62 protein-coding genes and 1 pseudogene are annotated in these 57671 nt (G+C 39.0%); 53 read left to right on the forward strand and 10 right to left on the reverse strand.

Annotation, left to right across the window (positions count from 1 at the left end; genetic code table 11):
* Nucleotides 1–153: hypothetical protein (locus H0W62_00005; protein MBA3646931.1), on the forward strand; the 153-nt coding region annotated here is incomplete at its 5' end.
* A 9-nt stretch (nt 154–162) separates the two neighbouring features.
* On the opposite strand, the gene H0W62_00010 is transcribed toward H0W62_00005, so the two are convergent.
* Nucleotides 163–399, reverse strand: coding sequence for a 4a-hydroxytetrahydrobiopterin dehydratase (locus H0W62_00010; GenBank protein MBA3646932.1), 237 nt, complete (start codon nt 397–399; stop codon nt 163–165).
* A 107-nt stretch (nt 400–506) separates the two neighbouring features.
* Nucleotides 507–932, reverse strand: coding sequence for an IPExxxVDY family protein (locus H0W62_00015; GenBank protein ID MBA3646933.1), 426 nt, complete (start codon nt 930–932; stop codon nt 507–509).
* A 150-nt stretch (nt 933–1082) separates the two neighbouring features.
* Here H0W62_00015 and H0W62_00020 point away from each other — a divergent pair, with 150 nt between their 5' ends.
* The 4 genes from H0W62_00020 (at nt 1083) to H0W62_00035 (ending at nt 5386) form a co-directional block, all read left to right on the forward strand.
* Nucleotides 1083–1322 (forward strand): acyl carrier protein, encoded by a 240-nt coding sequence (locus H0W62_00020; GenBank protein ID MBA3646934.1) that lies wholly within the window; start codon nt 1083–1085, stop codon nt 1320–1322.
* Nucleotides 1323–1334: 12 nt separating this feature from the next.
* Nucleotides 1335–2588: a beta-ketoacyl-ACP synthase II gene (fabF, locus tag H0W62_00025; protein MBA3646935.1), complete on the forward strand. Its 1254-nt coding sequence runs from the start codon at nt 1335–1337 to the stop codon at nt 2586–2588.
* A 46-nt stretch (nt 2589–2634) separates the two neighbouring features.
* The gene (gene rnc / locus H0W62_00030; protein MBA3646936.1) at nt 2635–3336 is read left to right on the forward strand and encodes a ribonuclease III; all 702 of its coding nucleotides are present in this window, start codon (nt 2635–2637) and stop codon (nt 3334–3336) included.
* A gap of 163 nt (nt 3337–3499) precedes the next feature.
* On the forward strand, nt 3500–5386 hold the full coding sequence (locus tag H0W62_00035; GenBank protein ID MBA3646937.1) for an amidophosphoribosyltransferase: 1887 nt from the start codon (nt 3500–3502) through the stop codon (nt 5384–5386).
* A gap of 158 nt (nt 5387–5544) precedes the next feature.
* Here H0W62_00035 and H0W62_00040 read toward each other — a convergent pair whose 3' ends face one another.
* Together H0W62_00040 and H0W62_00045 are read right to left on the reverse strand one after the other, a co-directional pair.
* A complete protein-coding gene (locus tag H0W62_00040; protein MBA3646938.1) occupies nt 5545–7605 on the reverse strand; it encodes an OPT/YSL family transporter in 2061 nt (686 codons plus the stop codon).
* A 174-nt stretch (nt 7606–7779) separates the two neighbouring features.
* Nucleotides 7780–8364, reverse strand: coding sequence for a thymidine kinase (locus H0W62_00045; protein ID MBA3646939.1), 585 nt, complete (start codon nt 8362–8364; stop codon nt 7780–7782).
* A 68-nt stretch (nt 8365–8432) separates the two neighbouring features.
* Here H0W62_00045 and H0W62_00050 point away from each other — a divergent pair, with 68 nt between their 5' ends.
* The gene (locus H0W62_00050; GenBank protein ID MBA3646940.1) at nt 8433–9104 is read left to right on the forward strand and encodes a hypothetical protein; all 672 of its coding nucleotides are present in this window, start codon (nt 8433–8435) and stop codon (nt 9102–9104) included.
* Here H0W62_00050 and H0W62_00055 read toward each other — a convergent pair.
* Together H0W62_00055 and H0W62_00060 are read right to left on the reverse strand one after the other, a co-directional pair.
* The gene (locus H0W62_00055) at nt 9096–10370 is read right to left on the reverse strand and encodes a 3-deoxy-D-manno-octulosonic acid transferase (GenBank protein ID MBA3646941.1); all 1275 of its coding nucleotides are present in this window, start codon (nt 10368–10370) and stop codon (nt 9096–9098) included. The two genes, H0W62_00050 and H0W62_00055, sit on opposite strands and share 9 nt — an antisense overlap.
* A 66-nt stretch (nt 10371–10436) precedes the next feature.
* Nucleotides 10437–11204, reverse strand: coding sequence for a hypothetical protein (locus tag H0W62_00060; GenBank protein ID MBA3646942.1), 768 nt, complete (start codon nt 11202–11204; stop codon nt 10437–10439).
* Between the two features lie 190 nt (nt 11205–11394).
* On the opposite strand from H0W62_00060, the gene H0W62_00065 reads away from it, so the two are divergent.
* Nucleotides 11395–12519 (forward strand): DegT/DnrJ/EryC1/StrS family aminotransferase, encoded by a 1125-nt coding sequence (locus H0W62_00065; GenBank protein MBA3646943.1) that lies wholly within the window; start codon nt 11395–11397, stop codon nt 12517–12519.
* Between the two features lie 58 nt (nt 12520–12577).
* Complete coding sequence (locus H0W62_00070; protein ID MBA3646944.1) at nt 12578–13936, forward strand: UDP-glucose/GDP-mannose dehydrogenase family protein; 1359 nt, start codon at nt 12578–12580, stop codon at nt 13934–13936.
* A gap of 74 nt (nt 13937–14010) precedes the next feature.
* Here H0W62_00070 and H0W62_00075 read toward each other — a convergent pair whose 3' ends face one another.
* Nucleotides 14011–15738 (reverse strand): sulfatase-like hydrolase/transferase, encoded by a 1728-nt coding sequence (locus tag H0W62_00075; GenBank protein ID MBA3646945.1) that lies wholly within the window; start codon nt 15736–15738, stop codon nt 14011–14013.
* A gap of 278 nt (nt 15739–16016) precedes the next feature.
* Here H0W62_00075 and H0W62_00080 point away from each other — a divergent pair, with 278 nt between their 5' ends.
* The 11 genes from H0W62_00080 to cysQ all read left to right on the forward strand — a co-directional run bounded on the left by H0W62_00080 (nt 16017) and on the right by cysQ (nt 29169).
* Nucleotides 16017–16970: an SDR family oxidoreductase gene (locus H0W62_00080; protein MBA3646946.1), complete on the forward strand. Its 954-nt coding sequence runs from the start codon at nt 16017–16019 to the stop codon at nt 16968–16970.
* 82 nt (nt 16971–17052) lie between these two features.
* Nucleotides 17053–17631: an N-acetyltransferase gene (locus H0W62_00085; GenBank protein ID MBA3646947.1), complete on the forward strand. Its 579-nt coding sequence runs from the start codon at nt 17053–17055 to the stop codon at nt 17629–17631.
* A gap of 18 nt (nt 17632–17649) precedes the next feature.
* A complete protein-coding gene (locus H0W62_00090) occupies nt 17650–18939 on the forward strand; it encodes a nucleotide sugar dehydrogenase (protein ID MBA3646948.1) in 1290 nt (429 codons plus the stop codon).
* A gap of 53 nt (nt 18940–18992) precedes the next feature.
* Entirely contained in the window at nt 18993–20063 is a 1071-nt protein-coding gene (gene rfbB, locus H0W62_00095) for a dTDP-glucose 4,6-dehydratase (GenBank protein ID MBA3646949.1), read from the forward strand.
* A gap of 45 nt (nt 20064–20108) precedes the next feature.
* Nucleotides 20109–20996, forward strand: a complete 888-nt coding sequence (locus tag H0W62_00100) for a T9SS type A sorting domain-containing protein (protein MBA3646950.1) — start codon at nt 20109–20111, stop codon at nt 20994–20996.
* A 523-nt stretch (nt 20997–21519) separates the two neighbouring features.
* The gene (locus H0W62_00105) at nt 21520–22440 is read left to right on the forward strand and encodes a T9SS type A sorting domain-containing protein (GenBank protein MBA3646951.1); all 921 of its coding nucleotides are present in this window, start codon (nt 21520–21522) and stop codon (nt 22438–22440) included.
* Nucleotides 22441–22769: 329 nt separating this feature from the next.
* Nucleotides 22770–23753: an SDR family oxidoreductase gene (locus tag H0W62_00110; GenBank protein ID MBA3646952.1), complete on the forward strand. Its 984-nt coding sequence runs from the start codon at nt 22770–22772 to the stop codon at nt 23751–23753.
* A gap of 112 nt (nt 23754–23865) precedes the next feature.
* Entirely contained in the window at nt 23866–26301 is a 2436-nt protein-coding gene (locus H0W62_00115) for an SLBB domain-containing protein (protein ID MBA3646953.1), read from the forward strand.
* A 21-nt stretch (nt 26302–26322) separates the two neighbouring features.
* Nucleotides 26323–27483 carry a hypothetical protein gene (locus H0W62_00120; GenBank protein ID MBA3646954.1) on the forward strand — a complete coding sequence of 387 codons (1161 nt, stop codon included), beginning with the start codon at nt 26323–26325 and terminating at the stop codon, nt 27481–27483.
* A 4-nt stretch (nt 27484–27487) separates the two neighbouring features.
* Nucleotides 27488–28228: a hypothetical protein gene (locus tag H0W62_00125; protein ID MBA3646955.1), complete on the forward strand. Its 741-nt coding sequence runs from the start codon at nt 27488–27490 to the stop codon at nt 28226–28228.
* A gap of 155 nt (nt 28229–28383) precedes the next feature.
* Entirely contained in the window at nt 28384–29169 is a 786-nt protein-coding gene (cysQ, locus tag H0W62_00130) for a 3'(2'),5'-bisphosphate nucleotidase CysQ (GenBank protein MBA3646956.1), read from the forward strand.
* On the opposite strand, the gene H0W62_00135 is transcribed toward cysQ, so the two are convergent.
* Complete coding sequence (locus H0W62_00135; protein MBA3646957.1) at nt 29166–30548, reverse strand: T9SS type A sorting domain-containing protein; 1383 nt, start codon at nt 30546–30548, stop codon at nt 29166–29168. The genes cysQ and H0W62_00135 overlap by 4 nt on opposite strands.
* Nucleotides 30549–30846: 298 nt before the next feature.
* Here H0W62_00135 and H0W62_00140 point away from each other — a divergent pair, with 298 nt between their 5' ends.
* The 6 genes from H0W62_00140 to H0W62_00165 all read left to right on the forward strand — a co-directional run bounded on the left by H0W62_00140 (nt 30847) and on the right by H0W62_00165 (nt 37713).
* Nucleotides 30847–32289, forward strand: coding sequence for an MBOAT family protein (locus H0W62_00140; GenBank protein ID MBA3646958.1), 1443 nt, complete (start codon nt 30847–30849; stop codon nt 32287–32289).
* Nucleotides 32258–33337: a hypothetical protein gene (locus H0W62_00145; GenBank protein ID MBA3646959.1), complete on the forward strand. Its 1080-nt coding sequence runs from the start codon at nt 32258–32260 to the stop codon at nt 33335–33337. Before H0W62_00140 ends, H0W62_00145 begins: the two co-directional genes overlap by 32 nt.
* Nucleotides 33338–33355: 18 nt before the next feature.
* Nucleotides 33356–34234 carry a sulfotransferase domain-containing protein gene (locus tag H0W62_00150; GenBank protein ID MBA3646960.1) on the forward strand — a complete coding sequence of 293 codons (879 nt, stop codon included), beginning with the start codon at nt 33356–33358 and terminating at the stop codon, nt 34232–34234.
* Between the two features lie 32 nt (nt 34235–34266).
* Nucleotides 34267–35730 (forward strand): flippase, encoded by a 1464-nt coding sequence (locus tag H0W62_00155; protein ID MBA3646961.1) that lies wholly within the window; start codon nt 34267–34269, stop codon nt 35728–35730.
* A gap of 126 nt (nt 35731–35856) precedes the next feature.
* Nucleotides 35857–36738: a sulfotransferase domain-containing protein gene (locus H0W62_00160; protein ID MBA3646962.1), complete on the forward strand. Its 882-nt coding sequence runs from the start codon at nt 35857–35859 to the stop codon at nt 36736–36738.
* A gap of 30 nt (nt 36739–36768) precedes the next feature.
* Nucleotides 36769–37713, forward strand: a complete 945-nt coding sequence (locus H0W62_00165; GenBank protein ID MBA3646963.1) for a sulfotransferase — start codon at nt 36769–36771, stop codon at nt 37711–37713.
* 91 nt (nt 37714–37804) lie between these two features.
* Here H0W62_00165 and H0W62_00170 read toward each other — a convergent pair whose 3' ends face one another.
* Complete coding sequence (locus tag H0W62_00170) at nt 37805–37987, reverse strand: hypothetical protein (protein MBA3646964.1); 183 nt, start codon at nt 37985–37987, stop codon at nt 37805–37807.
* Between the two features lie 278 nt (nt 37988–38265).
* Between H0W62_00170 and H0W62_00175 the strand changes: the two genes are divergently transcribed.
* The 12 genes and pseudogenes from H0W62_00175 (at nt 38266) to H0W62_00230 (ending at nt 49692) form a co-directional block, all read left to right on the forward strand.
* Entirely contained in the window at nt 38266–39222 is a 957-nt protein-coding gene (locus tag H0W62_00175) for a sulfotransferase (protein ID MBA3646965.1), read from the forward strand.
* 2 nt (nt 39223–39224) lie between these two features.
* A complete protein-coding gene (locus H0W62_00180; GenBank protein MBA3646966.1) occupies nt 39225–40310 on the forward strand; it encodes a glycosyltransferase family 2 protein in 1086 nt (361 codons plus the stop codon).
* Nucleotides 40289–41662 carry a hypothetical protein gene (locus H0W62_00185; protein MBA3646967.1) on the forward strand — a complete coding sequence of 458 codons (1374 nt, stop codon included), beginning with the start codon at nt 40289–40291 and terminating at the stop codon, nt 41660–41662. Before H0W62_00180 ends, H0W62_00185 begins: the two co-directional genes overlap by 22 nt.
* A 5-nt stretch (nt 41663–41667) precedes the next feature.
* Complete coding sequence (locus H0W62_00190) at nt 41668–42594, forward strand: sulfotransferase domain-containing protein (GenBank protein MBA3646968.1); 927 nt, start codon at nt 41668–41670, stop codon at nt 42592–42594.
* Nucleotides 42595–42599: 5 nt separating this feature from the next.
* On the forward strand, nt 42600–43481 hold the full coding sequence (locus H0W62_00195; GenBank protein ID MBA3646969.1) for a sulfotransferase: 882 nt from the start codon (nt 42600–42602) through the stop codon (nt 43479–43481).
* On the forward strand, nt 43471–44652 hold the full coding sequence (locus H0W62_00200; protein ID MBA3646970.1) for a glycosyltransferase family 4 protein: 1182 nt from the start codon (nt 43471–43473) through the stop codon (nt 44650–44652). The genes H0W62_00195 and H0W62_00200 overlap by 11 nt, the downstream gene beginning before the upstream one ends.
* Nucleotides 44642–45613 (forward strand): GDP-mannose 4,6-dehydratase, encoded by a 972-nt coding sequence (locus H0W62_00205; GenBank protein ID MBA3646971.1) that lies wholly within the window; start codon nt 44642–44644, stop codon nt 45611–45613. Before H0W62_00200 ends, H0W62_00205 begins: the two co-directional genes overlap by 11 nt.
* Before the next feature lie 56 nt (nt 45614–45669).
* Nucleotides 45670–46236 (forward strand): hypothetical protein, encoded by a 567-nt coding sequence (locus H0W62_00210; protein ID MBA3646972.1) that lies wholly within the window; start codon nt 45670–45672, stop codon nt 46234–46236.
* A gap of 43 nt (nt 46237–46279) precedes the next feature.
* A complete protein-coding gene (locus tag H0W62_00215) occupies nt 46280–47590 on the forward strand; it encodes a T9SS type A sorting domain-containing protein (GenBank protein ID MBA3646973.1) in 1311 nt (436 codons plus the stop codon).
* Nucleotides 47591–47666: 76 nt separating this feature from the next.
* Nucleotides 47667–48035 (forward strand): annotated as a pseudogene (locus tag H0W62_00220) (DMT family protein).
* Nucleotides 48036–48123: 88 nt separating this feature from the next.
* Nucleotides 48124–48552: a CBS domain-containing protein gene (locus H0W62_00225; protein ID MBA3646974.1), complete on the forward strand. Its 429-nt coding sequence runs from the start codon at nt 48124–48126 to the stop codon at nt 48550–48552.
* Between the two features lie 138 nt (nt 48553–48690).
* Nucleotides 48691–49692, forward strand: a complete 1002-nt coding sequence (locus H0W62_00230; protein MBA3646975.1) for a sulfotransferase — start codon at nt 48691–48693, stop codon at nt 49690–49692.
* Between the two features lie 2 nt (nt 49693–49694).
* Here the strand turns inward: H0W62_00230 and H0W62_00235 are convergent, their stop codons facing one another.
* Nucleotides 49695–49922: a hypothetical protein gene (locus H0W62_00235; protein MBA3646976.1), complete on the reverse strand. Its 228-nt coding sequence runs from the start codon at nt 49920–49922 to the stop codon at nt 49695–49697.
* Nucleotides 49923–50142: 220 nt separating this feature from the next.
* Here H0W62_00235 and rpsJ point away from each other — a divergent pair, with 220 nt between their 5' ends.
* The 16 genes from rpsJ (at nt 50143) to rpsH (ending at nt 57638) form a co-directional block, all read left to right on the forward strand.
* A complete protein-coding gene (gene rpsJ, locus H0W62_00240; protein MBA3646977.1) occupies nt 50143–50448 on the forward strand; it encodes a 30S ribosomal protein S10 in 306 nt (101 codons plus the stop codon).
* A 21-nt stretch (nt 50449–50469) separates the two neighbouring features.
* Nucleotides 50470–51087, forward strand: coding sequence for a 50S ribosomal protein L3 (gene rplC, locus H0W62_00245; GenBank protein ID MBA3646978.1), 618 nt, complete (start codon nt 50470–50472; stop codon nt 51085–51087).
* Between the two features lie 23 nt (nt 51088–51110).
* Nucleotides 51111–51743, forward strand: coding sequence for a 50S ribosomal protein L4 (gene rplD / locus H0W62_00250; protein MBA3646979.1), 633 nt, complete (start codon nt 51111–51113; stop codon nt 51741–51743).
* Nucleotides 51744–51750: 7 nt separating this feature from the next.
* A complete protein-coding gene (gene rplW / locus H0W62_00255; GenBank protein MBA3646980.1) occupies nt 51751–52044 on the forward strand; it encodes a 50S ribosomal protein L23 in 294 nt (97 codons plus the stop codon).
* 39 nt (nt 52045–52083) lie between these two features.
* Nucleotides 52084–52908 (forward strand): 50S ribosomal protein L2, encoded by an 825-nt coding sequence (gene rplB, locus H0W62_00260; GenBank protein MBA3646981.1) that lies wholly within the window; start codon nt 52084–52086, stop codon nt 52906–52908.
* Nucleotides 52909–52943: 35 nt separating this feature from the next.
* Complete coding sequence (gene rpsS, locus H0W62_00265; GenBank protein ID MBA3646982.1) at nt 52944–53216, forward strand: 30S ribosomal protein S19; 273 nt, start codon at nt 52944–52946, stop codon at nt 53214–53216.
* A 10-nt stretch (nt 53217–53226) separates the two neighbouring features.
* Nucleotides 53227–53709, forward strand: a complete 483-nt coding sequence (gene rplV / locus H0W62_00270) for a 50S ribosomal protein L22 (GenBank protein MBA3646983.1) — start codon at nt 53227–53229, stop codon at nt 53707–53709.
* 26 nt (nt 53710–53735) lie between these two features.
* Complete coding sequence (gene rpsC / locus H0W62_00275; protein MBA3646984.1) at nt 53736–54518, forward strand: 30S ribosomal protein S3; 783 nt, start codon at nt 53736–53738, stop codon at nt 54516–54518.
* Between the two features lie 35 nt (nt 54519–54553).
* Entirely contained in the window at nt 54554–54973 is a 420-nt protein-coding gene (gene rplP / locus H0W62_00280; protein MBA3646985.1) for a 50S ribosomal protein L16, read from the forward strand.
* A 52-nt stretch (nt 54974–55025) separates the two neighbouring features.
* Nucleotides 55026–55232, forward strand: a complete 207-nt coding sequence (gene rpmC / locus H0W62_00285; protein ID MBA3646986.1) for a 50S ribosomal protein L29 — start codon at nt 55026–55028, stop codon at nt 55230–55232.
* A gap of 54 nt (nt 55233–55286) precedes the next feature.
* Nucleotides 55287–55541: a 30S ribosomal protein S17 gene (gene rpsQ / locus H0W62_00290; protein MBA3646987.1), complete on the forward strand. Its 255-nt coding sequence runs from the start codon at nt 55287–55289 to the stop codon at nt 55539–55541.
* Nucleotides 55542–55620: 79 nt separating this feature from the next.
* Nucleotides 55621–55989: a 50S ribosomal protein L14 gene (gene rplN, locus H0W62_00295; protein ID MBA3646988.1), complete on the forward strand. Its 369-nt coding sequence runs from the start codon at nt 55621–55623 to the stop codon at nt 55987–55989.
* 45 nt (nt 55990–56034) lie between these two features.
* Complete coding sequence (gene rplX / locus H0W62_00300) at nt 56035–56352, forward strand: 50S ribosomal protein L24 (GenBank protein ID MBA3646989.1); 318 nt, start codon at nt 56035–56037, stop codon at nt 56350–56352.
* 15 nt (nt 56353–56367) lie between these two features.
* A complete protein-coding gene (gene rplE, locus H0W62_00305) occupies nt 56368–56925 on the forward strand; it encodes a 50S ribosomal protein L5 (protein MBA3646990.1) in 558 nt (185 codons plus the stop codon).
* Nucleotides 56925–57194 (forward strand): 30S ribosomal protein S14, encoded by a 270-nt coding sequence (gene rpsN / locus H0W62_00310; GenBank protein MBA3646991.1) that lies wholly within the window; start codon nt 56925–56927, stop codon nt 57192–57194. Before rplE ends, rpsN begins: the two co-directional genes overlap by 1 nt.
* Before the next feature lie 42 nt (nt 57195–57236).
* Nucleotides 57237–57638, forward strand: a complete 402-nt coding sequence (rpsH, locus tag H0W62_00315) for a 30S ribosomal protein S8 (protein ID MBA3646992.1) — start codon at nt 57237–57239, stop codon at nt 57636–57638.
* Nucleotides 57639–57671: the final 33 nt, after the last annotated feature.

Below are 57671 nucleotides of genomic sequence, written 5' to 3' on the forward strand. Positions count from 1 at the left end.
GGAACAGAATTTGGCCTGGATACCAGTGCAGTAACCATAGAAAAGATTCCACTTATACTCACCCGGCCCCGGGAACTAAAATTAACAAGGGTAGAGGAAAATGGAGAACTGGGGCTTCTCCGAAGAGAAGAACATAGACAGGAAAATAATTAACGATTGGCACTATGCCTCAAACATCTTGTCAATCTCACGCGCAAGTTCCCGATCCTTATTTGTAACCTTATCTCCTGCGTCGTGAGTAGATAAAGATATTTCCACTTTATTATAGACATTTTTCCAGGAAGGGTGATGATCCATTTTTTCTGCAATAAGTGCAACCCTGGTCATAAAGCTAAAAGCTTCTATAAAATTCCGGAACTCAAAAACTCTTTGAAGCTGGTCATCCTTTTCAGTCCACATATAGTATATTTAATTTGTGCAAGGTAATTTATCTGCTTTAAGGAAATCTTCATCATGTATTCAGGCTAATTCATCTAAACTATACAATGCGGGGTTAAGTTTTTTGGTTAATCGAAAATAAAATTAGCTTTTGACTTAAGTTTATTTAAATCTATTTCAGAAATCAATTGTATGGAAGGAATGGTTTTAAGTTTCAAGATAAAGTCCTTTGCCTGCTCTGAATCAACTTCCCCTGTTATAAAAAAAAGATAGTCAGCATGTTTTATTTCAGATGTAAAAAAATCTCCGGCATGTTTATTTGAAATTACATGAATAATCCATTTATCGATTTCGTTTTCGTAGCGGTAATAGCTGAAAAAAGACGTTTTACTCTTTCTCTTATGTACTATCTCCAAATCATCTTTCTTTAGAAGTCTGAAATCAAAAGCCTTATTTAAATGCCAGCACAATTGATAATCTTTAAGCTGGCAGGCCAAGGCTATCAAAAGTCCGGTAAAAGTTTCCTCGAAAAATGAGATTCTTTTTTTTGTCAAAAACCGAATATAATTGTGTCAAAAATGGTGATAAAAATAATATGCTGCATTAATTTCATATCCGGAAAATAAATCTGTAAAAGATTGCATAGCAAATTTCAAATCACTTACTTTGCCAAAAATTTCTCAATTACAAAACCAATACTTTTTATGTCAGACATCGCAGCAAGAGTGAAAAAGATCATCATTGATAAATTGGGTGTTGATGAAAGTGAAGTAACTCCCGAGGCAACTTTCACTAATGATCTTGGTGCTGATTCTCTCGACACGGTTGAGCTGATCATGGAATTCGAAAAAGAATTTAATATTTCTATTCCTGACGAGCAAGCGGAAACAATTACTTCCGTTGGCCAGGCTATTGCGTATATTGAACAATACGCAAAGTCATAATTTTCTCTGCACATGAATTTAAAAAGGGTTGTAGTCACCGGTTTGGGTGCACTCACTCCTTTGGGTAATACGGTTCCGGAATATTGGAGCAACCTGAGGAAGGGTGTTAGCGGAGGCGGCTTGCTTACCTATTTTGATACTACAAAATTTAAAACTAAAATTGCCTGCCAGCTTAAAAATTTCAATATCCTTGATTTTATTGACAGGAAAGAAGTTCGGAAGCTTGATCCTTACTCACAGTATGCGTTGGTAGCCGCCGATGAAGCAGTAAAAGACAGTGGCCTGAATCTGCAAACTGAAGACAAATCACGCATAGGAGTTATCTGGGCTACTGGAGTTGGTGGTATTGATTCATATGCTAAAGCAATGATGGAATATTGTAAAGGAGATGGAACTCCGCGCTTCAGTCCTTTTCTTATTCCCCTTATTATACCTGATCTGGCTGCCGGTCATCTCTCTATTAAGTATGGATTTATGGGTCCAAATTATACTACAGTTGCTGCCTGTGCCTCTTCCACCAGTTCTGTGATAGATGCGTTCAATTATATCCGTTTGGGAAAATCTGATATTATTCTTACCGGTGGTTCTGAATTTCCTTTTTGTATTCCGGCTGTAGGAGGTTTTTCATCCATGAAGGCATTATCTGAAAGAAATGATGATCCGGAGCATGCTTCCCGTCCCTACGATAAAGACCGTGATGGATTTGTTATGGGTGAGGGAGCAGGTGCCATTTTCTTAGAGGAATATGAGCATGCCGTTGCACGCGGCGCTAAGATTTATTGCGAAGTAGCAGGCGGCGGAATGTCGGGTGATGCCTATCATATCTCTGCACCCCATCCCGATGGCATTGGCGTTATCCTTGTCTTAAAGGCAGCTCTTGAGGATGCAGGTATGAAACCTGAGGATATCGATTACATCAATACTCATGGTACATCCACACCGCTTGGCGATATAGCGGAACTTAAAGCAATCGTAAATGTATTTGGTAATCATGCCTATAAAATGAGCATTAGCTCCACCAAGTCTATGACGGGCCATATGCTTGGAGCTGCCGGAGCAGCGGAGGCAATCGCTTGCATCGCATCCATCACCGAAGGCTTTATTCCCCCTACTATTAACCATGTTACCTGTGATCCGAACATAGATCCAAACCTTGACCTCACTTTAAATATAGTTAAAGAAAGAGAGGTCCGCATTGCAATGAGTAATACCTTCGGTTTCGGCGGACACAATGCGACTATTATTTTTAAAAAGTTCGAGGGATAGGTAATTGCCCTGTAATTGTAAGCCCCAATAAGTAAAGTAATACGATTTGATACGCCGTGTTTTTTCAAAAGATGCTGCTTTTTATAAAAGGCTGAAACACTTAACCGGTTTTCTACCATCTAATATCCGATTATATCATCATGCGTTCTGTCACAGTTCTTTGGCACAGGAGGAATTTGAAAGTAATGAGCGTCTTGAATTTTTGGGTGATGCCATCCTGAGTGCAGTAATTGCAACTTATCTTTTTAAAAAATTTCCATATAAAAACGAAGGTTATCTGACGGATATCCGCTCCAAAATGGTGAGCAGAAGTCAGTTAAATGTTATTGCCTTTAAAATTGGTATTGACCAGTTCGTTACGTTTAACAGTTCAGACCCCTTATTAAATAAGAAATCTCTTGCAGGAAATGCGCTTGAAGCCTTGATTGGTGCCATATACATAGACAAAGGATTTAAAAAAGCTGATAGATTTATCTTAAAGAAAATCGTGAAACCCTTTTTAGATATTCCTGAAATTGAAATTTCGGAATTCAACTATAAAAGTAAATTGCTGGAATGGGCTCAAAAAAGCGGTAAGTCTTTATCATTTTCAATGAAAAGCCATTTTAAACATCATCATCGGACTTTCTACAAAATGGCAGCCTTGATTGATGGTATTGAGTTAGGGTTAGGAGAAGACACCAACAAAAAAAATGCTGAAAAAATTGCTGCTAAAGAGGCTTTTCAAAAGCTTAATATTAACCTATAGGCTAAAATATTCTTCAATTATTAATCAGGCTTTCCTTTAATTGCTTTTTTCTATATCATTAATTTAAGGAGGTCTAAAATTTCTTGTCTTAATGATGCATGCCGATTGATGCTACTTTGCTCGTATTAATTGTTTTAGATTTGCATATCGAAATACCATTTGAATGAGCGACCCTGTTAAGCATGAATGCGGCATTGCTCTTATTCGCTTGTTAAAACCCCTCAGCTATTATCGCGAGAAATATGGTACGCCCCTTTATGGGTTGAATAAACTGTACCTGCTGATGGAAAAGCAGCATAACCGCGGGCAGGATGGTGCAGGGGTAGGGGCAATCAAGCTTAATATGAATACCGGGCAGCGCTTCATGAGCCGCTATCGCTCCAATTCCCCTCATGCAATTGGTGAAATATTCCAAAAAATTTTTAGCAGGATAGATAAGCTTACCAAAATTAATCCTGCATTAATGGAAGATACGGAATGGCTTAAAAAGAATGTAAGCTTTGTGGCCGAGATGCTGCTGGGCCACCTTCGTTATGGCACATATGGACGAAATGAAATAGATGCATGTCACCCATTCATAAACAACCATCAGTCATCTACCCGCAGCCTTATTATGGCGGGAAACTTTAACCTCACCAACATTGAAGAGTTGGGATGGAATGCAGAGGCCAGAGCTGCAAGGCCGGATACGGCGGTGGTGCTCGACCGTGTAACATTTTACCTGGACGAAGAAATTAAGAATATTATAGACAGAAGACAAAAAGAGAATGGACAGCCATTGGAAGTAAATATTCCAGTTCGTAAAGAGATCAATTTTCAAAATGTTTTGGCCAATGCAGTTAAGGAATTCGATGGTGGTTACCTGCTTGCCGGATTATCGGGAGCCGGGTTTGCCTTTGCGGTTCGGGATCCTAATGGAATTCGCCCGGCATTTTATTACCACAGCAGTGAAATTTTAGTAGTTGCTAGTGAACGGCCTGCCATTCAAACGGCTTTCAATCTATCTATTTCAGAAGTAAGGGAACTGAAACCAGGCAATGCTGTAATAGCGAACAGTGAGGGAGAAGTAGGAGAATATCAAATTGCAGAAGCAAAAGAAAAGCACTCCTGCAGCTTTGAGCGTATTTATTTTTCAAGAGGAAGCGATAAGGATATCTATGAAGAGAGAAAAAAACTAGGCTGCCTGCTTGCTCCCTCAATATTAAATGCCATTGATTTCGATTTCAATCATACAGTGTTTTCTTTTATACCCAATACTGCGGAGGTGGCATTCTACGGAATGGTAAAGGGCATTGAAGATCATCTGAGGCAATACAAATTCAATCGTATTCAAAATAATCACCTGAGTGAAATTCAATTAAAAGAAGTCCTTGATTTAAGGCCGCGTGTGGAAAAAATTGCTATTAAGGATGTTAAAATGCGAACCTTTATCACCCAGGATTCCCAGCGGAATGAATTAGTAGAGCATGTGTACGACATTACCTACGGCAGCATTAAGGCTGGCGAAGACACTATTGTAGTCATCGATGATTCTATCGTTCGGGGAACTACATTGAAGCGCAGTATAATAAAGATGCTCGACAGGCTTGGTCCCAGAAAAATTATCATTGTCTCATCGGCCCCGCAGATCCGCTATCCCGATTGCTATGGTATCGATATGAGCAAGATGAAGGACTTTATTGCATTTCGTGCGCTGGTTTCATTGCTGAATAAAAAAGGTAAAGAAAACATTTTAGATGAGGTCTATGAGAAATGTAAATTTCAAATGACCTTGCCCGAAAATCAAATAGTAAATGAGGTTAAAAGACTATATGATTTATTTACTGAAGAGGAAATTTCCAATGAGTTAGCATTGCTGGTGAAAGATGAATGTGTGAATGCTGAAGTCCAGGTAATTTTTCAAACCATAGCTAATCTCCATATTGCCTGCCCAAATCATACAGGAGACTGGTATTTCTCCGGAAATTATCCTACAACCGGGGGAAATAAAGTGGTGAACCGTGCCTTTATTAATTATATGGAAGGCAAAGACGTAAGGGCCTATTCCTGATGTTAGGATTCCGTGCTAATTTATATATGTCTGCAAGATTGCCCAGTTGAGTTTCCCTCACGAAAGATCTGAGCAGATCCAATCACCAATTAAAGAAAAAGTGCGAACCTGGCTTATAACTAGATATTCGTGTAGTCAATAATAAGGATCAGATATTTTTATCTCATTACATGTTTTTTTACTGCTACCCGATATAATATGATACCCATAAATACAAATATGAGTGCACCAAGTACCTGGTAACCGCCATCACCCAGCATTTGGGATAATACAGGCCCGGCACTTATCTTTTCCAAACCATGAAAAATTGATTCATTAATGGAGAGCAGTGCAACGATTACACCCGCTAAGGCTCCGCCTGCAACCAATCCCGTAGCGAATAAGCTGCCTCTTCCAAGTTCTCCGTCTTCCGTATTTTCTCCGCGGCGTTTCGACCTCATGTCCACTATCTTCTTAACTGCACCACCGGCAAAAATAGGGAGCGTAGTAGACAGTGGCAGATAGGCGCCAACTGCAAAGTTTAATGCATTTACACCGCACAGCTCCATGGTGATCGCCAGAAAAACTCCAACTAACACAAATTGCCAGTCAAGGTTGAAGGAAAGCAATCCTTTAATGAGGGTCGCCATCAGGGTTCCTTGTGGAGCAGGAAATTTATCACTTCCAATAGCATGAGTAATGCCTGCAGCAGCCATATCCGGCGTGGGGATATCGAGCAGCTTGATGGTAATTCCAATCACTACAGAAGAAACTACAGCGCCAATGAATAAACTCAATTGCTGCAGGCGCGGTGTAGCGCCAACTATAAAACCGGTTTTCAGATCCTGTGAAGTGGCACCTCCGTTTGCCGCAGCAATGCAAATCATGCTTCCTACTACCAAAACCATAGGCTCATAAGCATGGCCCGTAAGGCCAATGCCAATAAATACCAGTGAGGTTGCCATCAGGGTGGCGATAGTCATTCCAGATATAGGATTAGAGCTGGATCCTATAATGCCTACAATACGGGATGAAACAGTAACAAAGAAAAATCCGAAGACAACCACTAAAATACCAATCAAAAATTTAGACCCAATAGAATCGCCGGGTATTTGCGGCATTAGTGCCATTAAGACTACCAGAGCAAGTGATCCGAATATTACCGTATTCACAGAAAGGTCATTTTCTGTTCTTACTCTTTCAACACCTGCGCTTTTATCTTTAATAGAACTTAAACTATCGCGGAAGGAAGAAACAATAGTAGGAATGCTTTTCATCAGCGTCATAAAACCACCGGCGGCCACTGCTCCTGCACCAATTTGCCTGATATAAGCGCGATAGACAGCGTCATTTGTTGCAGCAAAAGAATGCGAATTAGGATTCCAGTTACCAGGACCGCCTGCAGTAGCAATATCTTTCAGATAGCCAAGCTTCACCAGTTGCAGTGCAATCATATCCGTTGGCACCAGCGATGCAAGCAATGGAATTAATCCAAGCCAGGCAAGAACACCACCAGCAACTAATATTCCCGCAATGCGGAAACCAATAATATAGCCTACACCCATGTACTCTGGAGTAATTTCTCCATTAACGGTGGCGGAGGGAAAAAATCGGTTCGTCTGTTTTGTCACGAACGTGGGGGCCTCCGCTATTACATGGAAAACCCGCTGAAACAGCGCATATAATATTGCAAAGCCTAAACCCTGATACGCTGTTTTTGCAAAATCTCCTCCTTTTTCACCGGCAATTAATACAGATGCACAAGCGGTTCCTTCAGGATAAGGAAGGTTGCCGTGCTCTTTCACAATTAGTGAGCGGCGTAAAGGAATCATCATCAGCGTTCCAAGTAATCCCCCTAAAACGGCAAGAGTAAAAATGGTGAGATAATTAAAATAGGGTGCTCCTACACTTTCTCCATTATCATTCAGCGAAAGGAATAAAAATCCTGGGAGTGTAAATACAACTCCTGAGGCAATGGATTCGCCGGCCGAGGCTGTAGTTTGAATAATGTTATTTTCAAGTATAGTTGTTTTAAGAAATTTTCTTCCTAAGGAAATAGCCAGCACTGCAACCGGAATAGAAGCAGAGACTGTAAGTCCGGCGCGAAGTGCAAGGTACACCGAGGCCGCACCAAACAAGATTCCGAATAATCCGCCGGCTACAATGGATTTTACGGTAAATTCTTTTACTTTTTCAACAGGCGAAATGTAAGGTTTAAAAGAAGATAGGTTATCTGCCATAATTGGAGATTATTGTTTTTGCCTGGAAGGGTTCTTTGAAACTGTGCTGCAACTCTGAATGTGACTAGGTTTGATAAAAAACTGCTTAGGTTATAGTACTATCTGTAATAAAAAATTTATGTACAAGATACTTATTCCATCCATCTATCCTAAAAACTGTTTTCCATATTCGGATTATGTCTCAGCCTTTTTATTTCCTTCAAGAAAACATTTCCTGCATCTTGGTTCGTACATCTCTTTCTCACCAAGAAGCACCTGTAACTTTTGCGTTGATTTACGAAAAGAATAGGAAGCTAAATTTCCACAAATCATACATATTGCATGCACTTTAGTTGCATATTCCGCCCTCGCCAGAAGATAGGGCATCGGTCCGAAAGGTTTTCCTGTGAAATCCATATCGAGCCCTGCAACAATTACCCGGATGCCACGGCTGGCAAAAACATCACACACCCTGGGCAATTCAAGATCAAAAAATTGTGCTTCATCAATTCCAATCACTTCTATCTCATCCGCTAATAGTAATAGTTGCTCAGAATGAGATACCGGTGTTGAAAGAATATAATTTTCATCATGAGATACCACATTGGTTTCATGGTACCTCGTATCAGTAAATGGCTTAAAAATTTCCACTTTTTGATTGGCAATTTTTGCGCGCTTCAAACGGCGGATAAGCTCTTCTGTTTTACCTGAAAACATACAGCCGCAAATCACTTCTATCCAACCAGTTTTATATTCTTTTCGATAAGGTTCAATAAACATAAGAGGTGAAAATAAAATATTCTGTACTGGCGTTACTGTTGTATTTTCGAATGTGAAAATGAAGGAAGATGAATGAGTTCAACCGTATCAGTTTGCTTACTGCAAAAATTAATAATTTATTAGATTCTATCCGAAAAAATAATGGGCAGTTTACATCTATAGATAAAGACCTTATTGCCGGTTATACCAGGGAGTTGTATGAGTTGGTTCTTACTATTCAAACGGTGAACCAACCTTTGCAAAATAATTTTGAACCTATACAAAAGGAGGAGATGAAAATTGATATTAATAGGACGAAATCTAACGGAATAAAAGATAAACGGGAAGATTTTTTAAATGGAAAGCAGGAAATTTCATTCAATAAGCTTCCTCCATATCCGGAAGAGGCTTTTCAGAAGAAATCTATTGCTGAAGTGTATGCGGAAAAGAATGATAGAGGCACTTTAAATGAAAAATATAAAAAGCAAAATGGTGAATTAGCCGATCGTCTGAAGCAAACCCCGATAAAAGATTTAAAAGGATATATAGGGTTGAATAAGCGGTTTACTTTTATTAATTCCCTTTTTAACGGCGATGAAAAATATTATGAAGAGGTTATCTCAAAGCTGAATTCTTCCAGAAATTATGAAGAGGCAATTCTTTATGTTCAGACAAAGCTTATGAATAAGCTGGAGTGGAATGCCTCTGATCCCCTGGTGGCAGATTTTTTCCATTTGATTTTAAGAAGGTATTTAAATTAGGGGTATTTGCGCTTTGTATTTTTTATAGGTCTCTAACTGACTGATATAGTTCATAATTTTAGTAGTTGCCCCCTTGTTTGCAGCTATATAATTTTTATTGGAAATAGCTTTAATTGCATTTTTTTCCTGTTTATAATAAGTGAATGCATTGTTCATTTCCATGTCATTTTGTACAGATCGCACTTCACCTTGCAGTAGTAATTCTTTTGCCTCGGTAAATTTATGGTATTGAGGTCCGAACAAAACAGGAATACCATAAACGGCAGCTTCTAAAATATTATGGATTCCTTTTCCAAATCCTCCGCCTACGTAAGCTAGATTGGCATACTGATAGACAGAAGAAAGAAGACCGATCTTGTCAACTATGAGAAAATCCTTGTGATTAATATTTTCATCGGTTGCCTCTGAAAAGAAAATGACTTTTTCTCCCCATCTGTTTTTCAGTTCACGCAGATGATGGTAATTAATTTCGTGAGGCGCTATTATCCATTTCCAGAATTCATCATTGCCAATAAGAGGAAATAGTATCGTTTCATCCTCCTCCCATGTGCTGCCGGCAACAAATACTTTTTCGTGACCTTTAAATTTTTCAATCATTGGAATTCGAACCGGGCTTTCGGCAATCTTCCACACCCTATCCAGCCGGGTGTCACCCGAGATCTCCGCGTTGGCTATTCCAAACTCATTTAACAGTAAAAATGAATTTTCATCCTGCACAAATATTTTATTAAAACAGGATAAAATCTCTCTAAAAGGTCTCCCATACCATTTGAAAAAAAAATGCTCTTTCCTGAAAACTCCTGATACCAGCAAAAGCGGAATTTTTTGAGCACTCAATTGATAGAGAATATTAAACCAGTATTCATATTTTATAAACAGTGCAAGCTGCGGCTGCAGCAGCAATACAAACTGTTTTGCACGTTGCGGAGTATCAACGGGCAGGTAAAAAATATAATCGGCACCTTTATAATTTTTAAACAGTTCGTATCCCGAAGGAGAAAAGAAGGTGAGAATAATCTTGTGTAAAGGAAATTGCTTTCTATATGCCTCTATTACCGGCCGGCCCTGCTCAAATTCACCTGCCGATGCACAATGAAACCATACCCGGTTTTCATCTTTATTTAAGAGGCTGGTAATTATTTTGCCTTGATTTTTTCTGCCTTGTACCCATTGTTTCGCTTTTTTATTCCATGAAGAAGCAATAAGGATTCCCCCTGAATAAAAAAAAATTCCCAAGCTGTAAGCGCGCAATGCCAGTAAATTCATTATATTCTTAACGCTCCGATAATATTGTAGTAACCTTAAGTAATTTGTTAATGAAGCAGTAAAAATTTAATACGTGTAAATACGCTCTTCATTTTTTCCGTAAAAAGGTATAAGCCAGGCGAGCTTAAGCCCGATCAACACATCCAACCTCTTTGAATTATCTTTTTGCATCTGGTCAAAATTCCAATCGCGACGATTTTGGGTAAATCCTTCCAGAGCTTCCGCGCTTATAGAAAAATTAACCAGCTTCCTTTTATCTAAATGTATGTAACCAAGTGATTGTGATATTGCAAAACCATTAGTTAGCCGATCGTAACCTTTAGCATAGTCGTCATCTACTTCAGGTACCTGGTGATTCGGATCCTCAAATTTAATTTTATGCTGAAGAAAACCTGCACCTATCATTAACGATATTCCACTGTTAGGGTTTGAGTGAAATACAGGCACAATCTTCCCAAATTTTCCCATTAAAGAATAACCACGCTCGGAAAGAAAAATAGTTTCATAGTTCCCATTTGTTCCAACAATTCCCCCTGTAGAGGTTAGTAATTTATTCAGAATAGAATCCTCTTTAACCCTTCCTCCAAAAATAAAGTTGAATTCCGCACCCAGCAACCAGTTATTACCCAGTTTAAAATTAATTCCAGCGCCGATATTGTTATTTGCCCCGAAGCGATCACTCATATCACCAGCGGGGAGCTGCAAAGCATAACCCAGGTAAAGCAACTTGGCGTTTAAAGTTGTATCTATAAAATTGGATGTAACCTGCGCATTGGTATGAAAGCCAATAAATAAAATTACTGATAAGAAATACAATTTAGCCAGTAATTGCATGGCGGCAAAAGTAGAGCATTTAGATTTTCAATTTGACTGATTGATGATATAGCCAGGGGCTTCTCCACTTTAATTTCAATTAATACGTACTTATATTATTGTTATTAGACCGGCATAGAATGGTGGTCACTTTAATTTCCTGCTTCACATTTCTGGTCAATCCCTATATTTGCGGCTTCCTGGAAGATCTATGCGTAACATTGAAATGGTTGACCTTAAGGTTCAATACCGGAACATTAAAGAGGAGATGGACCGATCTATCCGGGAGGTAATTGATTCTGCAGGGTTTATTAATGGTAAAGCAGTTCAAGCATTTTCAAAGGATCTGGCCGGTTATCTTGGTGTAAAACATGTTATACCCTGCGCTAATGGTACTGATGCCCTGCAAGTGGCCATGATGGCATTGGATCTGCATTCCGGTGACGAAGTAATTTGCCCGTCTTTTACCTATTTTGCTACTGTAGAGGTAATAGCCCTTTTAAAATTAACGCCTGTTTTTATTGATGTAAATCGGGAAACGTTCACGATTGAGGCCAATGAGGTTGAAAAGGCCATTTCATCTAAAACAAAAGCAATTATTCCAGTCCATTTGTATGGCCAATCGGCTGATATGCAGCCATTGCTTTCGCTGGGAAAGAAGTATTCAATTCCAATTATAGAAGATAACGCTCAGGGTATTGGAGGAGATTATATTTTCCCGGACGGCACAAGAAAAAAAACAGGCACTATTGCCGAAATAGGCAGTACTTCTTTTTTCCCCTCAAAAAATTTAGGATGTTATGGCGATGGCGGCGCACTCATTACAAATGATGATCTGTTAGCAGAAAAATTGAGAATGATTGCAAATCATGGTCAGAAAGACCGGTATTATCATGAAGTTATAGGTATAAATTCACGATTAGATACCATTCAGGCTGCGGTGCTGCAGGTAAAGCTCCCTCATTTGGATGAATATATTCTTGCAAGAAGAAAGGCTGCCAGCTTTTATGACCAGGCTTTTGCTAACCATAATTCCATTAGAGTGCCCTACAGGGCACCATATGCTTACCATGTGTTTCATCAATACACTTTAATAGTAGAAACAGATCGCGATAAATTGATAAAGCACTTACAGGAAAAACAAATTCCGGCAATGATCTATTATCCGGTTGCCTGTCACCAACAGAAAGCATTCGAAGGAAAAGGAAGGATAGTTGGTGACCTCAAAAATACCTATTGGCTCAGTGAAAGAGTGATCTCACTTCCTATGCATACAGAATTGGATGAAGAGCAATTAGAGTACATTACAAATGGTGTGTTGGAATTTTTTCAATAATAATGAATAGCTATAGAATTTTAATATTCATTACTTATATCCCTAAAAATATTTATAAATGAATATTTCTGTCATCGGAACCGGATATGTTGGCCTCGTCACAGGTACTTGCTTTGCGGAAATGGGTAACGACGTGATCTGCGTAGACATTGACGAATCAAAAATTAATGCACTGAGGAAAGGCAAAATGACCATTTTCGAACCTGATCTCGATATTTTGTTCGAAAGAAATCTGAAGCAGGGTCGCCTTCAATTTACAACGGAATTATCTGAAGCGGTAGAAAGTGCAAAGGTGATATTTTTGGCATTACCAACGCCTGAAGGAGAAGACGGAAGCGCTGACCTTAGCTACATCCTTAAGGCTGCTCAGGATATCGGGAAGCTTATTACAGAATATAAAGTAATTGTCGATAAAAGTACTGTACCTGTGGGCACAGCAGAAAAAGTGAGTGATATGGTTGGGCAATTCGCGCAGGCTGATTTCGATATTGTTTCTAATCCCGAATTTCTCAGGGAAGGAATTGCAGTGGAGGATTTCATGAAACCCGACCGGGTAGTAGTAGGCACTTCTTCTGAAAGAGCCAGGAAACTTATGGAACTGCTGTATGAACCTTTTGTAAGGCAAGGTAATCCCATCCTTTTTATGGATGAGCGCTCCGCGGAAATGACTAAATATGCAGCGAACTCTTACTTAGCAGCCCGCATCTCCTTCATGAATGAAATAGCCAACCTTTGTGAATTGCTTGGTGCCGATGTAGATATGGTAAGAAAAGGTGTTGGTAGTGATGCACGAATTGGAAAAAGGTTTTTATTTCCCGGAATAGGGTATGGCGGAAGCTGCTTTCCTAAAGATGTTAAAGCCTTGGCTAAAACAGGCAAAAATATGGGTTATGAGATGAAAATATTAAATTCTGTAATGAGTGTAAATGAAAAGCAGCGGGTAATTTTGGTTAAGAAAATGGAGGATTTTTTTGGCAAAGAAATAAAAGGAAAAAGGATTGCAGTATGGGGAATTTCTTTTAAACCGAATACAGATGATATCAGGGAAGCCCCGTCTCTTTATATACTTAGGGAACTCATAAAGCGCGGATGCATAATTTCCGTATACGATCCCGAAGCATGTAATAATCTTCGAAAGGAGATGGGTGATCAAGTAGAATATTGTACGGACATTTATTCTCCACTAAAAGATTCAAATGCTTTATTAATACTTACAGAATGGAGTGTTTTTCGTACGCCGGATTTTGAAAAGATTGCATCACTTATGGCTGATAAAGTGATTTTTGACGGTCGTAACCTTTACAATTTAGATCAGATTACTGATTACGGCTTTTATTATAATAGTATCGGCCGTAATACCATCATTCCTGAAAAGACTAAATCCGGTCATGAACAGGCGGCCAGGCAACAGGTCTGAAACGACTTAGTGAATCTCAATTGCCTGAGGTTTACATTTTTCAAAACATCCCAAATGTATTCCCAAATTGGTGATCAATCGTGATCTATCAAAAATGATTTAGCCCTGGTTTCTTTATCTATTGTCACTGTTACCACATATAAGCCATTAGCGTAATTTTTAACATCCAGCAGGGTCTCCAGTATCCCTGTAAATTTTATTTTTCTGGAGTAAATAATTAAGCCGAGGTTGTTTGTGACCTCGATATTTATGTAGTTTTTTAAAGGATTGAGAACTCCTACTTTAAGCAAAGCATATGCATCTGCCGGATTTGGAGTTATTTTAAATTGAAATGTGTCAGAGGAGTTAACCACTTCCGGACTATTGCGAACAGGAGGAACATCAGAAATTAATTTACAAGGAAGAAAAAGATTATCTGATGATAAGGTATCATGGGTTGCATTTGCAAGGCTATCAAAAAGAAACCGGTAGCGGTTCACTACCAATGCATACGAGGGCTTATTTATAACATTGGTATTTTCATCCGGGTCGTTTTGCAGGTCAAAAAGCTGTTCTGTAAGCGTAGTACAATTGTATTTAACGTAATTATAGGAGAAAGAACGTACTCCCCGGAAGGACGGGGATTCAGAACCAGAATTACTAATCTGTGCGCTTCGGATATCCTCATAATAAAACATAGAATCTTTTTTTCCCTGCTGAATAAGGGTACGTAGGGAATTTCCTGTTTGCTGCGCTGTAAATTCTGCATCATGTACACGGGCTACATCCAAAATGGTCGGCCCCACATCTATACTGGTAAACATGGTAGAGTCATTTTCAGAGCCGGGAGCAAACCACGGCTTATACTGTATGTAGCATGGCGTATTTAAAGCTTCCTTGTAAGGTTTTTCTTTACCAAGTAAAAGATGTTCACCGTTTAGGTAACCATTATCGTCAATAATAATAATAAAGGTATTATCGAGAAGCCCGCGCGATTTAAGCGTGTTAAACTGTTTTGTAAAGGATGCATCAATATCTACAAAGCATTCTAAATTGTGTTCTCTTTTTTTCTGCACCTTATTTGAATCGTTCAGTGTATAATATTTAGCAGGATCAGCATATGTAAACGATGGATAATCATTCGTGAATGACGTATAATTTTCTAAAGGAATGTATTTATCATTATACTTTTTTTTAGTGGAGGGCAAAGGTTCGGTTGGAGAATGAGGAACGATTACTCCTTCCCAGAAACAAAAAGGAGTATCAATGGTGGATAGCCAATTATTGGTCGTATCGCCTATAATGGTAATAGTATTTCCAGTGATCACTTTACTGGTTCCATTACTGAAAAACATCGTGGGGTTGGTGTAGTCAATCCTTTGTAGGCACATCCATCGCTTATTTTCAGCCCAGGGCTGATACTGATACATCGTATTAGTTAGTTTTCCGCATACCTGTACGTGATAACCCGCATCATCAAGCGCCTGTGTAAATAACCGGTATTTAGGATTTAGTTTGTGTGAATTATCAATAGCGCCGTTGCTGTGCGGATAGAGAGATGTAAGGTAGCTGGAGCGTGCCGGATTGCATAACGGATAGACACAAAAAGCAGAATGAATCGTAACTCCATTAATCCGTATGGAGTCAAAGGCCGGAAGCTTAACATAAGATGGCACATCAGGCGGGGAAAGCGTTGGGGATGCATCATCTATTACTATTATTAAAATGTTAGGCCGCGGAAGGGCTTGATATTTCATTTGCTGCGCTCTAACTGCGTAAAATAGTGTCAGGCTGATAAAGCTTAGGTAAATTTTTTTTTGCATTTGCTGGTGTTTTAAATGAAAAATTGTTTGCCGCGCGAAAATGAAGCCAAAAATGACCGATCTAAAACGTTAATATAGAACGAAAGAATGTAAGTGCTGCTTAAGCCTCAGAACAAATGAGTTTAAGGCTCATAGGTTGCTAACATAAAAGTTATACAATGGTTGATTTACAATATGATTTAAGTTGACCATTTCAGCATATAAAAGACGCCAGAACTATTTATTTGATCTTGGAAATGCCTGATGTCATTTTATTACCTTGGCGCGAATTTAAATTTATGTCTGGACAAAAACGCATTCTTATTACTGGCGCTGCCGGCTTTATTGGCTCACATTTAAGTGAAAGGTTTGTACAGGAAGGCTTTAGTGTTATTGGTATGGATAACCTGATTACCGGCGAATTAAAGAATATTGAAAATCTTTTTCCGCTGCCAAACTTTCAGTTTTATCATCATGATGTCTCTAAATTTGTGCATGTCCCGGGGGACTTACATTATATTTTACATTTTGCCTCTCCCGCAAGCCCTGTAGATTATTTGAAATGGCCGATACAAACTTTAAAGGTAGGATCCCTTGGCACGCATAACTGCCTTGGCCTTGCGCTTGCTAAAAAAGCCCGGATATTGGTTGCTTCCACTTCAGAGGTTTATGGCGATCCGCTTGTACATCCTCAAACGGAAGAGTATTGGGGAAATGTGAATCCCATAGGGCCACGAGGAGTATATGATGAGGCAAAAAGATTCCAGGAAGCCATAACTATGGCGTACCATAATGCGCATGGTGTAGATACACGCATTGTGAGAATTTTTAATACTTATGGCCCAAGAATGCGGTTAAATGACGGGCGTGTACTTCCTAACTTTTTCTACCAGGCAATTACCGGCCAGGATTTAACTATCTATGGTGATGGCTCACAAACACGTTCGTTTTGTTATGTAAACGATTTGGTGGAAGGAATATACAGGCTGCTTTTCAGTGATTATACCCAACCGGTTAACCTGGGAAATCCTGAGGAAATCTCAATCAGTCAATTTGCAGAGGAGATTATAAAACTTACTAATACGAAGCAAAAAGTGGTTTATGAGGCTTTACCGAAAGATGACCCTAAGCAACGGAAGCCTGATATTTCCAAAGCGAAACAGTTGCTCGGCTGGGAGCCTAAAATAAATCGCAGGGAAGGATTGCAAATTACCTACGAATACTTCAAAAAAACCTTAGGTAAAATGGATTAGAGTCCTATTCAGCTTCTGTGCAGGATATTACAGCCCGTTATTTCCGCGTTCTATATGAATCTGTTAAGTTTGCGCTCGCTTTATGAATAGTAAGCCATACTTTGCACATCCCACGGCGATAATTGATGAAGGTTGTAATATAGGCAGCAATACTAAAATCTGGCATTTTAGTCATATTATGCCAGGTTGTATTATTGGAAGTAACTGCAACATTGGACAAAATGTAGTTATAAGTCCCGGGGTTATATTAGGAAATAATGTAAAGGTTCAGAATAACGTTTCCATTTATACAGGAGTTATTTGTGAGGATGATGTCTTCCTGGGACCTTCTATGGTTTTTACGAATGTAATTAATCCCAGAAGCGCTATTGCAAGGAAAGATGAATATAAAAAGACAGTGGTTAAAAGAGGGGTAAGCATTGGCGCGAATGCCACTATCATCTGTGGTATTACTATTGAAGATTTTGCATTTATCGGGGCAGGTGCTGTAGTAACAAAAAATGTGAAATCCTATGCATTAATTACTGGCAACCCGGGCAGGCGAACCGGTTGGATGAGTGAGTATGGACACGGCCTGAAATTCGATGAAAATAACAGAGCCGCCTGTCCTGAAAGTGGGCAAACATATTTGCTCATAAATGAAGAAGTAAAAAAATTATAACTGGTAATATAGAAAGACTTGTATCAGGAGTTGATTAACAAGGATTTTAAGCTGGCAGTAATCGGGCTCGGTTATGTGGGACTACCTATTGCGCTTGAATTCGCAAAAAGAATTTCAGTAATTGGCTTTGATATAAATGAAAAGCGGGTGGAGATGATGCGTAAAAGCATTGATCCCAGCAGTGAATTAAAAAAGGAAGATTTTCTTGGATGTGATATTGAATTCACAACTGATAAAGAAATACTGCGCCAGGCAAAATTTTTCATAGTCGCTGTTCCTACACCGGTAGATGACCATAATGTTCCGGATTTAAAACCCCTTATTAACTCTTCACAGTCTATTGGAAGCATACTTAAAAAGGGCGACTATATAGTATATGAGTCTACCACTTATCCCGGCTGTACGGAAGAAGACTGTCTTCCCATTCTCGAAGAGAGATCCGGCCTGAAATTGAATCGCGACTTCAAGCTGGGTTACTCCCCTGAACGCATTAATCCGGGTGATAAGGATCACACCATTACCAACATCTTAAAGGTAGTATCCGCATGCGACCTTGAATCTTTGGATGAGATTGCCAAAGTTTACAGCATTGTAGTAAAGGCTGGCATCTATAAAGCTGTCTCAATTAAAGTAGCAGAAGCTGCAAAGATCATTGAAAACACACAGCGTGATGTTAACATTGCACTGATGAACGAATTGTCAAGAATTTTTCAAAGGCTTGGGATTAATACCTATGATGTATTGGAAGCAGCAGCCACCAAATGGAATTTTCTAAAATTTAATCCGGGTCTTGTTGGCGGGCATTGCATTAGCGTAGATCCCTATTATCTTACTTACAAGGCCCAGGCGCTGGGATATGAACCGGAAGTGATCACCAGCGGACGAAGGATTAATGATGATATGGGTCCTTACATTGCCCGCCGTACCGTACAGCTGCTTACACAGGCTGGCAAAGATCCCGGGAAATCGAAGGTGCTGGTGATGGGAGCTACTTTCAAAGAAAATGTTACCGATATCCGAAATTCGAAAGTCGTTGATCTGGTAAATGAATTAAAGCAGTTTAGCGTGAATGTGGAAGTTACTGATCCTTATGCTTCTTCAGCCGAAGTGCTTCACGAATATGGCTTTTCTCTTGTTTCAGAAATTGCGAATAACTATGATGCTGTGATTGTTGCAGTAAGCCATCGAGAATACCGCGAATTTAATGAGGCGTACTTTCTTTCTATCACTACACCTAACGCCATCGTTATAGATGTGAAAGGTATTTTGAGGAAAAAAATTGAAACCCTGATATACTGGTCTCTTTAGTATTAAATTCGGAAATTCAAACACATAATCAGTTATCAATAAATTCAATAAAAGTGGAAGAGCGAAGAAAAATTTTAATTACCGGCGGGGCAGGCTTCATCGGTTCCCATGTAGTCAGGCTATTTTTAAGGAATTATCCCGATTACCAGGTTTTCAATCTTGATAAATTAACCTACGCGGGAAATCTTGAAAACCTGTGTGATTTAGAAGATACATCCAATTATCATTTTATCAGGGGTGATATTGTGGATGAAAGTTTTGTTCGTAAATTATTTGAAGAGTTCCGGTTTGATAGTGTAATTCACCTGGCTGCAGAAAGTCATGTAGATCGTTCTATCTTTTCACCAATGGATTTTATAGCGACCAATATTGTGGGCACGGTAAACCTGCTGAATGCCGCCAAATCGATCTGGCTTAATCCTCAATCATCAGTTCAGAATCCAAGATTTCACCACGTTTCTACAGATGAGGTTTTTGGTTCCTTACCTGGAGAAGGATATTTTAATGAGGAAACCAAATATGATCCCCGTTCCCCCTATTCAGCTTCAAAAGCCAGTGCCGACCACCTGGTTCGTGCTTACATGCATACTTATGGTTTACCCATTATTATTACCAACTGCTCAAATAACTATGGTCCTTTTCAGTTTCCTGAGAAGCTGATACCGCTTGCCATTAATAATATCAGGAATAATAGGCCGGTACCTGTTTATGCAAATGGAGAAAATATTCGTGACTGGCTTTTTGTTGAAGATCATGCTGAAGCAATTGACCTTGTATTCCACAAAGCAGCTACAGGCAGTAATTATAATATCGGCGGCTTTAATGAATGGAAAAATATTGACCTTGTTCTCCTGCTTTGCAGGATTATGGATGAAAAGCTTGGTCAACCCGAAGGTACCAGTGAAAAGCTGATAACATTTGTAAAGGATCGCGCAGGTCATGATTTGAGATATGCTATCGATGCAACAAAAATTTCGGAAGATCTTGGATGGAAACCATCGGTTACATTCGAGGAAGGCTTGCGGAAAACCGTAGACTGGTATCTGGAAAATGAATTATGGCTTAACCACGTAACCACAGGAGAATACCAGAAGTATTATCAGCAACAGTATCACCAGCGGTAATTGCGGACTTGGATTGTCCATTGCATTACACCTGATCTAATTTATATGCGGCGATTCACAATATTTTTAGCTTTATTTTTTTCGATTGAAAAATCTTTAGGGCAGATTTACACTGTGCCCTTTGCGCAGGTGCAACCTGCCTGGGTTTTTCCTTTGTGGTTTGAAGATGGAAGTGGAGCAAAGGATACATTGTATTTCTGTTATGATCCAACGGCAAGCACCGGACCACCGCTCGATACTTTGATGGGAGAAATAAGACATATTATGGATACAAGTAAGTTTAATGTCTATTTTGATTGCAGTTTTTCTATAGATTTCAGTGTACTAAAAGTCAAGATTGATAGTGCAGATTTAGCTAAAGATATTTGTGTATGGAAAGCATACTTGCCACTAAAGATTAAATGGGATAGAACACTTTTCTACAGCGATTCTCTTCCCTATCCGGATCAATCTCCGGCTCCACGAGCTGAGGGACATTTTTTCTTTGATTTACCTACCGCTTCATTAGATCCTGAACCAAATTGTCTCAGTCCAATATTAATGACTGATTCTACAATAACAAGTTTTGATTGTTACGCCACAGATAGCATTATACTTGGGGGTGGCTTTTCTATTATGAACTTTACTCTTGCAGCTTGGCAGGGAAGGCCATTGAATACGGGTACCGGGATAAGCAACTCTAAAGTAATCGAAGGTTTACAGATATACCCAAATATTATTTCAAGAATGGTTATTATTGATAATCAAAAGTCAAACTCTTACTCTTATTTAATCATGAATGCGTCCGGAGAAACTATTCTAAAGGGAATCATTTCTCCTGTAACAAAAACTTTCATTTATGTTGATGATTGGAATGCTGGCTTATATCTGCTACAAAGTATTAATCATGCAACTGGGAAAAATCTTTCCTTCAAACTTTTGAAGCCAAACTAACTTCCAATGAAAAAACTACTTAACCTCTCCATCTCACTATTGTTAGCCGTTATTTCTTTTGCTCCCCGCAGCTTCACTCCAAGCAGAGCAATTCGTGATTGAAGGGGAAGCTGCGGCATTCAAGGTACTCATACTAAGTCTTTGTAAATGTGTAATCACAACAGAAAGGTTGCTGTGCCTCATAGAATCTTGCCTAAGAATATATGAAATCATACAGTGCCGTTATTTCAAATAAAAGGAGCCATTGCAGACAGGTGAACGTGATAAAATAGACATGATGGCTTTCGGAACATGTAGTTCGTGTTGTCAATTTTTTCCTTAAAATAAGGTGGTACTGTGATTATGCAATTTTACTCCCTATCTTTTTTCTGCAGCTTCCTCCACTATTGCCCAAAGGCGCTCCGGAGTGAAGCCGCAGGGGAAGAGTAGCACTTACAGCAGATGGCTAACAACTAACAATTAAGATGGAAATTTAACTGATTCAATGCACAAAACAATTATATAAATCAGTTAAATCTGTAGCTTGAAAGAAATTTCAAGGATGAAGAAAATATTTCTCCTCTTTCCGCTTATTTTCCTTAGCAAAATTTTATTAGCCCAGGTTTACACCGTGCCAGGGGCACAAGTACAGCCAGCATGGGTTTTCCCTTTGTGGTTTGAAGATGGTAGCGGAGCAAAGGATACAATTTACTATTGCTATGATCCTACTGCGGATAATTTTGGAATTAGCGAAGATACAGTATTCGGTGAAAGATTCTTGGAAGAAGACACTTTATCTTTTTTTGTATCGATGTCAGATTTAAGCAATCCAAACCAAGATATTGCAATAAAGGTAGGAGTAAAAAATGAATTACCTTCTGGAAATATTTATGCCAATAAAGCCAAGCTGCCTTTTAAAATTAAGTGGGATAAGAACCTTTTTTATGATTCTATATTATTAACTATTCCAGTAACAGATCGATTACCTTATCCGTTGTTTCAAATTGACGTTGAATGTGGTGATTTTGATCCTGATTATAATAACTGCCCTACGAGTTATCCTTTAATTTTTGTTCCTGAAGATCCTATAGGTTGTTGTCCAAATGGGTTTTTTACTGATAGCTTTACTTTTATTGGCGATACCGTCGGCCCTCAAAGTTATTTAGCAACGAACTTTTCACTTATTTTTTCGGAGCTGCACATCCCTTTAGGCATTTCTGTAATTCAAAATAAAGACACCATCTTTGTTTATCCAAATCCTGCAACTGGTTTATTACACCTTAACATCCCTGCGACCAATTCAGGTCTTCTGCAGACTTATAATTCAAGCGGAAAATTAATTCAATCGTTAATAGCAGATAAAAAAGAATTGGAGATTGATGTCTCTTACTTATCTTCTGGAATTTATATGATCCAGTTTTTTGATAATCATCACCGTTATTTCAATAAATTTATTAAGCTATAAACAAAACATTTATGAAAAAAACTCTTCTTTTAGGTGTATCTATATAATTGTTTGCTCTCCTTTGTCGGCACAGACCGTTGCAAACGGATATACGATACCCACAGTAGGAACAACCAAGCTTTTATAATTTGTTCAAGTTGATTATAGTGCTGTGCCTTGTATGGACAGTTATACTACTCCTGTTTGATTAGCTCCGTTGGGATTTATTCAAGCATTTACAGCATTAAGCACATAGCCATTGGTGATTCAGAGATTTATTTAACCTATAACAAAAATTGCTTCGTGCGTTTGAGGCAGTATCTTCGCAGCGCTTCGTAATGACGTGCGGCATGTACGAGATACCCTTTCACTCCAAACCCCTTTCTGAATTATCATTTCTGGTAACCGGAGGTGCCGGCTTTATTGGCTCGCATCTCGTAGAGTATTTATTAAAGTATAAAGCGAAGAAGGTTCGCGTGCTGGATAATCTGCTTACCGGCAAGAAAGAAAATGTGGAGCTGTTTAGCGGCCAGCCAGGTTATGAATTTCTCAATGGTGATATCCGTGATTATGAAACCTGCCTCAGAGCTTGTGAAGGAACAGACTTTATTTTCCATGAGGCCGCGCTGGGTTCGGTGCAGCGATCAATAAAAGATCCCATTCAATCTCATAATATTAATGCAACAGGGTTCATAAATATTCTATGGTCTGCAAAGGCATCGGGTGTAAGAAGAATCGTCTTTGCTTCTTCCTCATCCGTGTATGGTGATCATACTTTTCTGCCTAAAAAAGAAGATATTATTGGCAATCCTCTTTCACCCTATGCAGTTACGAAGTTGTCCAATGAACAATATGCCATGTTGTTTTCTTCATTGTACAGCATGGAAATAATTGGCCTCCGGTATTTTAATATTTTTGGCCCAAGGCAGGATCCCAATGGCCCATATGCAGCAGTAATACCGGCTTTTATTCGGGACCTGTTAAATGATGTTTCTCCTGTTATCTATGGCGATGGCACTCAAACCCGTGACTTTACTTTTGTAGAGAATGCAGTACAGGCAAATATTCAGGCAATACTCACCCAGGATAAATATGCAATAAACCAGGTGTACAACATTGCAGCAGGGGAGCCTTTTTCTGTGCTTGAGTTGGTTGATATTCTTAAAAATATGTTAATAAAAAACATTTCTCCCCGATTCTTATCTGCCCGAAAAGGAGATATTTTACATTCGTATGCTGATATTTCAAAAGCACGACAGTATTTAAAATATCGACCTGATGTAAATTTAAATACAGGTTTGCGTGTGCTTACAGAACATATTCAGAAGTTCTGAAATGTAGTTCCAGTCAATGATTTGAATACTTTTTGAATACTTATAAAAGATAACGATATTTATCAAAATAGAAAACTAATCCTATTTTTGCGTGCTTATTAAAAAACCATCCATGAAATTGTTTATGCGATTATTATTATTATTTATTTTATTTGGTCGCTTCACCTTTGCCCAACAGCCTTCTACACTCACACAACAGTCACAAGATCCTGCAAATGCACCTTCTACATCCGGATATTTTCAACAGGGAATCTCTACCAATATAGCAACTATGCAGCTGCTGGGTATCAATCCTACCGATGCTCAAAATGCAAAAAAGCAAATTAAAACAGATGGTACCGGAACCCCTGCGGGCACAACGCCGGCTTCAACACAAACCACTACCGGATTATCTAATCAGCCACAGCCAACAGCCACGCCTACAGTTACTCCATCTTCTGTTCAGCATGTAATGCCACCTGCTTCGGTAACGGATACTGCCAGCGGATTAATTTCTGATACTGCAAGGCTTCCTACGTCTGACATTTTTGGGATGGCCTTTTTCAGGAATAAGACCATCACTATGTTTTCCAAATCTACAGATGCGCAGGCTATGGGAAATTATATTATAGGTTTGGGAGACCAGATAAGTATAAATGTTTGGGGGTACTCCAGCTTTAGCGGTTCTTATACAGTTGATGAAGGAGGGTCTATTTTCCCCCAGGGTGTAGGCAAAATTTATGTTAAAGGATTAACGCTCGATAAAGCAAAGCAGCTGATAAGAAGCAGGTTTGCTTCTTACCTCGATATGAAGAATTCGCAGATCGAGGTTACCATTGTTTACTCAAGAGTAATTACAGTTAATATCGTGGGTGAGGTATTCAATCCCGGATCTTATTCTATTCCTGCAACAAACACTGTTTTTAATGCCCTGCTGGCTTCTAATGGGCCTACTGATCTGGGTTCTTTGCGTAAAATTTATGTGAAACGCCAGGGCCAAACAGTGAGAACGCTGGATGTTTATGATTTTCTTCTGAACCCCCGGGCTAATTCGGATTATTTTCTTCAAAACAATGATTACATTTTTGTACCTCCTGTCGGAAAATTGATCAGCATCAGTGGTGAAGTAAAACGTCCCTTCCGCTATGAGCTTATAGAGGGGGAAGATCTTAGCGATCTGCTCAATTACGCGGGTGGACTCACTGCTAAAGCCTATGGTGCATCTATACAGGTAAGGAGGTATATGGGTAACCAGCTAAAGCTTATTGATGTAAATCTGGATAGTCTGACTAAATCAAAAGGTAAATATGAATTGCTGAACGGCGATGAGGTTTTTGTGAGTACGGTACCTTCTCAATTGTTTCAATTTGTAAAAATCAGTGGAGCAGTGATGCAGCCCGGGCAATTTAATTTTACGCAGGGAATGCGTATATCCGATGTTTTAAACAAATCGCATGGATTAAGAGAAGATGCTATAACAGACCGGGGTTATATTATTCGTAAAAATGATGATCTTACTTCTACCTATATTCCATTCAATCCTTCGAGTGTGGTCAGTAATTCAAAGTCCGCAGATAATGTTACACTCAAAAACCTGGATGAAGTTTATTTCTTTGACAGGAATACTTTTAACGATTCACTAAATGTAAATATTAGCGGCGCGGTTCATCTTCCCGGCAAATATGCATATGCGAAAGGAATGACTTTAAACGACCTTATACTGGAATCAGGTGGGGTAAAAGCCGAAGCAGCAAATGCAAAAATTGAAATTTCCCGATATACGGCCGTTGAAAATGGAGCTATGGTACCTGCCGTAGTTGGGTCAGTAATAGTAGGCAGTGATTTGTCTATTGACACAGCTGGAAGAGGATATTCGCTGCAGCCTTTCGATATGGTTTTTGTTCGTTCGGTTGCTACTATCGATTCTCAAAATATCGTGATGATAAAAGGAGAAGTATTGTATCCCGGGCAGTATTCTATGACAGATAAGGAAGAGAAGCTGGTGGATCTTATTCAGCGTGCCGGTGGACTTACACAATGGGCATCGCCTAATCGTGCAACACTGATACGCGTAGAAGATGAGAGAGGCATTGTTTTTATGGAATTGGATAAGGCTATTCATGATCCTGATAGCAGGTATAACTTTATACTCCGGCCGGGTGATGTAATAGAAGTTCCTTCCAGCAGTGACCTGGTGGCAATTTCAGGACAGATAAATTATCCTTTCAGAGATTCCAGCGGCGTAATCAATGCGCCGTATCATGCCGGGAAGCGTGCAAAGTTCTATATAAAAAAATATGGGCTTGGCTTTAATAAAGAAGCGAAACGCTCACACACTTATGTGATACAGCCTGGTCAGACACTGCAAGATCCGCACCGGTGGACATTTATTCGCATTTATCCAAAAGTACAGAGTGGCGCTTATGTTGTAGTTCCATTAAAGCCGCACGACAATACGCCCAAGCCACCAGCTGCACCTGTTGATATAAATCAGATTATTGAAAGTGCAATGGTTAAGATAACCGGGCTTTTAACCTTATATGTACTGGTAACCCGAATTAATTTTTAAACACAAAAATTTTCTTCCACAATGGCTGCAGAAAACATAAGGCCTATTCAACCATATCAGGAGGATGAAGAAATTCATTTAGGGCCGCTTTGGAACAGCATTAAGGATAGCTTTAAATATTTGTTAAGAAAGTGGTACTGGCTATTTGCCTGGATGGCTGCGTTTGCTCTATTAGCATGGGGATACACTATTTGGTATGGAAAAAAGTACATAGCCACTGGTACTTTTGCCGTGCAGGGTCAAAATGCGCAAAACACATTATTGGGAACGGCGTTGCAGTTCGCCGGTTCTGTAGGTATTGGTACTTCCAGCCATTCACAGGGTTACGATAATAATTTTTTTGCGACCCTAATGCAGTCACAGCGGGTTATCAAAGAAGCAATGCTTCAAAAAGCAGTCTGCTTTAACAAGGAAGATTTGCTTGCCAACCATTATATAACATTGTATCACTGGAGAGAAGGAACTTTGCTGCATAAAGGGTGGAAAAAAGATCCTCATCTGAAAGATTTTACATTTAAAAATACAGACCTTGTTCAGTTATCCCCTCTGGAAGACAGTATCTTAACTGTTATCTATAGCAATATTGAAGATAACAACCTGGTAGTAACGTATGATGCCGCTTCCCCTTTTAATACTGCTACGTTTAATACCCGGGATATGGATTTTTCCCGAAATGCTATGAAAAAGCTGATTGATATATCCGCTTCTTATTACATGGACAACATTTACCGTCTTAGCCGTGAAAATTTAAGCCTGGCTGATCGCCGGTTAGATTCTATTGCCAATGCTCTAAGACGGACTGATTATACAGTAGCATCTATGAGAGATATTACTAATAATCTTATTCAGCAAAAAGGGGCTCTGCAATTAAATGCTGCTCAGCGCAATCAAAGCTTACTGAGCACACAATATACTTCAGCAATAAATAACCTGGAGCTTGCTAAGGTAACGCTCCTTTCAGATGCACCCATTTTGCAAATAATTGACGACCCTACGTTCTCTACTGCATTATCATTTGTCAGTTTGCCTCTTGCATTGATTATAGGTTCCATACTTGGTTTCTTCTTCGGTTCCATTTATCTTATTGTATCACGCACAGTAAAGGAATCTAACCGGAAAATTAAAGAACGGATGCATCTTTACGAGGAACAGATGAAGCATCAGGGATCTGCTACAGCCTGACCAAGTGCTGAACCTTTTTAACAGGAAAAAACAGAATAAAAGACAGGTTTTCCACTTGCTTACGGACCTGCATTCCCATTTAATAACCGCTATTGATGACGGTGCACAAACAGAGGAGGATTCCATTGCCCTGCTTCATGGATTATTTGCTTTAGGCTACCGCAATTGCATCATTACACCCCATATCTATCAGGGTCTTTTCAATAATAAAGAGCAAAACATTTTACTGGGCTTGGAAAAATTGAAGGCATTGTGTGAATCACAAAAGATTCCAATGAAACTGGAAGCAGCAGCTGAATACTTTTTTGACGATCACTTTTTTTTATTATTAGAAAATAAGAAGCTTCTCACTTTCGGTAAAAATTTTGTTTTGTTTGAGCTTCCTGTACAAAACCGGCCAATGATGCTGGAAGATATAATCTTTAAATTGAATCTTGCAGCATACTCACCGGTTCTTGCTCACGCAGAGCGATACGTCTATTTTCACGATAAGAAAATGCGGGATTACCAAGCAATCAGGGAAAAAGGAATATCCTTTCAGGTAAATCTAATGTCAGTTACCGGTTATTATGGGGAGCCATTTAAAAGAGCCGCGAGAGATTTAATAAAGAATAATATGGTTGATTTTTTGGGTACGGATGCTCACCGCCCTAATCAGCTTCCGGTGATTGCAGAATCATTAAAAGATGGATTAGTACAAGAACTAATTGCATCCGGAAGATTACAAAATGAAAAACTCTCTTAATAAATTAAGGATGGTCTTTCTGTAAAAAAAAGAAATTAATTATTGAAGTATAGAAATCAATTTTCTGAAAGCCGATTAAGCGGAAAAAGTTTATAATTCTCCGTCCACAGTTTATTTCTTTGTTACATTTGGCGCGCAAATCAAAAAACTATTTCATGCAACCTGATATTGATATTCAAAAAATTATAGATATAGCGCTTGATGCGGGTAAAGAAATTATGACCATTTATGCAGGAGAGTTTTCTGTTGAGCTTAAGGGAGATAATTCTCCGCTGACTATTGCAGATCAAAAATCGAACGGTATTATTGTTTCTTCCTTAAAAAAGGAATATCCTGATATCCCTATTATTTCCGAAGAAACCAGGCTGATTCCATTTGAAGAACGCAGCAAATGGAATACATTCTGGCTGGTAGATCCGCTTGATGGTACCAAAGAGTTTATTAAAAAAAACGGAGAATTTACTGTCAATATCGCATTGATGAGTGAGGGGCAACCTATACTCGGTGTAGTCTATGCTCCCGCAAAGAACAGGATGTGGTATGGAATAAAAGGGGAAGGCAGTTTTGTGCTGAATGCTGATGGCTCAAAATCGGCTCTGGAAAAAGGCTCAAGCTGGCGTAATTTAAAAAAGGTAAATGTAGTAGCGAGCCGTTCCCATTTAAGTGATGAGACTCTCGAATTTGTGGAAGATTTAAAGAAGGAAGGCAAAGAAGTAGATTTTGTTTCTTCAGGAAGCTCACTTAAGTTTTGCCTGGTAGCAGAGGGGCGGGCAGATGTCTATCCTCGCTTTGGCCCCACGATGGAGTGGGATACTGCCGCTGGCCAGGCAGTTATAGAGCTTGCCGGAGGGCGAGTCCTGAATTGGCAAACCAAACAACGATTAGAGTACAACAAAGAAAATTTACTGAATCCGTTTTTTATTGTTGAATTTCCGGCTTAATGTGCCACTAAAATTTTTCCCCGTTGAACTTTATGGTTCGAATAAGCTTCAATGAAATACATGTCATTCTTCAATCCGCTTACATCTAATTGGTATTTTGACTCACCAATATTGTCAAATTGTCCAAACAGTTTTCCATCGGTGGAGAAAATGCGGAGCGATTGTATAGGTGAAGAAAAAATAAGCGTTACTTTTTTGTAACAGGGATTGGAAAACACATGAATAGCTGCTTCTTCGGAATTCAGATGTAATTCCTCAATACCCACAACGTTGGATTGAAATTTAACAACATAGGCTTCACTATGGTCAGTACAATTTATACAGTTAGTCCCAACTGCAATTAAGGTTTCATCAAAACATTTTGCAACCTCACTAATTGCACTCGTAGAATTAGAATAGTCATCATTCATGTCAATAGAATCTCCATTTTCAGTGAGATCCATGAATCGAAAATCGTTACTAACGACAGTAATTTTCTTATTATCCCACTGTTGAAGGAATACAGGATGGATAGGAATTTTTTTTTGCCATAATAATGAATGCAAAGAATCAAGACTTGTCAGCAATTTTTGCGTAGTGAACGGACTGGTTACAGAGAAAATTATTCCTCCATTAGCCCTGCCAATGCAAGCACTCGAGCCTATACATCCAAGTAAATCAATATCTTGAATAGTAAGGTACCAGGTGAGTGCACCGCTTGAATCGAATTCATTAATTAATGGCCCCAATGGCAATACGTTGAAGTTACCAGAAACGGTTATTCTTTCCTGACCATCTAACAAAACATTCGTAGCGAAACCCGGAGGTCCAAACTGATCAGTCTGAATTCGCTTTTCCCATAGCAGTTGTAAATTCTTATTATATTTTCTGATGAGAGCAATAGAGTGAAAGTTCCCATAGTCATACCAGTCATACCACCCTTTGGCTCCGGCAATATAAATATTTTCGCTTTTTGCCATTCGCAGCTTTCCCGCAGAAAATGTTGAATCAGCAGGTATATATAAGAGAGAATCTCCGTTCGCATCGGTCTTAAGAAAATTTAAATAATTATCAATACCAGAAACATGAGTGTCGAATGCAATGATCACTTCACCGTTGTTAAGCTGACATAATCCTGCAATTCCCGGATAGTTAAATGGTCCGTATTGCTTTGACCATATAGAAGCACCCTTTTTATCTAGTTTAAGAAGGAATATTTTATAAAATAAGGTATTAGTATCTGTGGTGGCCCCACAAACCATAAAACCACTATCGTTGGTTTGAATAACTTGGTGGGCTCCAGTAAATTTTCCAAACGAATAAGTCTTTACAAAACCTGTTTGAGCGTTCACAGCAGAAACGATAATTGTCCAGACTATAATAATTACTATTCTGATCATATTACAGAAATATTATTATAAACATTAGCAGTATCCAACAAATTAATCATTTCCCTTAATTCTTTTACAAAACCACATTTCGCAATCAATAATTCGCGCCTGCTAAAAACTGGAATCTATGATTGATTAGAATCATAAGTAAGATTTATGCTTGATTTTGTACTACCGTAAGAATTGTTTTTGAAACCTCGGAATTCTGGTTACCCGTTTATCACCCTTCCCGGATTAATTTTTTTACATTTGCGCGACTTTTTAGATCACGTCTAAGCCGGGGCACTTACTAACTGCCGGATTCAGTATGGTTTTCAATTCATTTGCCTTCATGGTATTTTTTCCGGTGGTCACTATACTTTATTTCCTGTTGCCACATAATGTAAGATGGTTGCATTTGCTTTTGTCCAGCTGTATCTTTTACATGTTTTTTATTCCTGTTTATGTCCTGATCCTATTTTTTACTATAGTTATTGATTATTTCGCTGGAATACTTATAGATCAGGCACAAGGTCGAAGGCGAAAAGCATTTTTAATGATGAGCTTAGTAGCTAATATCGGGGTGCTTGCTGTTTTTAAGTATTATAATTTTTTCATGGATAATTTTAAGTGGATCACCGATATTTTTGGTGTTCACATGGATATTCCTTTTCTCACCATTATTCTTCCAATCGGACTTTCCTTCCATACTTTCCAGGCAATGAGTTACACCATCGAAGTGTACCGTAGAAACTTTAAACCTGTTCGTGATTTTGGTATCTATTCTTTATATGTAATGTTTTATCCGCAATTGGTTGCAGGACCTATAGAGCGCCCTCAAAATCTGATACACCAATTCTATGAAAAACATTATTTCGATTATAATAGAGTGGTATCGGGACTCAAGCTGATGTTGTGGGGACTCTTTAAAAAAGTGGTGATCGCGGATCGCCTGGGTGCATACGTTGCCAATGTGTTCAATTTCCCTCATCAGCACAATGGAGAGCCGCTTACCTTTTGGGTATCCGCATGGTTTTTTGCGATACAGCTCTATTGTGATTTTAGCGGATACAGTGATATAGCCATTGGAGCAGCCAGAATTATGGGCTTTAATTTAATGACCAATTTCAGAAGACCCTATCTCGGTCAAAGTGTCGGCGACGTATGGCAACGCTGGCATATTTCTCTTACCACCTGGTTCGCTGATTATGTTTTTAAACCACTGGGAGGCTATCGGAAGGGAAGGTGGCGGGGAATTCTTAACCTTGGTATCCTTATGTTTCTTGCCGGACTTTGGCACGGAGCTAATTGGACGTATGTTCTTTGCTTTCTGGTTTTCTTTTGCTTCCTCGCTTCAAGACTGATCTTTAAAAAGCAATTAGATAAATTTGATAAAATCACTTATGGTATTCATCCATTGTTTGGGAGAGTAGTGAGTTCGATTCTCGCATTTCACTGTGGAATTTTTTCTTACATCTTTTTCCGGTCGCCAAGTGTACACGATGCCTTGTACTATTATTCCCAGATGTTCAGCTTTAAAAGTCTGAAGTTTTATGATGGCGATGCCTCCACTTTATGGTACGGGGTATTTGGCATACTATGCTTATTCTTTATTGAGATTTACCAGGAAGATTTTGCAACTAATAAACAATCCATTTTTCCTGAGCCAAAAAATATCTTCGGTAAATATATTTTTTACGGTGCAGTAATTTCCATCATCTTATTAATTGGAGTCTTCGATGCAAGTCAGTTCATTTACTTCCAGTTCTAAAGCCGGGGAAGAAGCTATAAAAATCGCGTCACCAAAATATGGTGTTTGGCGTCTTATGCGCAATGGTATGCTCTTATTATGCGTAATAATAGCCTTTGATCAAGTAGGCGGAAGATTCCTTCATTATATGTATTTCAAACAAAAAACCGGACCAAATGCTGAGACTACTTTCACTTTTACAAAAATGCAGCAAGATGCTGTAATCCTGGGTTCGTCCCGTGGCAGGAGAAACTATAATCCACAGCCTATCGGCGATTCATTGGGAATTGGTTGCTATAATGCGGGTCATGATGGCCAGACGATATTTTATGAGGAAGCTATTATTCGAATGGTATTAAGCCGCTATACTCCTAAATTGGTTGTGCTGGATTTAAATCCGGAAGAAATGTATTACAAGGATGTCCATTACGACCGGTTAAATGTATTAGCTCCGTACTATTCTGATTATCCGCAAGTGCGGGATATTTATCTATTGAAAGGTAACCGTAATCCGGACCACGACAGAATTGCATATCGGCTGTGGCCCGTTAATAATGAAGGAATAAAGATGATGTCACTCATTTATCGTAATAATTCCGCCGTGCTGGATATTCTTACGGGAATGTTTAAAAATAGGAAATCAGATTCTGGCTTTAAGCCATTAAAGGGCATTATTACGCAGCAAAAAGCGAATGAGCTGATTAAAGAAAATAACAACCTAAGAGATACAAAGGGGAAAATTGTAGATATAAATAAGATAAACGGTTTGGAAGAGATTCTTTCAACCCTCACCTCGCGCGGCGCAAAAGTATATGTGAGTATGTCTCCCGCTTTGACACCATTTGGCATGGAGCCATCTTACCACAGTATTCTTGATGTTTGCAGAAAATATAACGTTGCCTTTAAAGACTATAGTCAGGACGCTGCCTACAATCATTTAGATTATTTTTTTGATAACCATATGAATAAGGATGGAGCTAATTTATTTTCTGTTCATCTTGCGCACGATATAAAACAACTCTATCCCGAATTATCAAATAAACAGGTTGCAGTTTCTAATACCCATTAAAGCAGCGAAAGCTATTACATGCCACTTCCGAATTTTCTATTAGTTGGTGCAGCAAAATCAGCTACCCGGTCGCTGTATAACTATATGATACAGCATCCTGATGTATTCATGCCAAAGCTTAAAGAGCCGCAGTTTTTTGTGGCCGCTCAGGTACAGAACAGGATTCAGAAGTGGGTTGATGATGAAACCCAGTATAGAGCGCTTTTTGCGGGGTCAGAGGGTAAGAAAGCAATTGGTGAAGCGAGTGTGATGTATCTTTTTTTTTATCGGGAAGCAGTAGAAAATATTAAAAAATACCTGGGTAACGAAATAAAGATCCTCATGATCCTTCGCAATCCTGTGGAACGGGCCTATTCAGCCTATAATTTCGTAAGGGTAAACAATCCAGAAGAAAAGTATTCATTTGAGTCAGCTCTTGAAAAGGAAGATGAACGTTTTAAATCAGAAGTTTCCCTTTTCATGCAATACCGGAAAATGGGCTTGTATGCGGATGCAGTAAAGTCCTATCTGGAAAGTTTTAAATCTGTGCACATTGTTTGGTATGATGATTTTATTAAGGATGTTCCGGGCACTATTAAATCTATTTTCCGTTTTCTTTCAGTTAACCCTGATGTGAATATTGATTACAACAAACGATGGAATGAAGGTGGCTGGCAATGGAAAAACCCGGTGCTTCGCTGGCTCTTCATGAGTGATAATCCGTTTAAGAAGGCCTATAAAATGTTTTCAAAAAAGAAAAAAGGAGTTCGTACCAATAAATTTTTCAGAGATAATTTCGCTAAGAAAGCAGAACCAATGGATTCCGAAACCAGGAAAAACCTCATTGAATACTTTCGAAGTGATATCGAAAAGCTTTCCATTGTTACAGGAAGAGATTTATCTTCCTGGCTGGAATAATCATATAACAAAAAGAGGTATCCGGATGAATTATGAGTGGAAAAGATGAAAAAATAGTGAACCCTGTACAGGTAACTGAGGAAGGAGTGGTTCATGATAAAGAAATTGTTAAGGGAGGAATATCTGCCTTTACTGCCCGTATCATCGGTATGGGATTTAGCTGGCTGTTTGCAATTATTATTGCACGTGGATATGGAGCAGCGGGCTCCGGCCTATATAACCTGAGCCAGAGCCTGATGAATTTTATGGCGAGCATCACGAAGATGGGCTCCGATACATTGATGACTCGTTACGGAGCACAGTATGCTGCTAAAAAGCAGTTTGGCTGGATCAAAGACCTGTACAATAAAAGCATGCTGGTTTCGGTACCGCTTGCCATCTTTTTTTCGGGGTTGCTTTTCTTTCTGGCGCCATGGATTGCAACAAAAGTTTTTGATAAAAGTGACCCGACGGTTACTCTGGCTTTTCGTATTGCTGCTTTTTCTTTATTGCCCGTAACGGTATTTAATATTTCAAACGGTGGTTTACGTGGCTTAAAGCAGATTCGCATCTACTCATTGCTTCAGAACGTGAGTAATTTTTTCTTTGGCTGTATTATAATTACTATTTTTTTATTCATTACCCGTGATATTTATGCACCGGTTATTACCTATGTTTCTTTCATTACAATCACCGGAGTTCTTGCTTTTTATTTCTTTCTTAAATATTCCCGTTACAGCACTACTCAGGTCGAAAAGGGCCTCGATTTCAACGAGAAATTCTGGATTGGCGTTTCACTTTTTATTGCATCATTTGCATCTCTTGTCCGTGGGTACTCCGATACATTTGTTCTTGGCCGCTACGCAACTATTGAGGATGTTGGAATCTATAGGAATGCTTTTAAGATTGCAACCGTAGCACGGATCGCTCTCACTGCATTTCTGGTTCCTGCTGCGCCACGATTTTCAGAACTATTCAGCCAGGGAAAAATGAAAGAATTAGGACAATCGGCGCAGTTTGCCACAAAGGTTATTTTCTGGACATCCGCACCTATTTTGCTGGTTATTATATTATTTCCTAAGCCGATTATGAGCGTGTTCGGTGAAAAATTTACAGAGGGCAGCACTGCCCTGGTGATTTTAGCTATAGGTCAGTTTATCAATGCAGCTACAGGTCCGGTAAGCAATATTCTGGTTATGACGGGCAAGCAGAAAATAAATAGAAACCTTATGGTATTAGCTACTATAGCTGCCATAGCATTGGATTTGTGGCTGATACCAATTTACGGTGCTACAGCAGCTGCGGCTGTCAACACTTTTGGAGTTGTGTTAATGAATATGATTCCCTTTTTCCTCATAAAATATTATTATGGGTTTTATACGCTTGATGTTAGAGACCTGTTTAAAATTAGTCCGAAGGGATTAATCAAAGACATCAGAAAATCATTGAAGCAGGAAAAGAGGAAAAAGGTTGAAAAAGAAAATGAGGTAGAAGAACAAATAGGAACTATCGAATAATACATATCATTTCAAGGCACGGATACAATTATTTCTGCGGGGTTCTTAACGGATAAACCGTTTTATTAATTACTAACAACTCACTTTTTTTACATTTGCGTCGCTTTCAATAAATAGAAGGTGCTGATGGCATTACCGAATTTCCTGTGTGTGGGCGCACAAAAAGCAGGAACAACCACGCTTTACGAAATTCTGAAGCAACATCCTGATATCTTTCTTCCGCAAAATGTGAAGGAGACTAAATTCTTTGTCTACCCTGATAAGTATGAAAATGGTCTTGAGTATTATGAAAAAGAATACTTCAGTGAATGGCAAGGCCAGCAAGCCATTGGCGAAGTGGACCCTGCAATCATGTTTGAGGAACAAGCTGCTTCACGTATCCACCGCTCCCTTGGTAATAAGGTAAAACTGATTTTTATTCTCCGGAATCCGGCCGCGAGAGCTTATTCCCATTTTTTAATGACTCAGCGAAAAGGATTTGAAGAGCTCTCCTTTGATGAAGCTATTTCAAAGGAGAAAGATCGGTTGGTCCAGAATCCTGCACAAAAATTTAATTTCAGCTATTTAACCCGTGGATATTATAGCAGGCAAATTGAAAGGTTTAAAGAATATTTTCCGGCTGAAAATTTTCTTTTTTTAATATTCGAAGATGACTTTATTAAAAACCGTAAGATTACGTTTGACCGTATACAGGATTTTCTGGAAGTAAAAAGAGTCGGGCTTGATTTGGATATCAGAAGTAATAAGGCTGCAGCTCCTAAAAATAAAACAGTGCATGAACTCATGCGAAAGAGAAATGCTGTTCGCAACACACTTAGTAAGATCATGCCGGGGTCTTTAAAAAAAACGATTCAGGATTTTATTTCAAAGAAAAATATTAAGGAAATAGAGCACTCAACTCTCGACGTTAAAAAAGAAATGGAATTGATACAGAAATTTTTTATGGAAGATATTCAAAAGCTTGAAAAGATTCTCTACCGAGACTTAAGTACGTGGTATACCAAATAAAAATCATTAACCAAGGCTTATCCAGCAAAGATGGATTATAGTTCAGGCTCACATAATGATTCGCGATTCCCAAATTTATTTATTGTAGGAGCTGCCAAGGCAGGTACTACCACGTTGCATTACGCGCTGGCAAAGCATCCTCAGGTATACATGAGTGAAAAAAAAGAACCTGGCTATTTTGCATGGCCTGAAGAAAGCCTCTCCTTTATTAATAACGGTAAACTGATAACTCAGCCACGCTTTTTAGTCAATCATTTGGATGATTACCTCCGGTTATTTGAAAATGGAAAGAGTAAAAAAATCAGGGGTGAATCATCTACTACCTATTTGTTTTTTTATCAAAAAACGATTGCAAATATTAAGCGGATACATCCTGATGCAGAACAGGTAAATATTGTTATTGCTTTGCGTAACCCTGTTGAACGTGCTTTCTCACAGTATATGCACAAGCTCAGGGACGCGGCGGAAACACTTTCTTTTGAAGAAGCTATAGACCTTGAGGAAAAACGCAAAGATGAAAACTGGCATTTCGATTACCAGTATATACAAAGAGGATTTTATTACAACCAGGTTAAGGCTTATCTCGATAATTTCAGGAATGTAAAAATATACCTCAATGAAGACCTTCGCAACCAGCCTCTAAACGTAGGAAAGTCTTTAGAAGAGTTTTTAAATATTGAATTGTTACCAATGGATTTCAGCGGAGATTTGAATGTAAGCGGAGAGCCTAAAATGGAATCGCTGAATACGTTTTTGAAAAAGCCAAATCCTGTAAAAAAACTGCTAGGTCAGTTACTGCCAAAAACCTTGCGTCGCAAAATGAGGCTTCGGATACAAAGTACTGTGTACAAATATAACCTTGAGAAAAAGGAAATAAACCCCGAAACGAAAGCAACTCTTACGAAAGTTTACTATGAAGATGTGATGAAGTTGCAGGATTTGATTAAAAGAGATTTAGGATTGTGGATGAAATAACAATCAAGTTCTACCTGTTTTGTTTAACAAAAAAAAGCTTGTTTATAAGGCTATTCTTCAATATCAAGCAATGCCTTTCTAACTTTTTTTGTTACTTTTTTTGGGTGGTGGAAGGCTTGGATTGCTGATCTCCTTTATCACCGTATCCCGGTTTTACTTTGGTTTTTGCCGTTCTCTTTCTATCCTGACTTAAAGATCTGCCCTGGTCATCGCTTTCAGTAAATTCACCTTTTTCATTCCTTCTAACATAACGCTTATCTCCTTTTGGAGCAATTAAAGTACGCTTTCCGGAACCGGAACTTTTGCCGGAGCTTTTTGAGGACTTTGCCATTTTTTTTATTTAAATAGTTTGAGAAATAAAAAGCTTGTGATTTCTTTACAAATGTAAGTTTATATCTCACGAATCACCAATAACTAAAAAATTTTTATGGTGAAAATACTTCAGCTTTTCCCCCGCTTAGGGAAAGCCTGTTATGCAATTATAAATGCCTTATACAATCATTGATTATTTTCCTTTCATAATTCTATCTTCGCCGCAATTATATAAGCAGTATGAAAGAAGAAGAGAGCAGGCTTCCTAATTTTTTTATTGTAGGTGCGGCCAAATCAGGTACCACTTCATTATATGAATATATGAAGATGCATCCCCAGGTATATATGGCGCCTATCAAGGAAACGCATCACTTTTCCAGTGATATTGATAACACAAAATTCCGACCCAACTATGCCCGCTCGCTAAATAAAGACCTGTCAAAATTTTTACAGGGCGATATGAGTGATGGAATTTTTCATGCCTTTGTAAAAGACTGGGATCAGTATACCCAATTGTTTAAGAACGTAAACGGGGAAAAAGCAATTGGAGAAGTCACCAATTCATATCTGTATTCTAAGGAAGCCGCCCAAAATATTTTTAGCCGGTTTTCAAATGCAAAAATAATTATGATGCTGCGAAATCCGGTGGAGCGCGCATTTAGCCACTACCTTATGGATTTGCGAATCGGTTATGAGAGAGATAATTTTATGGATGCTTTAAAAAAGGATATGGCCAGGGATCCGAAAGGTTGGGGCATCTCTAATTTATATGTAGAGGTAGGAATGTATTATGAGCAGGTGAAACGCTATATAGATATTTTTCCGGAGCGGCAGCGCCGTATCTACATTTTTGATGATTTTAAAAAAGATCCGGGGTTGATTGTAAAAGATATGTTTTCCTTCCTGGGTGTTAACCCAAATGTGGAAATCGATTATTCTCAAAAGTTCAATCCTTCATTCATTCCCAAAAATAAAATGATCGGTAAATTGAACAGTCAGAAACGGATCAAAGATTGGTTGAAGGGAATATTGCCCAAATCGGTAAAGTCAAAATTTAAAAAAACATTGTACACTGATAAAAATCTTCCAGCAATCACCCTATCCGAAAAAAAATATCTTTCTGAAATTTTCAGGGATAATGTAATGAAGCTGAGCCAGCTTTTAAACCGTGATCTGTCTAACTGGGTTAATGTTTAGTGATGCCGGAACCTAAAGTGTATATTATTTTAATAAATTTCAATGGGCATGCTAATACTGCGGAAACTATAGAAAGCCTTTCGAAGCAATCGTATAAGAATTTCCAGGTAATAGTTGTCGATAACAATACGCCTCAATCCCTTCATATCATTAAAGAATGGTGCCTTGGAAAACAGGTTATAGAGTTTACGCCGCCGGATGAGATTAAAAAATTTTCGTTCCCATACTGCCCAAAGCCCTTATCATGGGCTGACTATGAAGTTGAAGAGGCGGAAAAAGGGGGAAATATTGAAAAAGAAAAAGTTGCACAAATGCAGGCTGATGCCGCTTTCAGATTCCCCTTCATCTTTATACAGGCAAGGAGTGATATCGGTTTCGCAGGTGGCAACAATGTCGGCTCGCATTACGCTCTTTCTAAAGGGGACGCGGATTATGTATGGCTGCTGAATAACGATACTACGCTTGATTTCGATGCACTCAAAATGTTGATTGAAAAAGCAGGGGAATACAAATCAGGAAGTGAAAAAGTAGGGATCATCGGATCGAAGCTATTATGGTACAGGTGGCCCGATAAGATAAATGCCATAGGAGGGATGTTTAACAAATGGACCACCTGGTCGTACCATCTTGGTTTGCGTGAAACAGACAATGGACAATACAACCGCGATGATGTGAAGTTTGATTATGTATATGGCGCATCACTTTTTCTATATAAAGCATTTCTGGAAGATGTGGGATTCATGAATGAAATGTATTATGCTTATTTTGAAGAGATGGATTGGGCGGTCCGGGGGGCGCGCCGCGGCTGGAAGCACGGTTATGCATACAAAAGCGTAATCTATCACAAGCAAGGTGTAACCACCGGAAAAGAAATAAAGAGCAAACGAAGACCGCAATTCTTCATGTGCTGCAAATACCGTGGCTGGATGCTTTTCTACCAACTTTACTATCCTTACCTTATCTTCGCCCCCGTTTTCAGGTTGATAGGGAAAGCTCTCAAAAACTTAACAGAAGGAAATTCAAAAGAATCGATTCTTATTCTTAAAATTCTATTAGGTAAACGCACGTGCCACAGGGATACGAATTAACATCACAACCGTTACTGACAACAGAACATGCTGTTAGTGACACATGGATGAGGCGTATCAAAATCGGGTTAACGTATCTGCTTTTTTTGAATATATTCGGCACGCTTATTAAAAGCCCCGTAACGCTGTATTATTTAATATATGGTGGCTATCCTTTTCTTTTCCTATACCTCGGCTTTACATTTTTATATGTGGTAGATAAGGTGCTCTCAAAAGGATCCGGTTTTACACCATACGAGTTTATCATTTTTTTTATTCTCACCTATATAATGCTTCAAGCAGGCTTTGTTACAAATTATTACTTCGGACAGCCGGTAATGCTTGGAATGTCTGCAGAAAAATCATGGCTAGCTATTCTTTCCGGCATATTTGTTTTTTACTTATTGAAGACCAGGATCCTGGATCTAACTATCATCCGTGATGCGCTGATTTTTACTGCGTGGTTCAATACCCCCTTTTATTTACTGATGATTTTGGCGCTTAACCCAAATCAATTTCAGGGAACCCTTTTTGTGTATTGTAATCAGGTGAAGGGTGGTTGCCAGTTTGAGTTCGACATTTTTGGGCTTGAATTCGCGACCATCTACTATTTTATTCGTTTTCTTCGAACTACCAGATGGAAATATGCCGTATTTTTTGTGTTCTTTTTTTCTTATATCTTCTTCATAAATCAAAAGCGCGGCACTTCCGTAGCGCTTTTAGGCACCATGGGTTTATATTTCCTGATTTATACAAATATCGAAAAGATCATTTTTTATACCGTTACTTTTTTCCTTGGCATTGTGGGTGGAGTAGGGCTGCTGGAACTGGTACGTCCTGACATTGTTGCGCGTATAGTGCAGATGTACACAGATGTATTACTGGTGCTTGAAGGTAAAGCAACCGGGGAGGCCTCCGCAGATGCGCGCATACGGGAATCGAATACCGTATTTAAATACTTTAATCTCCATCCGGGTAGCTGGTTTTTTGGAAATGGGAAAATCAATAATAACTGGCAGTCTGGTCCGCATGGTGAATTCGGGCATTTCTATGCTTCAGATATTGGTATGCTGGGAGTAGTTTTTCAATTTGGTGTATTGGGCCTTCTTGTGGGCTTAATGCAATACTGGCTGGTATTTAGAACGCACCGGAAGCTTAGCAGGTTTTATAGGAAAGATTACTTTTATCAGGGAGTCCTGTTTTTTATTATATTTTTTATTGTAAGAGGAATTCCATCAGGAGGAAATTTCTTCGACCCGGGAATGGCTATTGCCTCTTCTTTTATAGCTATCCATTATTTCTTTTATTATATGCAATTGCATCCTTCCCGGAATTATAAATATTTCAACAGGCAACAACAACTTTTAGATTGAGACCGATGGCGAATGCTTTAAAGTTACCCAATCTGATTATCGGGGGTGTGCACAAAGCAGGAACCACTTCTGTTTTTACTTATTTAGGTATGCACCCTGAAGTGTGTGCTTCAATTAAAAAAGAAATCGGATTTTTTATGCCGTTGAAATACGGAAAAAATCTGCCTCCCATAGAAGAATATAGTAAATACTTTGTCCAGTGCAATGAGGAGAAAAAATATTTTCTGGAAGCTAGTCCCAGTTACCTGTATGGGAAAGAGTTTATAGCAGACAGCATTTTGAAAGAATGTGGCGCTAATACCAGGATGATATTTATTTTAAGAAATCCGGCTGACCGGCTGTTTTCCTTTTATGAAAGAAAAAAGGCAAATGCTTACCTAAATTCATCAATTTCATTTTCTGACTTTATTCATACCTCTGAAAAACTAATCAATACAAGGCTGGAAGACCATCGTGAAGATGAAGAAGCTATTTACATAAGAGGAATACAGGAAGGTTTTTATATAGATTATTTGCCTGTTTGGTTTGATAAATTCGGTCCCAATCTTAAAATTCTTTTTTTTGAAGAACTTAAAAAGGACACCATTTCTTTTATGCAATCACTCTGCAATTGGCTTGATATACCTTTTGATAGCTATAAACCTGAAGACTTTAAAGTAGAGAATCAAACCATTGCTTACAGGAACAGGTTCCTTCATAAAACCTTACTCTTTATTAACAAAAAATTTGAAACGCTTTGGCGCAAAAATGTTTCTTTGAAGCGTACCTTACGAGGCCTTTATAAGCGTGTAAACGCTGAGGATAGAAAACGTGAGCATATGAATGAGGAAGAGCGCCAATACCTTAATACGCTTTATCAGCCTTACAATGAACAACTTTCTGATTTCCTGCACAAGAAAGGGATAACACTGTTGCCGGATTGGCTAACATAACGGAAATGCAAAAAAAGCTACCTAATTTCTTTATTGTCGGCGCTCCTAAAGCAGGAACTACTTCCTTATATTATTATCTCGATAAGCATCCGGAAGTGTTTATGAGTCCTATCAAAGAGCCGAACTATTTTTCATATAATGAAACCGTTGCCCAGGATTTATATCATAAAGAAAAGGGAGTAGGAACACTTAAGGAATATCTTGAGCTTTTTAAAAATGTAAAAAACGAGAAGATAATTGGTGAAGCCAGTGTCTCCTATCTTTACTATCCCTCCGTCCCGCAAAAAATTTATGATTTCAATGCTGATTCTAAAATCGTGATTGTGCTGCGCAATCCTGTGGACCGTGCTTTTTCCCACTATTTCATGGAGCACAAATTAGGATACGTTCACGCTCCCCTTGAAAAGATTTTGTTAAATAATCTAAAGCATAAACATGCTCACCTGTATTATCAGCAGTATGTTAAATTAGGAATATATACCCCGCAGGTAAAACGATACCTTGACATATTTGGAAAAGATCGTGTAAAGATTTTTATCTACGAAGATCTCGATCTGAGTAAGGAGAAAATGATTCGTGAGCTATTTGATTTTTTAAGTATTGATAAATCAATTTTGCCTGATCTGAATCAAAAGCATAACTCTTACTCTACACCAAGGAATGAAGTGATACGTTTTTTATATGCTCAGAAAACACTGCGCTCAATGGCAAGAAAAATATTGCCTGCCGGTAAAGTGGATAAGGTAAAAAGCTTCTTCTTATCATCTTCAAAAAAAAAGGAGAAGCATGAAGAAGCAGTTGCGGTCATGAAAAATATTTTTAGACCAGACATTATAGAGCTCGAAAAATTGCTTAACAAAAATCTAAGTTCCTGGTATGAGCAATAGCGAAAAGCTGCGTGTAGCAATGGTGGAACCGATCGGGGGTCACAGTGGAAATGACTTTTATGATTTTGGCTTGTGCAAAGCAGTGGCCGATCTTGGGACGGAAATGGTTTTTTATACATGCGATGAAACGGATCTGGACACTAAATTTTCTTTCCCTTTTAAAACCGTAAAGCCTTTTAAAAAGATATACGGAAAGGATCCCAAGGTTATTCGTGGAGCACGTTATGCCTTTGGTTCTTATATGGCTTCCAGGCATGCTTCAAGGTCCGGATTAAAAGTAGTTCACTTTCATGTTTATCATTTTGCAGGCAGAGAGTACTTAAATTTCCTTTTGTTTAAGAGAAGAGGTTTTAAAATAGTAGCTACTATTCATGACATCGAAAGCTTTGATAAATTCGGACAGCAGATAGATCCGGCGAAATATGCAAAGTTTGAGCGGTTGATTGACCAGATTATCGTCCATTCTGATTACGCCCGCGATTCATTAAAAAAATACTTTCCTAATTTTAATCAGAATAGAATACATATTGTTCCTCACGGAGATTCCGATTTCCTGTACAACAGGCACATTGAAAAAGATACGGCCCGCCGTAAATTGAGTCTGCCCCCTGACAAAAAGCTCGTGCTGTTCTTCGGTCAGATAAAAAAAGTAAAAGGTTTGGATGTACTGTTAAAGGCACATGCAATTGTTCGGGATAGAATGCCCGATGTAAAGCTGGTGGTGGTAGGCAAACCCTGGAAGGTTGAACAGGATGAATTCGATCAGATTATTAAAGAAAAAAACCTGGCTGGTGATTGCATCTTAAATTACTCATACGTTCCTAATGAAATTATTCCTGATTATTTTGCAGCAGCTGATGTGGTCGCACTGCCTTACCGTGAAATATATTCCAGCGGTGTAATGATCCGGTCACTTGATTATAGCTCTGCAATCGTTGCTTCTGATCTCGATACGTTTAAAAAGATTATTGTGGATGGCCAAAATGGAGTTCTGTTCCGAAATGAAGATGAAAAAGACCTCGCTGAAAAAATTATTTATTTATTAAGCAATGAAGAGAAGTTAAAAATAATGCGTGCTAATGCAAAGAAAACTGCAGAGGAAAAATTTGGCTGGAGAATGATCGGTAACCGGGTGAATGAAATCTATAAACTCGCATTGAATGGCAAGTGAATATATATTTATTACAGGAGCTGCCGGTATGGTAGGCTCGCACTTAATTGACCATTACAGGAGATTTCTCCCGAAAAAACAAATCATCGGTACCTGGTTTTCTCCCACCATTGACGTAAAAGATATTAAAGGGATATGTAACTCCAGGATACTGGATGTAACCCATACCTGCAAAGTATTCGAGCTGATTAATAAGTTTCGGCCCGATAAAATTTTTCACCTTGCTGCTCAAAGCCTTCCTACCGTTTCCTGGCAAAAACCTATTGAAACCATTGAAGCAAATATGAATGGTACGGTGAACGTTTTTGAAGCGGTAAAAAAAATTCGTCTTCATAATCCAGACTACGATCCAATGGTTGTGGTAGCCTGTTCCAGTGCGGAGTACGGTGCATCACTTACGCCTGAAAATTCTCCGGTAAAAGAAGACACTCCTTTACTACCACTGCACCCTTACGGGGTGAGTAAGGTGGGGCAGGACTTGCTTTCATTCCAATATTTTCAGAATTTTAAGATTCGCTGTATAAGAGTGCGCATCTTCAATACAACAGGCGCCCGCAAAACCAATGATGTTACTTCAGATTTTGTAAAACGTGCATTCGATATTTCTAATGGATCTGAGAATAGTTTCCGCGTTGGAAATCTGGAAACGAGGCGCGCCATCACCGATGTGCGTGATCTGGTTAAAGCACTAGTACTTCTTTCTGAAAAAGGTAAAGCCGGTGAGGTATATAATGTGAGCGGTGAAAAAGTATACCAGGTTATAGAAATAATTCCGCTTATTGAAAAAGCAATCAATGTTAAACTAAATGTGGAGGTAGCACAAGATCTATTAAGGCCAAGTGATGAGCCTATTATCTACGGTGACAGCAGCAAATTAAAAAGAGACACCGGGTGGCAGCAGCAATATTCTTTAGAAGAGACAATAAGTGACATGCTGCGGTATTTGAAAGAGAAAGTTTGATAGAATATACAGTAACAGCTTCACCGACGCATACTACGACATATCAACTTTTTTCCATGAGAATTAATTTAAATGAGAATGGTTGCTGTGCTGTAGAATCTGAAAGAATAAATGTATTTGATCTTCCGCAAATTGATGGTCCTACTTCTGTCAATTCTGGAGCTACCGTAATGCTGTCTTTAGTGGACGGGTCTAAATACCCTGTTTCCACTACTTATGTTTGGAAATTAGGGAATAATATAGTTCAGCAAAGCGCACTGAATACTTATCAATTTACCGCTGGTCCAAGCACAGTAGGCACGTATACCGTAAAAGTTACCTTACCATCAAATTGTAATGAAAGTGCAGAATTAAAAATCAAACTCAATAGTGCTCGATTAAATGATTCAGCGAACAATGCTTTTCTCGGGAATTTTTATCTTTATCCAAATCCTGCCATTAATGCTGTTGCATTATCATTCTCGGGCAATGAATGGAATCAATCTTCAGAAGCATTTCTTCAGCTGTGCGATCCAAATGGAGTAATAATCTTTACCGAAATGGTTACTGCTAGTACAGATAGAAATACCATTTTGCATTTCCTTCAAACATTATATCTGGCTTATATCATGTACGAATTGTGAAAAATAATAAGACCATTTCCAAACCTCTTCTAATTTTCAAACCATGAAAATCAAGTGCTCAATATCCCTTGTGATACTGATGAATCTTTTTTACGCTCAAGTTATATTGGGTCAGGTTTGGAGACCTTTAGATCAGGGTCTTAATAATACGGTTTTTGCGATGTGTGTAGATTCTCAAAATAATCAATTATATGTAGGAGGTCATTTTACTAAGGCAGGAAGTATAAAAGTGCAAAACCTATCCATTTGGGATGGCAATACTTGGCTTAATGCTCCTGACATGCAAGACCAGGTAAATGCTCTTATTTATTTCAAAGGCCATATATATGTGGCTTTAGATAATGGTTGGGTTGGATATATCCAGGATAATGATTTTGTAATAGCCGGTACTTTTGACAATTATGTAAGCTGTTTTGCTCTTTATAAAGATACCTTATATGCTGGAGGGCACTTTACAACAGCTTACGGTTTTTTTGGTGAGGATGACAGGGAGGTAAATCACATTGCAAGGTTTGATAGTATTGGAAGATGGGTTTCATTGGGGAAAGGCGTTACGGGTCCAATAGATCCGGAGGTAGAAGCTATGCATGAGTATAATGGTGATTTAGTTGCGGGCGGATTCTTTAATATGGCCGGAGATAGTGCTGTAAAAAATATCGCACGCTGGGATGGAACGAATTGGCGTCCCATGAAGAAAGGCTTATATGATCCAGATAATGAGTACTCAGCTTACGTTGATGCGATGGATACCTTTCAAGGCAAATTAGTCGTAGGTGGTGAATTTCACCAGGCTGGTTCAATTCCATGCCATAGTCTTGCCACTTGGTCAGGCGAGTCATGGGATACATTAGAATATGTTGTAACAAATTCGGTAAGGACAATTTATAGTTCATTCGGTAATTTATATGTTTCAGGAATTATTGATGATGGGCTATCCGCGTGGAATGGCGTTAACTGGTACCAGCTGAACTGGGGTGGCGCGGGAGATATTTTTTCATTCAGAACTTTCCAAGGCCATATATACGCAGGAGGCGGATTTTATCAATTAAAAGATAGTTTAAATGAAATAGCATATCTTGACTATGCGACTTCTGCTGGTTCCATTGTGTCTGATGAATCGTTTTTACTCTTTCCTAATCCTGTAAGCGGTAAACTCATCATTAATTATAACATTAGTCAGCCCGCTCAGCTTTTACTTAGTGATCCATATGGAAGAACTCTCAAATCATTTACGATATCTCCAGCCTCTAAAAACGAAGTCATTGATGTACATAATCTTGCCAGTGGAATGTATTTAGTTGCTCTGCAGTCGGCAGGAAAGCGAATCAGTCAAAGGGTAATGGTGGTACGATAGTAATATAGCATGGTGGATTAAGTAAGTTATCTAAGATATATTTGAAAGAGAAAAGTTTATAGATTCGCGTTCTTCGATGAACGGATTGATAACCATTGTTTTCTTGGTGATTGCAAAAGTCTTTATGACTCTCGCATGGTATGGTCATTTAAAAGCTTTAAGAGTATAACTGGTTTGCTGCATTACCACTGATTATAGTTATTCTTATAAGCTGGGGCATTGCATTTATTGAATATTGTTTCCAGGTGCCGGCAAACAGAATGGGCTTTAAAGAGAATGGAGGTCCTTTTACTTTGATGCAGTTAAAAGTTATTCAGGAAGTAATAACCCTTGTGGTCTTTACGATATTTACTCTTATTTTTTTAAAAATGAAACATTAAAATGGAATCATCTTGTGGGTTTTGGATTCCTTATTTTATCAGTATATTTTATTTTCAGGAAATAATTTAAGCACGAGTTTTTAAACTTCTACAATAATCACTTCCGAAATCTTTTTATCTTAATAGAATTATTAACCGGTAACCAGCAGCACAATGAAAGTAAATGATATTTTAAGGCGAAAGGGAAATTCTGTATATTCCATTACTCCCGGCACATCAGTTTACGATGCATTGAAACTGATGGCGGAAAAAAACCTGGGTGGATTATTAGTGATGGAAAGTGAGCAGCTGGTAGGCATCTTTACAGAACGGGATTATGCCAGAAAAATAATTCTGCTTGGCAGAGCTTCGAAGGACACGCTGATCCGTGACGTGATGACTGCCGAAGTGCGTACCATTACAAAGGATACGGAGATCGGTGAATGCATGCAGCTCATGACTAACAAAACCATTCGCCATTTGCCGGTTATGGAAGATGGAAAAGTTACGGGCATCATTTCCATTGGCGATGTGGTAAAGTTTATAATAGAAGAGCAGCAGGGAATTATTGAACATCTGCAGAGCTACATTGCAGGAACATGACCTTGCACTTTCAGCTAATTTAATATCATAATAGGTTTCCTCCATACAAGAAAACTGTGCTTGTAGACCATAGCGGATTTTAGTAACTACAAGATCAATATTTCTACATTTGCCACCTTTTAATTTATAGAACTGGTAATGGCGTTCATTTTTGTAGTTGGAAACAGCCGAAGCGGCACCACTATGATGGGTCGCATCCTGAACAACCATTCAAGGATCCATACATTTCCCGAGCTCCATTTCTTCGAACAATTATGGTCAGGTAAAGACAAGGATAAAATACTGTCTGCAGATCAGGCAGTAAAGCTTGCAACTACATTGCTCAATATTTCTGATAAAGGATATTTTGCAGTGCGGGAACCAGCAAAATACAGCGTTGAAGCCCAGCAGCTGACCAATAATCTCCAAGATGAAAAACTTACAGCTGCAAAAGTTTTTGCATCGGTTATAGTACATGAGGCAAGGAAGAACCATAAAGAATTTCCATGCGATCAAACACCTCAGAATGTCTTTTACATTCCGGAGATTTTAAATGCATTTCCTGATTCGCGAATCATTAATATGGTTCGCGATCCGCGCGATGTGCTGTTATCTCAAAAAAGAAAATGGAAAAGAAGGTTCCTCGGCGGCAAGCATGCTACCTGGTATGAAACCATCCGCGCCTGGACAAATTATCATCCTATTACTATCAGCAAGCTCTGGAATTCGGCAGTAAAGTCTGGTGATAGTACTAAAGATGAACGCTTATTAACGGTTCGTTTTGAGAACCTTTTAAAGAATTCCGATAACACTATTGAGCAGGTTTGCGAGTTTATTGGAATCGATTTTTCTATTGCGCTTAAGGAAGTGCCGCAAATAGGATCTTCAAGCGGAATGGATAAAAAGGATGTGAAAGGAATAAACTCATCCCGGGCGCAGAGCTGGTTAAAAGGAGGACTGAATAAGACTGAGATCTGGTTTTGTCAGCGACTATGTAAGGAACATATGCAGCAATACGGATATCGGGCAGAGAGTATTGTGGCGAATCCTTTCTTCGTAGTTGGTTATTATCTCCTTTTTCCTGTTAAGCTGGGATTCGCTTTTTTACTGAATCTGCACCGTATGAAAAATATTGCCGAAACAATCCGGAAGCGCTTGTGAAGTCAAAGACCCTCTTCTATAAAGTGCGGTCCCATCACTTCAATCAGGAATATAAGGATGAAAACCATTCCTGATAAAAATAATCCTAGTGCAAAGGCAATGCGATCCGCCTTGATTCCCATAAAACGGAAATGCTTATCATTCACTTTATTTTTTCCGTAAAAAGTAACAATACCTGTTATAACTAATACAAGCCCTGAGACAAGAATAAAAATGGTGTAAGCTTTCATAGGTTATCACAATGGGATTTATAACATAAGATCACCCTTTGATCAAATGCAAAGTAATTTTATAACGTTAAAATAATGTTATATAAAGGTGTATTTGTTTTTGAATAGCCATATTCTTAGAGTATAATAGACCCATTGCCGGAAAAATATTCCTGCTCTATTGGATAAACAGAAACCTTATTATACCTTTGCCATCCCTTTTTTAAAGCTCATTGAAATAATGGCACAGAGAATTAGAATTAAATTGCTTTCGTATGACCACTCACTGGTAGATAAGAGCTGTGAGAAAATTGTAAAAACTGTGCGAAGTACCGGTGCGGTAGTGGCAGGACCAATTCCCTTACCCACTGAAACAAAAGTATTTACTGTTTTGCGCTCGCCGCACGTTAATAAAAAAGCAAGGGAACAATTTAAACTCTGTACCTACAAGCGGTTGCTTGACATTTACACCTCATCATCCAAAACGGTGGATGCGCTAAGCAAATTAGAACTGCCCAGTGGTGTTGAAATAAACATTAAAGGATAACAATTAAATATCGACACCATAATGAAAGGTATTATAGGGAAAAAAGTAGGCATGACCAGCTACTTCGATGAAGGTGGCAAAAGCATTTCATGCACCCTTATTGAAGCGGGTCCTTGTGTAGTTACTCAGGTTAAGACTAATGATAGCGACGGTTATAATGCCGTTCAACTGGGTTACGATACTAAAAAGGACAAAAACACTACTAAGCCGCTGAAAAGCCATTTTGCCAAAGCAGGCAGTCCTGCCAAAAAGAAGGTTATTGAGATGCGGGATTTTGAGATCCAAAAAAGTCCTGGCGATACTGTAACAGTGGAAATTTTTGAGCAAGGAGAAAAAGTCAATATTACGGGAACTTCCAAGGGGAAAGGATTTCAGGGTGTAGTAAAGCGTCATGGATTTCATGGTGTTGGAGGTAGTTCTCATGGCCAGCATGACCGCAACAGGGCACCTGGTTCATTAGGTGGATCCTCATATCCTGCACGGGTTTTTAAAGGATTGCGGATGGCGGGAAGAGATGGCGGCAAAACGATTAAGATTCGCAATGTTTCGGTATTAAAAATCTTGCCGGATCAGAACCTTATCGTGGTGAACGGATGTGTTCCGGGACCGAAAGGTTCTTATGTTATCATTAAGAAATAACCGATTCTTTAAAGTATAAGAGCATGAAAGTGGAAGTACTCAAAATGGATGGAAACAAGGCAGGCAGAAGCATCGATTTGCCAGATACTCATTTTGGTATTGAGCCTAACGATCATGCCATCTATTTAGCCGTAAAGCAGTTTCTTGCAAACCAGCGCCAGGGAACCCATAAGGCAAAAGAGAAATCTGAAGTATCCGGGTCTACCCGCAAGCTGCATAAGCAAAAGGGTACTGGCGGGGCAAGAAAGGGCAGCATAAAAAATCCTCTTTACACAGGTGGTGGAAGAATCTTTGGTCCCCGACCGAGGGATTACAGTTTTAAGTTGAATAAAAAAGTAAAGGATCTTGCTAAAAAATCTGCACTCAGTTATAAAGCTAAGGATAACGGAATTGCAGTAATAGAAGATTTTCAACTGCAGGACCATAAAACAAAAGAGTATTTCCGCATTCTTAAAAATTTAGGAGTGGCGGAAAAGAAAATTATTCTGGTGATCGGTGAGGCCAGTAATAATTTGAAGCTAGCAAGCCGCAACCTGTCAAAATGTAAAATTTCAACGGTAAAAGATTTGAATACCTATGAGATTTTAAATGCTGGTACATTGCTATTTGTCGAAAGCAGTTTGAAACAATTTGAATCGACTAACGAAGTAAATTGAAACAACCATGGTAGATGTACTGATTAAACCACTAATTTCTGAGAAGATGAATCTGATTACTCAGAAGCTGAATAAAGTGGGCTTTCTTGTTTCAAAAGACGCAAATAAGATTCAAATAAAAAGCGCTGTAGAAAAGATGTACGGCGTTACCGTAAAAGGTGTGGCAACGGCCGTAAACCCGGGTAAGTTAACACAACGACACACCAAGACCGGAAGCAGTAAGGGTATGAAAAGCTCTTATAAAAAAGCATATGTTACGCTGGCAAAAGGGGAAGCAATTGATTTTTATGCTAATGTGTAGTGAAGTATAATATTACGATCAGGGAATAAATAGTATATAATGGCAGTACGAAAATTTAATCCGGTTACGCCGGGAACAAGGTTTAGAATCATTAACTCATTTTCAGAACTCACTTCGGATACACCTGAAAAAAGCTTATTGGTTCCGGCAAAGAAAAGCGGCGGTCGAAACAGCTCCGGGCGTCGTGCTATGCGATATATCGGAGGTGGTCATAAGCAAATGTATCGCCTGATAGACTTTAAACGCGATAAACAGGGTGTTCCAGCCAAGGTGCAGTCCATTGAATATGATCCAAATCGTTCCGCATTTATTGCTTTGCTTCATTATGTTGATGGTGATAAAAAATACATTCTTGCTCCACAGGGTTTAAAAGTTGGTCAAACACTTTTATCCGGTAGCGATGCCCCTCCTGAAATTGGAAATGCATTATTTTTAAAAGACATTCCTTTAGGTACCATAATTCATAACATAGAGTTACATCCTGGCAAAGGCGCCGCAATGGTGCGTAGCGCAGGTGCAAATGCACAGCTTAGCGCAAAAGAGGGAAAATTTGCAATAATAAAATTGCCTTCCGGCGAAAACCGCATGGTGTTGGCCACCTGTATGGCTACCATTGGCTCAGCATCAAATCCTGACCATATTCTAGAAACATCAGGAAAAGCAGGCCGCACAAGATGGAAAGGAACACGTCCGCGTAACCGTGGAGTGGCAATGAATCCGGTTGATCACCCTATGGGAGGCGGTGAAGGAAAAGCATCTGGAGGCCATCCGCGCTCCAGAAAGGGTTTATTAGCGAAGGGTTTAAAAACACGCCATCCTAAAAATCCATCCAGTAAATACATTATTAGTAAAAGAAAGAAATAATAAAATACATCCGTAAAGGATAACTTATTTTAAGTATGAGCAGAAGCATTAAAAAAGGACCATATGTCGACCATTCCCTTCAGCAAAAGGTTGATAAATTGAGCCAATCCGGAAGAAAGACGGTTATTAAAACATGGTCACGGCGGTCCACTATTACACCGGAATTTGTGGGTCATACTTTTGCAGTCCATAATGGAAATAAGTTTATTCCTATTTATGTAAGTGAAAATATGGTAGGTCATAAATTAGGTGAATTTGCTCCTACCAGGAATTTTAAAGGTCATTCATCTAAAAAAATTGTTGCTTAAAATTCGAGACATGGCGGAAGCTAAAGCTGTATTAAGAAACTGCCAATCATCACCGCGTAAAATGCGGTATGTGGCTGATGTAGTTCGGGGCATGAATGCAGAGAAAGCACTTTACATGCTTCAGTATAATGCGAAGCATGCTTCAAAGGATATAGGAAAATTACTGCGTTCGGCAATTGACAACTGGGAGAAGCAAAATGAAGGTACCCGCGTAGAAGATGCTCAGCTTATTGTAAAAACGGTCTTTGTAGATGGAGGCAAAATGTTGAAACGATGGCTGCCTGCGCCACACGGAAGAGCATATAAAAAACGTAAACGATCTAACCACGTTACCATTATCGTTGATTCGAAAATGGTGTTAATACCTGAAGATAAGGGGGGAAAATCCGTTCCGGAAACCGCCGTAGCAGATAGCAGCAGTGCCGGGGTTAACACCACACCGAAAAAGTCACGGCGAAGAAGGAAAAAGGAAATTGAAACAGTGGCATCATAATTAAAACACGCAACGAATAATATCAAATGGGACAAAAAGCAAATCCAATAGGTAACAGGCTTGGAATAATCAGGGGTTGGGAATCCAACTGGTTTGGAGGTAAGGAATTTGCCGAAAAACTTGTTGGCGATGAAAAAATCCGGACATACCTGAGGGCCCGTATTTCTAAAGGAGGCATTGCCCAGATTGTAATTGAGAGAACGCTTAATCGTATTACTATTACGATTCACACTTCCCGTCCCGGTATCATCATCGGCAAAGGCGGAGGAGAAGTTGATAGGATTAAGGAAGAATTAAAGAAGATTACAGATAAAGAGGTTCAGATTAATATAGTAGAAATCCGCCGTCCGGAAATCGAAGCTGCAATTGTTGCAGATACCGTTGCACGGCAGCTTGAGGCACGAATAAATTATAGACGTGCTATTAAAATGGCGATGGCATCAGCTTTAAGAATGGGTGCTGAAGGAATAAAAGTGAGGATCAGTGGCCGTTTGGGTGGTGCCGAAATTGCTCGTTCGGAAGAGATTAAGCAGGGAAGAGTGCCGCTGCATACCTTTCGGGCAGATATTGATTATGCCTTGGGCGAAGCGCAGACCGTATATGGTAAAATAGGCATTAAGGTGTGGATTTGTAAAGGAGAAGTCTATGGTAAGCGTGATCTTTCTCCAAATGTGGGTCAGAAAACAAATGAAATGCAGCGACCGAAAGGAGCCGGTCCCGGAGGCGATAGAAGAAGAGCTGGCGGTGCTCCTGGTGGCATAGGAAGAGGAAGGGATAAGGATAGAGATAGAGGTCGTGCAAAAGAATAATTAGATTTTAATACGGAAGATAAAGTTATTGAAACATGTTACAGCCGAAAAAGACAAAATACCGTAAAACACAGAGGGGTAAAATGAAAGGTAATGATGTGCGTGGTGCTCAGCTGTCGTTTGGTTCCTTTGGATTAAAGACCCTGGATCAGGCCTGGCTTACAGATAAACAACTTGAGGCGGCACGTGTGGCTCTAACACGGCATATGAAGCGGGAAGGGCAGGTGTGGATACGTGTATTTCCGGATAAGCCTTTAACAAAAAAACCTGCGGAAGTACGTATGGGAAAAGGTAAAGGAAATCCTGAAGGCTGGGTAAGTGTGGTAAAGCCCGGAAGAATTTTATTTGAGGCGGAAGGCGTATCACTAGCCATAGCGAAAGAAGCATTGCATCTGGCAGCACAGAAATTACCTGTACATACCAAGTTTGTGATGGCCCGTGATTATAAAGCGTAATTAATTTAAGTGTAAAACTAAAAGGTAGTCAATTAAGGATAATTGAAAGCAAATGGCAAACAAAAAAATAAATTTTAAGGAGCTGTCTACGCAGGAAGTAGTTGAAAAATTAAAAGAAGACAGGATGCATTATAAGAAAATGAAATTCAACCATACCGTAAGCCAGTTGGAAAACCCGATTGTATTGAGAAGGTCACGCAGAGACATAGCCAGGATGATAACGGAATTAAAAAAGCGCGAAACCGCTATTAATAAGTAATCAAATTATTGTGAAGGTCTCTTAACGCCGTTTACAATTGATAATAGATAATACATGGAAAGAAATTTAAGAAAATCAAGGATAGGTATTGTTACCAGTAATAAGATGAATAAATCTATTACGGTTTCTATTGAAAGGAAGGTAAAGCATCCCCTGTATGGAAAATACCTGAAAAAGACTAAAAAATTCATGGCTCATGATGAAAAACAGGAAGCCTCTATTGGGGACACCGTTCGAATAATGGAGACCAGGCCGTTAAGCAAAAGTAAGAGATGGCGTCTTGTGGAAATCGTTGAGAAAGTAAAGTAGAAAACAGCCTTTGGCATCTTTAATAAATAGTATCAGGTAATCAAAAAGAAAAAGCTGACAAAATTAAACAGATCAAGTCATGATACAGTCGGAATCTAGGTTGAATGTGGCAGATAATAGCGGAGCGCGCGAAGTACTGGTCATCCGGCTGCTAGGTCACTCCCGTCAGCGATATGCTTCAGTAGGAGATGTTGTGGTGGTTACTGCTAAGGATGTAATACCAGCAGGTCAGTTAAAGAAAGGAACCGTTTCCAAAGCAGTAATTGTTCGAACACGGAACCGCATCCGGAGAAAAGATGGCTCTTATATTCGCTTTGATGATAATGCCTGCGTATTGCTTAATCCACAGGATGAACCGAGAGGTACACGGATCTTTGGCCCTGTAGCAAGAGAATTGCGGGAAAAACAATTCATGAAAATAATTTCATTAGCACCCGAAGTTTTATAATAAAATATGAAAGCAAATAATACGGGCAATCGTTTTTCACCTAAGATTCATGTCAGGAAAAATGACATGGTATACGTCCGTTCCGGAGAAGATAAAGGAAAAAAAGGCAGGGTGCTTGAAGTGCTTGTGGCAGAAGGGAAAGCATTTGTAGAAGGTGTTAATATCGTCTCGAGACATACCAAGCCAAATGCAAAGAATACTCAAGGCGGGATTGTAAAAAAGGAAGCGGCCGTTCCTGTTTCTAAGCTTATGTTGCTCGATCCCAAAGGTGGCAAGCCAACGCGGGTCGGCAGAAAAATAGTTGACGGAAAATCTGTACGTTTTGCAAAGGGAGCAAAGAGCTCCGGTGAAATAATTAAGTAAAAGAGATAAGGACAAATGGAAAAATTCACTCCAAGATTAAAAAAACATTATACCGAACAGGTAATTCCGGCCCTGCAGAAGCAATTTAGTTTTAAATCAATCATGCAGGTTCCACGCCTGGAAAAAATCAGTATTAATCAGGGTGTGGGCGCGGCAACGGCGGATAAGAAATTAATTGACAATGCCATCCAGGAAATGACTTCTATTAGCGGTCAAAGAGCGGTATCAACCAAGTCTAAAAAAGATATTTCCAACTTTAAATTGCGGGTTAACACTGCCATAGGAGTAAGGGTAACACTTCGTGGAGAAAAGATGTACGAATTTTTAGATCGCCTTATTGCTGTGGCATTGCCACGTGTTCGTGATTTTAAGGGAATCAACGATAAAAGTTTTGATGGCAGAGGAAACTATACACTCGGTGTTACAGAACATATCATTTTTCCGGAAATCGATATTGATAAAATAACAAAAATCAATGGGTTTGACATCACTTTTGTTACTAATACTACCAAAGATGAAGAAGCAAAAGCTTTATTAAGCGAATTAGGTTTACCCTTCAAAAAAGATAAATAATGGCAAAAGAATCAGTTAAAGCCAGGGAAAGAAAGCGGGCAAGTATGGTGGCGAAATATGCTGAAAAACGAAAAGCCCTCAAAGCCGCCGGCGATTATGCCGCACTGGATAAGCTCCCGAAAAATTCTTCTGCAGTCCGCATGCACAATCGCTGCCAGCTGACCGGCAGGCCACGCGGATTTCTTCGGGAATTTGGTGTTTCAAGAAATAAATTTCGGGATCTTGCCTTAAATGGGAAAATTCCGGGCATCACAAAGGCAAGCTGGTAATTTGATAAAAGAATAATATTAAGTAAAACAAAGTTTAAGCAAATGGTTACCGATCCTATAGCAGATTACCTTACCCGCATGCGCAATGCATTAGCTGCAAACCATCGCATTGTGGAAATTCCCGCTTCTAATGTAAAAAAACGCCTCACGGAAATTCTTTACGATAAAGGGTATATTTTAAAATATAAATTTGAAGATAATGAAAGGAATCAGGGAGTCATTAAAATTGCTTTAAAATATAATCAGGTTACTAAACAACCGGCCATCAGAACACTGCGTCGGGCAAGCAGGCCGGGTTTAAGAAAATACGCTTCGGCAGATGAATTGCCAAGAGTTATTAATGGATTGGGAATAACAGTTATTTCTACATCTCACGGATTAATGACTGATAAGGAAGCGCGTGCCCAAAAAATTGGGGGTGAGGTTTTGTGCTATATTTATTAACGAACAACAATAGTTAATAGTAATTTTAAATTA

This window comes from Chitinophagales bacterium (assembly GCA_013816805.1).
GTDB lineage: Bacteria > Bacteroidota > Bacteroidia > Chitinophagales > UBA10324 > MGR-bin340.

Excerpts from the sequence above, each read along its gene's own strand:
- H0W62_00010 (MBA3646932.1), bottom strand. The coding sequence starts at position 399 with ATGTGGACTGAAAAGGATGACCAGCTTCAAAGAGTTTTTGAGTTCCGG.
- H0W62_00020 (MBA3646934.1), top strand. The coding sequence starts at position 1,083 with ATGTCAGACATCGCAGCAAGAGTGAAAAAGATCATCATTGATAAATTG.
- fabF (MBA3646935.1), top strand. The coding sequence starts at position 1,335 with ATGAATTTAAAAAGGGTTGTAGTCACCGGTTTGGGTGCACTCACTCCT.
- H0W62_00035 (MBA3646937.1), top strand. The coding sequence starts at position 3,500 with ATGAGCGACCCTGTTAAGCATGAATGCGGCATTGCTCTTATTCGCTTG.
- H0W62_00040 (MBA3646938.1), bottom strand. The coding sequence starts at position 7,605 with ATGGCAGATAACCTATCTTCTTTTAAACCTTACATTTCGCCTGTTGAA.
- H0W62_00045 (MBA3646939.1), bottom strand. The coding sequence starts at position 8,364 with ATGTTTATTGAACCTTATCGAAAAGAATATAAAACTGGTTGGATAGAA.
- H0W62_00050 (MBA3646940.1), top strand. The coding sequence starts at position 8,433 with ATGAATGAGTTCAACCGTATCAGTTTGCTTACTGCAAAAATTAATAAT.
- H0W62_00055 (MBA3646941.1), bottom strand. The coding sequence starts at position 10,370 with ATGAATTTACTGGCATTGCGCGCTTACAGCTTGGGAATTTTTTTTTAT.
- H0W62_00060 (MBA3646942.1), bottom strand. The coding sequence starts at position 11,204 with ATGCAATTACTGGCTAAATTGTATTTCTTATCAGTAATTTTATTTATT.
- H0W62_00065 (MBA3646943.1), top strand. The coding sequence starts at position 11,395 with ATGCGTAACATTGAAATGGTTGACCTTAAGGTTCAATACCGGAACATT.
- H0W62_00070 (MBA3646944.1), top strand. The coding sequence starts at position 12,578 with ATGAATATTTCTGTCATCGGAACCGGATATGTTGGCCTCGTCACAGGT.
- H0W62_00075 (MBA3646945.1), bottom strand. The coding sequence starts at position 15,738 with ATGCAAAAAAAAATTTACCTAAGCTTTATCAGCCTGACACTATTTTAC.
- H0W62_00080 (MBA3646946.1), top strand. The coding sequence starts at position 16,017 with ATGTCTGGACAAAAACGCATTCTTATTACTGGCGCTGCCGGCTTTATT.
- H0W62_00085 (MBA3646947.1), top strand. The coding sequence starts at position 17,053 with ATGAATAGTAAGCCATACTTTGCACATCCCACGGCGATAATTGATGAA.
- H0W62_00100 (MBA3646950.1), top strand. The coding sequence starts at position 20,109 with ATGCGGCGATTCACAATATTTTTAGCTTTATTTTTTTCGATTGAAAAA.
- H0W62_00110 (MBA3646952.1), top strand. The coding sequence starts at position 22,770 with ATGTACGAGATACCCTTTCACTCCAAACCCCTTTCTGAATTATCATTT.
- H0W62_00115 (MBA3646953.1), top strand. The coding sequence starts at position 23,866 with ATGAAATTGTTTATGCGATTATTATTATTATTTATTTTATTTGGTCGC.
- H0W62_00120 (MBA3646954.1), top strand. The coding sequence starts at position 26,323 with ATGGCTGCAGAAAACATAAGGCCTATTCAACCATATCAGGAGGATGAA.
- cysQ (MBA3646956.1), top strand. The coding sequence starts at position 28,384 with ATGCAACCTGATATTGATATTCAAAAAATTATAGATATAGCGCTTGAT.
- H0W62_00135 (MBA3646957.1), bottom strand. The coding sequence starts at position 30,548 with ATGATCAGAATAGTAATTATTATAGTCTGGACAATTATCGTTTCTGCT.
- H0W62_00140 (MBA3646958.1), top strand. The coding sequence starts at position 30,847 with ATGGTTTTCAATTCATTTGCCTTCATGGTATTTTTTCCGGTGGTCACT.
- H0W62_00145 (MBA3646959.1), top strand. The coding sequence starts at position 32,258 with ATGCAAGTCAGTTCATTTACTTCCAGTTCTAAAGCCGGGGAAGAAGCT.
- H0W62_00150 (MBA3646960.1), top strand. The coding sequence starts at position 33,356 with ATGCCACTTCCGAATTTTCTATTAGTTGGTGCAGCAAAATCAGCTACC.
- H0W62_00155 (MBA3646961.1), top strand. The coding sequence starts at position 34,267 with ATGAGTGGAAAAGATGAAAAAATAGTGAACCCTGTACAGGTAACTGAG.
- H0W62_00160 (MBA3646962.1), top strand. The coding sequence starts at position 35,857 with ATGGCATTACCGAATTTCCTGTGTGTGGGCGCACAAAAAGCAGGAACA.
- H0W62_00165 (MBA3646963.1), top strand. The coding sequence starts at position 36,769 with ATGGATTATAGTTCAGGCTCACATAATGATTCGCGATTCCCAAATTTA.
- H0W62_00175 (MBA3646965.1), top strand. The coding sequence starts at position 38,266 with ATGAAAGAAGAAGAGAGCAGGCTTCCTAATTTTTTTATTGTAGGTGCG.
- H0W62_00180 (MBA3646966.1), top strand. The coding sequence starts at position 39,225 with ATGCCGGAACCTAAAGTGTATATTATTTTAATAAATTTCAATGGGCAT.
- H0W62_00190 (MBA3646968.1), top strand. The coding sequence starts at position 41,668 with ATGGCGAATGCTTTAAAGTTACCCAATCTGATTATCGGGGGTGTGCAC.
- H0W62_00195 (MBA3646969.1), top strand. The coding sequence starts at position 42,600 with ATGCAAAAAAAGCTACCTAATTTCTTTATTGTCGGCGCTCCTAAAGCA.
- H0W62_00200 (MBA3646970.1), top strand. The coding sequence starts at position 43,471 with ATGAGCAATAGCGAAAAGCTGCGTGTAGCAATGGTGGAACCGATCGGG.
- H0W62_00205 (MBA3646971.1), top strand. The coding sequence starts at position 44,642 with ATGGCAAGTGAATATATATTTATTACAGGAGCTGCCGGTATGGTAGGC.
- H0W62_00210 (MBA3646972.1), top strand. The coding sequence starts at position 45,670 with ATGAGAATTAATTTAAATGAGAATGGTTGCTGTGCTGTAGAATCTGAA.
- H0W62_00215 (MBA3646973.1), top strand. The coding sequence starts at position 46,280 with ATGAAAATCAAGTGCTCAATATCCCTTGTGATACTGATGAATCTTTTT.
- H0W62_00225 (MBA3646974.1), top strand. The coding sequence starts at position 48,124 with ATGAAAGTAAATGATATTTTAAGGCGAAAGGGAAATTCTGTATATTCC.
- H0W62_00230 (MBA3646975.1), top strand. The coding sequence starts at position 48,691 with ATGGCGTTCATTTTTGTAGTTGGAAACAGCCGAAGCGGCACCACTATG.
- H0W62_00235 (MBA3646976.1), bottom strand. The coding sequence starts at position 49,922 with ATGAAAGCTTACACCATTTTTATTCTTGTCTCAGGGCTTGTATTAGTT.
- rpsJ (MBA3646977.1), top strand. The coding sequence starts at position 50,143 with ATGGCACAGAGAATTAGAATTAAATTGCTTTCGTATGACCACTCACTG.
- rplC (MBA3646978.1), top strand. The coding sequence starts at position 50,470 with ATGAAAGGTATTATAGGGAAAAAAGTAGGCATGACCAGCTACTTCGAT.
- rplD (MBA3646979.1), top strand. The coding sequence starts at position 51,111 with ATGAAAGTGGAAGTACTCAAAATGGATGGAAACAAGGCAGGCAGAAGC.
- rplW (MBA3646980.1), top strand. The coding sequence starts at position 51,751 with ATGGTAGATGTACTGATTAAACCACTAATTTCTGAGAAGATGAATCTG.
- rplB (MBA3646981.1), top strand. The coding sequence starts at position 52,084 with ATGGCAGTACGAAAATTTAATCCGGTTACGCCGGGAACAAGGTTTAGA.
- rpsS (MBA3646982.1), top strand. The coding sequence starts at position 52,944 with ATGAGCAGAAGCATTAAAAAAGGACCATATGTCGACCATTCCCTTCAG.
- rplV (MBA3646983.1), top strand. The coding sequence starts at position 53,227 with ATGGCGGAAGCTAAAGCTGTATTAAGAAACTGCCAATCATCACCGCGT.
- rpsC (MBA3646984.1), top strand. The coding sequence starts at position 53,736 with ATGGGACAAAAAGCAAATCCAATAGGTAACAGGCTTGGAATAATCAGG.
- rplP (MBA3646985.1), top strand. The coding sequence starts at position 54,554 with ATGTTACAGCCGAAAAAGACAAAATACCGTAAAACACAGAGGGGTAAA.
- rpmC (MBA3646986.1), top strand. The coding sequence starts at position 55,026 with ATGGCAAACAAAAAAATAAATTTTAAGGAGCTGTCTACGCAGGAAGTA.
- rpsQ (MBA3646987.1), top strand. The coding sequence starts at position 55,287 with ATGGAAAGAAATTTAAGAAAATCAAGGATAGGTATTGTTACCAGTAAT.
- rplN (MBA3646988.1), top strand. The coding sequence starts at position 55,621 with ATGATACAGTCGGAATCTAGGTTGAATGTGGCAGATAATAGCGGAGCG.
- rplE (MBA3646990.1), top strand. The coding sequence starts at position 56,368 with ATGGAAAAATTCACTCCAAGATTAAAAAAACATTATACCGAACAGGTA.
- rpsN (MBA3646991.1), top strand. The coding sequence starts at position 56,925 with ATGGCAAAAGAATCAGTTAAAGCCAGGGAAAGAAAGCGGGCAAGTATG.
- rpsH (MBA3646992.1), top strand. The coding sequence starts at position 57,237 with ATGGTTACCGATCCTATAGCAGATTACCTTACCCGCATGCGCAATGCA.